The following is a 57671-nucleotide window of genomic DNA, read 5'->3' as shown; positions in this document are numbered from 1 at the left end:
ACCAATCGGTGTTAGCTTTAATACCATACGTGTTAGTTCAAACATCACTTCAGCGCCAGCTTCAATGGTGTTCTTTAATGGAGCTGCTTTTTCGCCAACCGCATTAATGGCGATACCGACTAATGCAGCAAATACGATGATTTGCAGCACTTTTCCTTCTGCTAACGAGGCAAAAGGATTAACAGGTATCATATTTAGCAGCACTTGAGCGAAGCCTGGAATGTCACGGTCACGCACTTCGGTCGTGGCCAGTTCAATACTGCCGCCCATATCAAATGAGCTACCAATCGCTAATCCGATAAATGAGGCCGCTGTACCAGTTAGCATGAACATGCCAAGGGTTTTAAAGCTGAGTCGTTTAAGGTTAGCTTGAGAGCCTAAAGAGGTAATACTGACCACAATGGCACAAAACACCAAAGGTGCGACCAGCATTTTAATGGCGCTAATGAATAAGTCGCCTAATGGTTTTAGCATAACAGCGCTATCGCCCAATGCGACACCTGCTAAAATACCAAATGCAAAACCTGCCAGCACTTTCTGCCAAAAAGGAATACGCTTCAATGTTTGAAAAATCATTTCAATTCCAACTAGTTATTATACTTGCTCTATCAAGTGAGCAAGGGGATTATTATGTCAATAACCTAACACAATCACACATAAAGGCCATTGATAGTCATTGTTGATTTGTTTTGTAAGAAAGTAGGTATACCGCGATAAGCGAGTTGAGGTTCAGCTTATTTTAATATTGCTTAACTACAGTCTTCAGCTGCACAATTTTTCGAATTGTATTGAGTGTTCCAAGATGGAACAAACCGTTTTTGATATAACTTATATCAATTACATACTATGTTAAATGCACTTTAAAATTCAACAACTTGCTAACTTTAGTTTTAGTCTTTTAAAAGTGTTTAAAACTCTATAGATATCATTAGGTAAAGTGAATGACTGCGTTATGGTTAATGTTTAGTGGAGCTTTCTTGGCGGCAACTTTGTTACCAGGAGGCTCAGAAGTTTTACTTGTGGCCTTATTAACAGATGCACCTGAAATGTGGTTGTCTTTGTTAATTGTAGCCAGTGTGGGCAATTCATTAGGCGCAGTCACCAGCTATTATTTAGGCTATTTAGGCCGCTTTGCGAAGACTCCTGACGACTTTGCCTCTAAAAAGTACCAACATGGATTAAAATTAATCGAAAAATATGGCTACTGGGCACTTTTGCTTTCTTGGTTACCGCTAATTGGTGATATTTTGTGTTTAATTGCTGGCTGGTTAAAGCTGCCAATTGTGCCGTCAACGATCATGATTCTAATCGGCAAAACAATTCGATACTCTTTAATTGTGGCGGCATTTATATGGGCATGGTAAAAGTGTTTTAGCGCTTAAATGTTATATAACACTATGTTAAATGAGGAAATGTCCAATGAGGAAATTTTAGGCTATTGAATTAATAGGGAAGTTTAAATTGAAACCCTATGCCTTTCGTGTTGTCAGACATGAATATAGCAAACCTCATTGACCTTTTATTCAAGGAGAATAAAGTGAAAAAATGGATCTTGGCAGCAGCAATATCGATCGCCATTAGTGGTTGCGCCCATGAAGCAACAACGTCTTCAGCATTACCAGAAGGTGTTACCTTACTTGAAACCGTTCAAGTATCAGATGCGATTGGCATCCCGTATAAGAAATACCAACTTGAAAATGGCTTAACAGTCATTTTGCACCAAGACAGCTCAGATCCATTAGTCCATGTCGATGTGACTTATCACGTGGGATCAGCGCGTGAAGTTGCTGGTCGAAGCGGTTTTGCACACTTATTTGAACACATGATGTTCCAAGGCTCACAAAATGTAGGTGACGAGCAGCACTTTAAAGTGATCACCGAAGCGGGTGGCACACTAAACGGTACAACCAATACAGATCGCACTAACTATTTTGAAACTGTGCCAAGTAATCAGTTAGAAAAAATGTTGTGGTTAGAATCAGACCGAATGGGGTTCTTGCTTCCTGCTCTAACGAGTGAAAAATTCGAAGTACAGCGAGAAACCGTTAAAAATGAGCGTGCTCAACGCATTGATAATCAACCATATGGCCGTTTGAATGAACGCTTTAACCAAGCAATGTTTCCTGCTGGTCACCCTTATTCTTGGCCGGTTATCGGTTGGCCTGAAGACTTAGAACGCGCCACAGTTGATGATGTTAGAAACTTCTTTAAACGCTGGTATGGGCCGAATAATGCCACGCTAACGATTGGTGGTGATTTTGATGAAGCCACTACTCTTGCCATGGTGAATAAATACTTTGGCGAATTAGAGCGTGGCCCTGAAGTGAATGCGGATCCTAAAACCCCTGTGAGTTTAGATAAATCTCGCTATATTTCTATGGAAGATAAGGTACATTTGCCGCTCATCTATATGGGGTTCCCAACCGTTTATGCGCGTCACCAAGATGAAGCTGCATTGGATTTACTTGCCAATATTTTAGGTGGCGGTAAAACCTCGTTGCTTTATAAAAATTTAGTAAAAGATGGCTTTGCTGTGCAAGCCTCAGTAGGACATCCATGCCAGGAATTATCTTGTCGATTAACCTTGTATGCATTAGCTAATCCTGCAAGTGGAGCCAACCTTGCTGATCTTGAGCAAAAGATCAATGACTCGATAGCTGAATTTGAACAGCGTGGCGTAACAGATGATGATTTACAGAAAGTAAAAGTACAATTTGAATCTGACACCATTTACGGTATGCAAAGTGTAAAAGGTAAAGTCTCTACATTAGCTTATAACCAGACCTTCTTTGACGACCCGAATATGATTGCCAGCGATCTTGAGCGTTACGCCAGTGTCACTAAAGAAGATGTGATGCGTGTTTTCAACACTTACATCAAAGACAAACCTATGGTGGTCATGAGTGTGGTACCTGAAGGTGCTAAACAGCTAATCGCCAAGCCTGATAACTTCACTCCAACGATGTTACCTATTGCTGACAGTGCTGTGACTGGTACTGAAAACGTTCGTCAAATCACCTCAAGTTTTGATCGCTCAGTTATGCCAAAAGTGGGTGAAGCACCGGTATTAAAAGTGCCTCAACTATGGACTGCTGAATTAAAAAACGATATTGAAATCATGGGCACTGAAAGCCATGAAACCCCAACCGTTGAGTTACTGATTTATCTTGAAGGTGGAAATCGACTGCCTGATATGGACAAAGCTGGCTTAGCATCAATTACGGCTTCAATGTTGAACGAATCAAGTGAAAAACGCACAACTGAGGAATTAGCAGGTGCGCTTGAGATGTTAGGTAGCAGTATTTCATTTGGCGCCTCAGCGACCCAAAGTTATATTCAAGTCTCGAGCTTAACGGAAAACTTAACCCCGACATTAGCGATTTTACAAGAAAAGCTGTTCAGCCCAGGTTTTGTTGAAGCTGATTTTGAGCGTTTGAAGCAACAAGAAATTCAAGGGCTACAGCATCAAGAGTCTGATCCTAATTACTTAGCGAGTCGTAATTTCTCGAGCTTACTGTTTGGTGATGACAGCCATTTAAGCGCTAATGCTGGTGGGACACTTGAATCCGTATCGGCATTGACACTCGATGATGTTAAGCAGTTCTATCAGCTTCAATACAAAGCGGGTAATGCTCAAATGGTTGTGGTTTCTGATTTAAGTCAAAAAGAAATCATGCCGTCATTAGCCGTGTTTGAAAACTGGCAAGGTGAAGCGAATGACGCTATGACGTTACCTTCATTGCCAGATCTCGAAGGTGGTACTATTTATGTTATCGATAAAGCAGATGCTGCTCAATCAGTGATTAAAATTGGTAAACGTGCTTTGCCTTATGATGCCACGGGTGATTATTTCAAATCATTCTTAATGAATTACCCTTTAGGTGGGGCATTTAATAGCCGCATTAATTTAAACCTACGTGAGGACAAAGGTTATACCTATGGCGCACGCACAGGATTTAGCGGTAATGATTTAGTTGGCCGTTTTGAAGCTTCAGCAAGCGTAAGAAGCGATGTTACTGCCGAGTCGGTCACTGAGTTTATCAATGAGATAAACCGGTTCCAAAAAGAGGGTATGACTGAAAAAGAACTCGACTTTATGCGCAGCTCTATTTCTCAGGGTAAAGCGTTAGATTATGAAACGCCTTATCAAAAAGCAGGTTTTATGCGGATAATTCAGCGATATCAACTTGCCGATGATTTTACTGAGCAACAAGCTGAAATTGTTGAGAATATTACTGCTGCTGAGTTGAATAAGTTAGCCGCTGAGCAACTAAAATTATCTGAGATGATCATGGTTATTGTTGGTGATAAGAAAGCTATTTATCCTAAACTTGAAGCATTAGGCTATCCTATTAAAGAGATTAAATAAGCTTAGCCATTGCTTTTGAAGTTATCGACCCTATATAGCCTATATAGGGTCTGATACAATTGAGAAATACTAATAACGGTGACAATAAAAATGTTACCGTTTTTTCTTTATTAGGCGCTAAAATGAGATTAATTCCATTCATTGTATTTATTTATGCAGTGTGGGAAATTATCTCGTCTAATATCGGGTCTAGCAGTTAGAATGCCGTGGATGTGAACGGCTAATACGAGCAACAATAAGAGAACAGCAAATTGAATTCATTCAATGAAATAATCGATCTCCTTTCTAACGGCGAAGGCCGTGAATCTTTACTCGGCATGTTACGCGGTATTGAACGTGAAGCATTACGTATCGATGACTCTGGTCAATTAGCAAAAGATGGCCACCCAGATAAGCTAGGTTCTGCGTTAACCCATTCTCGTATTACCACTGATTATAGTGAATCACTGCTCGAGTTTATTACTCCAGTAAATACCAATATTGATACTTTATTAGAAGGCCTGACTAAAACCCACGCCTATAGTGTTAAGAACATGAATGGTCAGACGTTATGGCCAGTTAGCATGCCTTGTTATGTTGGTGATGAAAAAGATATTCCAATTGCACGTTATGGCAGTTCAAATAACGGCAAAATGAAAACCTTATACCGTAAAGGGTTGACCCACAGGTATGGCCCGTTAATGCAAATTATTGCAGGGGTACATTTCAATTTTTCAGTTTCAGAAAAACTATGGGATAGCTTGTACGAAAACAGCGACAAAAGTTTATCTCGACAAGATTTTATCTCTGAATCTTACTTTGGCATGATCCGAAATTATCGACGTCTTGTGTGGGTACTGCCATATTTCTTTGGTTCATCCCCAGCATTATGCAGCTCGTTCGTTAAAGGTCAGTCTGTTGGCTTCGACTTTAAGAAAACCGGTAAAGGTACCTTGTACCTGCCTTATGCGACTTCACTGCGAATGAGCGACTTGGGTTACACCAATAAAGAGCAAGAGCAGCTTAATATCAGCTATAACTCGCTTCCTGAATACTTAGCGGGTGTTGGCGAGGCCATTAGAATGCCTTCGGCAAGCTTTGCTAAAATCGGTGTCAAAGTGGATGGTGAATACCGTCAACTGAATAGCAATGTGCTGCAAATTGAAAATGAATTTTACTCGCCTATTCGTGCTAAACGTGTAGCAAAATCAGGTGAAAAACCGTCAGAAGCATTGGCAAGAGCTGGGGTTGAATATATCGAAGTGCGTGCACTCGATGTTAATCCATACAGCCCTATCGGAATTGATGCTAGTCAGGTGAAATTCCTCGACTTATTCTTGTTGTATTGTTTACTGTTATCGTCAGAGAAAACAGATGCAACAGCTGAAACAGAAATTGCAGCAAACCTAAAAGCTGTTGTACTTGAAGGGCGTAAGCCTGGACTTGAGTTAAGTCGCAATGGTCAGCAGGTAGCTATGAGCGAATGGTTGAACGATATTTTTGAGCCGATGAGTAGAATTGCAAAATTACTTGATGGTGAAAGCAGCCAATATCAAGATGCATTAACGCAGTGGCATGCTGCGATTAACGACTCAAGTAAGACATTGTCGGGTCGAGTGCTTGAAGATGTGGTTAATCAAGGTATTGATCATGGTGTGTGGGTTAAACAGTTATCGCAGCAATATCATCAATATTTAACTAATTATCCACTGTCTGATGCCGCTATCAAAGAGTATGAAACAGAAGCCGAGCAATCTATACAGCAACAACAAGATGTTGAAGCGCAAGTAACCGTTGGGTTTGATGACTTCTTAGCTGAGTATTTTGCTGATTTAGCAGAACCTGTGGCAGCTGTTAATCAATGAAAAAAGTAGTACTACTCGCGGTATCCGTAGCCTTGTTACAAGGCTGCGCAACTTCAAATGAAGATGAACTTATCTGCGGCTCTGTGGCGAGTTATATCACGCCACCGGCAGCAGAAAGTTTATATCGAGTCGTAGTCACTCACCTTGATGGCAAAGCGGTTATTTCCCGCCCTTATTATAAATTATCCGCTGGTATTCATGAGTTTACTGTCGCTGAGTTAATTGAAGCGCCTGAACTAAAAGTCAAACTGGCTGCGAGGCAAACCAAAACAATATCGGTTGAAGTCGAGCGTGAGCAACGTTATCACTTAGCTGCAGAGTTCAAGCTAGATAAAGTCTATAGTGGTCTTAATACTGATTATTGGCAGCCCATTGTGTGGCAACAAGAGTCATATGAATGTGCTTTTGCAAACCCAATTGAGCCATCAATGCTATAAGCGAATTAGTTTGTGATTTAACTTGCTGTCTCATTTATTACCTCATTTATTGCCTCCTTTATTATCTCATTTCTTGCCGCATTTCTTTCCTAATTATTTATACATCTTTTGTTTCACTTTTATCATGAAACAGTGTCAGTAAAAGTCATTTATCGAGTCGATTATGTCGCCTTATAAACGAATAAGCTCAATGGCTATTTTTCTGTTAATCTCGTTTGCATCTGTACCTTAATGATGTGAAAATCTAGCCAAGTATTGAGTGTGCATTCAGTTGATTTAATTTGTTTATAAGGGTTTTTATGAAGTGGTTTTTCCGTGTATTTAGCGCAGTTATTCTTCTGCAACTGACTGGTTGCGCTACACCACCTCCCAAAGAACCTGATAACCTTTGTTCGATTTTCCAAGAAAACCGTTCTTGGTATAAAGCGGCGGTAAATACTCGTGATAAGTGGGGCGTACCAGTGCATGTACCACTTGCAATGATGTACCAAGAGAGCTCGTTCAAACATAACGCAGCGCCGCCAATGGAGTATTTTTTAGGATTTATCCCAACGGGTCGTGCAAGTGACGCGTATGGCTATGCTCAAGCTAAAACCATGACATGGGATGACTATGTTCGTGAAACGGGTAACTCTTGGTCAAGTCGCAGTAATTTTGATGATGCTATGGACTTTATGGGCTGGTTTATTTACAAAACCCATAAAATTAATGGCGTTTCAAAATGGGATGCCAAGAATCAGTATTTGAATTATCACGAAGGTTGGGGCGGTTATAAACGTGGCACTTACAAGGCCAAAGCTTGGTTAGGGCCGGTAGCTAATCGTGTTGATGCTCGCTCTAAAACATATGCAGCTCAATATCGAACCTGTAAAGAAGATTTAGATTCTTCATGGTTATGGCGCTTATTCTTTGGCTAGAGTGAACTTCACTTAAGACTGTTTAAAATATCTAAAAAATTAAGCTCCATATAAACGGAGCTTTTTTATGCCAAAAATATATTCACCTCACTAGAAAAGGCTAAACTTTCAGGCCGAACTTCCGATAACAAATGTAGCTATTGTGTTAAATGCACCTTTGGGTGAATAATTAACCTGAGGTATATTTGTATACCAAATAATAAGAACGATTAAGTTCATATAATAAATACGTTTTCGGAACCCTATATGCATAACCATAATGATAATAAATTGCGGACAAAGCTGCTTTTACCGTTACTTTCATTAGTGCTGCTGGCGATAGTTGTCACGCTAGCTCTTCCACAACAAGTCTCAAAATTTCAAATCATCACTCTACTCGTGTGTCTTGGTATAGGGCAATTTGTCCTGGGTGTTTATATATATCAGCAGCAAATACAGCAAAGGTTGAGCAAATTAAGTCATTATTTAAGTTTGGTGATCAGTACCGATACTGCGCCAGACAAGCCTCTTAAGGATAAAGGCGATGACCAAATTGCGCTTATCACAAATAATCTGAGTGACTTTATTGAAGACTTAAAATCCGTTATTGATAACATTCGAAAGGATGCAAATGATGTAAGAACAGGTTCATACGAACTGGCTTCCCAAATGGGGGCTGCAGAAGCCTCAGTGAATAAAAGTACTGATGAAAGTGAACAAATAACCGCATCGCTGACCGAAATTGTCCAAACAGCCGACGAGCTGTCAAATAATGCTGATGAACTTAAGTCGACGTCAGTCGATGTTAAAGAGTTACTAGAGCTAGGGACTAGTGACGCGCAAAATAATCAAACTTCGATGACGACGTTCGCAAATGGTATTGAAAGTATGGTGTCTGACTTAGACCTGCTTAATAGCGATAGCCAGAAAATTGGTAATGTACTTGAAGTGATTAAAAGCATCGCTGAGCAAACCAACTTGCTTGCTCTAAATGCCGCGATTGAAGCCGCAAGAGCAGGTGAACAAGGTCGTGGCTTTGCCGTAGTAGCTGATGAAGTGAGAGCACTTGCTCATCGCACTCAAGAGTCAACGATTGAGATCCAATCAATAGTATTAGAGCTTCAAGCTAAAGCGGGCAATGCGGTGAATGCAATTGGAGAAAGCCAGCGCGTGACGCAAGAAAGCTTAATGCAATGCCAGCGCGTCAGTCAGGCATTTTCTGATATTGGCATCGCGTTTCAACAACTTGATAGTGTTGCGGGTAACATGACATACAGTATTCAAGGGCAACAGACTTCAACAGGCAGTATCAATACTCGTGCTATTGAAATTTCTCGTTTAAGTCATGAAGTGCAGTTAAACCTTAAAGCGATTTCTGATAGAGCGCAGCAGCAAAAAGCCAGCTCTGAAAATCTTGAACAAGAACTTACCAGAGTTTGTATTTAACAGGGCTGATCTATAAAAACATTCATTAAGCCCAAGCAGATAAAGTTAAACTTTTATCTGTGTATCGTTAAGTATTTACGGTCAAAGAATAAAAATTGAAGCATAAAAAAGGCGCCAATGGCGCCTTTAAAATTTGAATCAGCTAAAAGTGTTACGCTGTAAATTCTTCTAAAATCCACGCTAATGGTGCTTGGTATTGCTCCGGCATCCATTGTTGTAGTTGACTGATACTGTCATCAACCATTGCTTTACTGTGTGCTGAAAGGTTTAAATGACCAACTTTGCGGCCCACACGAACTTCTTTGTTGTACCAGAATAGCTCAGCGTTAGGCAGACTTAACCAGCGGTCATCTTTATCCACGCCGATTAAATTAACCATGACACATTGAAAGTTAACCTGTGGCTTGTGAATTGGTAATCCACAAAGAGCGCGAAGGTGTAATTCAAACTGGTTAATGTGACAGCCTGATTGAGTCCAATGGCCAGAGTTATGTACTCGCGGTGCAAGTTCATTTACGAGTAATTCATTACCCACTCTGAAGCACTCCATTGCCATCACACCTACATATTCAAGCTCATCCATAATGCTAGTTAGCATCGCTTCAGCTTGAGGCTGGAGATGATCTAAACGGCTTAATGGCGCAATTGAAGCCATTAAAATACCATCTTGATGTAAGTTAAGAGTGAGAGGGTAGAAAACACACTCGCCTGATTGCGTTCTCACACCAACAATTGACACTTCTTCATCAAAGTTGATCGCTTGTTCAGCAATCGCTTCGTTGCGCCAATCAGCAGGAATTTCAGTCCCTTCAGCTTGCTTTAGCCAATGCTGGCCTTTGCCATCATAGCCGCCTGTACGACGCTTTAATAATACTCGATCACCGTACTGTTGGTGTAAAGCATCAGTTTGAGTATTGTCATCAACTAACTCCCAAGGGGATGTTGGAACTGACAGCTCATCTAATAAGCTCTTTTGAGTATAACGATCCGCTAAACGGCCAAATACTGGGCCATTAATAAAATGGGGATGTTCGCTTAATTGTAAGCTTAGGCTTGATTCTGGCCATTGCTCACGCTCTGCAGTAATGACATCGGTGCCTTCAAGCGGTAGGCGCTCATCAGACGGGGTCATAATATCAACTGGGCGAACATTAATGGCTAAGGGTTGGCCTGCATGAGAAAGCATTGCGCCTAACTGGCCATTACCTAATACCCAGACATTATGCTGTTTAGGAGCTTGCTGAGCCATTAAGCTTCCCTCGGATCTGGGTTATCAAGGATAGTATTAGTTTGATCTTCACGAAATGCATCTAAGCGAGCAGCAAGTTCGGCATCAGTTACTGCCAAAATTTGGCTAGCCAATAAGCCTGCGTTGAATGCACCTGCAGTACCGATAGCTAAAGTACCTACAGCAATACCTTTTGGCATTTGTACGATTGAAAGTAGGCTGTCCATTCCAGATAGCGCTTTACTTTGCACTGGGACACCTAGCACTGGTAAACGTGTTTTTGAGGCGATCATTCCCGGTAAATGTGCAGCACCACCAGCACCACCAATAATGACTTTATAGCCTTTATCTGCAGCAGTACTAGCAAAATCCATTAGTTTGTCAGGAGTGCGATGAGCTGAGACAACTTCAACATGATACGGCACCTGAAGCTTATCCATAATTTCTGCGGCGGCTTCCATGGTAGGCCAATCACTCTTAGATCCCATTACTACGGCAACAAGGGCTTGCATGATAACTCCTTAACACACTTATATTATTAGGTTATTTTTACTTTCTCCCTGTGTAGGGCACAGGGTTTATAACTGACTGAAAGCCCGCTATAAAAAAGGGGCTAGATGATATCATGCTGGCTTTATTTTGGCTGCTTTTCAGTGTTTTCTGCGGCTGAAACTTAGTTTCTGATTGCGAATGCTAAGACTCTCCTCTAATGTTAGTCACATAGGCTTTAAACTCGGAGGCAATCTATGTCGTTCCAAAGGTTAAAGACTAAGGGACTAGTTTTTTACGTTTTATCTATTTTTATTTTTATAAATCAGCCTGCTACTGCAAGTGTTCATGGGGTGATGTTGACTGAAGTTGATGAAAGCATTGTGTCTATTTCTGGTACTGAGGAAATGGAGGCGATTTCGTTGCTCACAGAATTTAGCGATAACCAACTGACATTTGAGCAGCAGCAAGTGAGTATGACTCGTGGCTGGCTAGAATTAAGTAAACAGCAAAATAGCTGTATGTTTAATAAAATTAAAACCCCGGAACGACTGAAGGTGGCAAGCTTTTCTCATTATCCCATCAGTATATATCCGCCTCTACGCTTGATAGTACTAGCTAAAAACCAACAGATTTTTGCCAACCAACTCGATTTAGCAAAGTTACCTGAAAATACCCAAGGTCAAATTGGCGTCGTTAAAGACCGCTCTTATGGCGACTTTATTGACCAGAAGATTAATAGAAATCCCCATGAGTTTTATGTTCGCGGTGGTATGAGCTCATCGAATCGATTAGTGGATATGTTGAAAGCAGAAAGAGTGCTAGGAATAATCGAATATAGTGAAGTCATTGATGCTTACTTAAGAGATAACGACAAGACCCTTGATTATGTATCCATTCCCATTCGCCATGTTGATCAAGCTATTTATGGTTATATTGCTTGCTCAAAAGGAGATAAGGGAGATGAAATCATGAGTGAAATAGATAGAGTGATGAGCCAGCAAAGTTTTCAAGAGGCATTTATCAGGATGCATGATGATTTTTTTGGTGAAGCTGAGAAGACCATTTTAATTCCTGAACTGGAAAAATTGTTTAATCTTAGATGAGGTTTAATGATAGATGAGTGTTAATAATAGATGAGGCTTAAACCTATGACATTTAGTTATAGATGTCGTTTAAAATAGATGAAGTAGAAGCTATCTTTTTAATGGTTAGATTTCTGCGCCAAAAATAATTTATAAAAAATAACCCTTTTTGATTTTGATTACGTTATTACTAATGATATCAATCAACGATTTGGTAATGAGGTTGAAAATGAAAAAGCAAAGTCGAAGTGGGTTATATCAATGTCGCTTGTTATTAATCACAAGCCTTATAGCGACTTCTTTGTGTGTAAATGCCACTGAAAGTGTCCAAGCAGTCACTCCTGATCCGATAACATTACCGAAAAAACCTGCTTATCCTCCAGTTAAACCGGGTTATTATCATGGCCAAATTGCCATCAATGGTCATGGCGGCAATATGGTGACGGGGGAAACCCCAATATCACAATTTAATCTGGTAACAAGCTCTGCTGACTATCAGTTATTGCAACAGGCAGTGGCGCAAAATACTTTACCTTCACGAAATAGTATTAGTAGCCATCAGTTATTAAACACCTTTGATTATGAGTTTGAGGGTTTTGAGGAGGTATCGAGTAATTATGCTATTGCGACCGAGATTGCTCCATCTCCTTATAATCAAGGTACTCAGCTGCTATTAGTCAATATCGCCTTGACTAAAGATGCTAGTGATAAGGCGGTACTTGGATTTAATTGGCTACAGGCTACTATGAAATTTAATCCAAGGTTAGTGTCTGAATATCGTTTAGTCGGTTTTGAGAAAGCGTATCAAATTTCAACTCAGAATAGACAACTGACAGTGAGTAACGCCCGTCAGTATATAGTCCTATATGAGCTTAGATTAAATGAAGTGGATGCGAATAGTCAGACAGATAACTCATCAATATCACAACGCTTTAGTGCTACAGAACTTGCTGAGGTATCGATATCCGATGGGAGATCGACTTCTGGTCAGCGCTTTGTTAATCAATTTCCGATTGATATTAATCAGCTGCAAAAGTTTTTTGAGCAAACAACTGATGGATTTAGATTTGCTGCTGCGGTGGCAGGCTTAGGGCAGTTAATTAATCGAAGTAATTATGTACATGATTTTGATTATAATAAATTGATTCAAATTGCCAAAGAGGCAACTAAAGATGAGCTTAATGGCAAACGCAGTCAGTTTATTGAGTTGGCAGAATCTGTTGCCGTTATAGCCTTAAGCTCCGAGTACCAACAGTCTATCAAAAAGCCGCAACCTCCTCATCAACGGGAGCCATATCCAATGCCGCAGCCTATTAAATCTAAGCGTATTGGAGAACTTCCAGAGGCTAAGCAGCAACTCATTTTGCCAGTCGAGCCTATTCCATTGCCTAAACCTCAACCTGTTAGTAAACATATTTAGTAGACAATAACTTCTGCTCTGGGCAAACTGGTTTATGTAATGAAAGTGGTACATGAACGAGTACTTATACCAGTACTTATACCAGTACTTATACCAGTAAGTAACCCAAGGTAGACTGAGTGGCAGACTTAGATCCAATTAATGATGTGACGACTGCGGATAGCGTGTCAGATGAGCAACTAATGTTGAATTATCAGCAAGGTGATACGGCAGCTTTTGAGCAATTATACAGCAAGCATAAAGGCCCGCTGTATCGTTACTTTGTGCGCCAATTGAGTAACCATTCACTGGCTGAAGACTTGTATCAAGATACATGGGGGAAAGTGATAAATGCAGCAGGTAATTATCAAGTGACCGCCAAATTCACTACTTGGTTATATCGAATTGCCCATAACCTTCTAATAGACCATGTTAGGGCGGTTAAGCCCCTCGATAAAGTTGAAGATATGGGGGATGACGGTATGGATAACTTTGATGCCAATACCAATAATGAACAATCTCATAATCGCCCAGATGAGCAACTTGAAGATGTGCAAAAAGCCAAGTTACTGAAATCATGCATAGCCAATTTACCTGCGGTGCAAAAAGAAGCCTTTTTACTTAATATAGAATTAGGCTTAACCGCTGCAGCAATTAGCGATATTGCTGATGTAACACTAGAGGCTACTAAAAGCCGAATTCGTTATGCCTACCAAAGCATTAAACAATGTGTTGCAATAAAATGGCAAGAGGGGAACTCATGAGTAATAAAGATAAACCTCAAGCAGATGCCACCAATAATGCCATTTCAGACGAAGCGTTCGCGGCATTACAAGAAGATATTAGTGCTTTGTATAAGCAACAAGACCTTGAAAGACCCTCAGCTGCAATTGATGCTGCAATATTATTGCAAGCAAAAGCGGTTCAACCTGCAGTTAAGTCAGCCTCAATTCAATCAAACGAAGCTAAAGCAACCTCCATTCAATCAAACGCTGCTAAAGCAACAAGGACTAATGTTGTAAAAGTGAGTTTTTGGAAAAAGCATCGTTTACCTTTATCAAGTGCTGCTTCGGTAATGCTGATTGCCTCAGTCATGCTGCTTAACCCTGAATTTAATCAACATGCAGTGACAGAGCTTGATGACAGCATCCCTGTCGTAACTGATACTCCAGCACCTGCCATGATGCGTAGCGCAGTGCCAGACCCCCAGCAAACGGAGTTAAGTCAGAGCCAAAGCAGTGTAAATAGAGACAGTGTAAATAGTGGCAGTGTAAATAGAGACAGTGCAGAGAGTAGCAGTGTCCTTAATAACACTGCTATTAATGATGCGCAAATCCCACAGCAACAGACAGATAATCAACTTAGCACATCTACTCTTCAAAATAGCACTCTTCAAAATGACACTCGTCACAGCATAGAAATGCAGGTACTAGAAGAGTTTTCAGCAAAAGAATTGCAGTCGATGACAGCGCCGACCATGCAACATGACTCCCTAGAAAAGGCGATGATAAAGTTAACTGAGCTAGTGAATACTCAGGATTACGCACAAGCTGAGCGCTATATGTTAACCATTGAACAGCGATTCCCTGACATTGTGAAACCTGAACATCCACAATTTAAGCAGTTTACTGAATTAAAACAGCAATTAACCTTGCAATGATATAACTTGCGTGCGGAAATTGACAAGGCACTGATACGCCATGATGCTAACGCCTCACTTGAAGAGGCGTTGACTTGGTTACAATTTCTTATAATTTAAATGGGCGATATAGCCCAATTGATGCTGCTAAGTTAGCATTTATTTGCTAGTTTGAGTCCTTGAAAATAATAATATTTACAAGGACTTTTCTGGTTATGAAACTTCGTCACTCCGTTACCGCTTGTCTATTAGCATTAGGCTTATGCAGCACTTCAGCTTTCGCGAACAACATCGAAAACCAAGGTTATTACCGCGCTCCAGCATTGCATGATCAAACTGTGGTGTTTACGGCCGAGGGTGACTTATGGACAAGCCAGTTAAATCAAACAAACGCCAAACGTATCACCACTCAAGCAGCTGAAGAGATGGATGCGGCGATTTCCAAAGACGGCAAATGGGTGGCCTATACTGCGAATTATGACGGTGCGACAGAAGTCTACGTAATGCCTATAGCTGGTGGAGTTGCCAAGCGAGTCAGTTTTGAAAACAGCCGTGTCAGATTGCAAGGCTGGACTGCATCTGGTGAAGTGCTTTACGCCACAGACAATGCTCATGGACCTGCAAATTACTGGGTACTTAAAACGGTTAACCCGACGTCATTAACACTGACTGATTTACCCTTAGCGGATGCAATTGAAGGGACGATTGATGAGCAAGGTAAATATGTATACTTCACTCAATTTGGTCTACAGGCAAGTGGCGATAATGCCAAGGTTTATCGCGGTGGCGCATTAGGTGAAATTTGGCGTTTTGAACTGGGTAGCGACAATGAAGCGCAAAAGCTCACCACAGAACATCAAGGCTCTGTAAGACAACCTATGCTTTGGCAAGACAGAGTTTACTTTGTCAGTGACCAATCGGGTAATGACAATATTTGGTCAATGGCCCTTAATGGCAGTGATATTAAGCAACATACTCAATTTAAAGAGTGGCAAGTTCGCGATGCGACACTGAACCAAGGCCGCGTTATATTCCAACATGGTGCAGACTTAAAAATGTTTGATATTGATGACGCAAACTCATCAATACTGAATATCAGTCTCACCTCTGACTTTCCTCATCGCCGCGACCATTGGATTAACGATCCGATGGAATATGCCACATCAGTTGAGTTCGCAGCATCTGGCGATAAAGCCGTCATAACCGCAAGAAGCCATGTTGCTGTAGCAAGTCATGATGGCAGGCGCTTAGTGCAAATCCAAAGTCCGGCAGAATCTCGTATTAGAGATGGCATTTTAAGTGTGGATGGTAAGTGGGTTTATGGCATTAGTGATGCTTCAGGCCAGCAAGAAATATGGCAATACCCTGCTGATGGCACTGAAGGGGCAAAACAATTAACTAAGAATGGTAGTAGCTTACGCACCAGCTTACATCTGTCACCTGATGGACGATACATCGCACATGATGATTATGACGGTAATGTTTGGTTACTAGATTTAAAAAAAGGCAAAAACAGCAAAATTATTACCAATGGTGAAGGCCTAGGTGAATACCCTAATATTGTTTGGTCCGCTAACAGCCAACTGATTGCGGTAACGAAAGCTGAAATAGGCAAGCAGCGTCCACAAATCGTGTTGTATTCTTTGTCAGAAGAAAAGTCTAAACCTCTGACTAGTGATAAGTACGAGTCTTACTCTCCAAGCTTTAGCCCAGATGGGCAATGGTTATACTTCTTATCAAATCGTCACTTTGATGCCACACCAGGTTCCCCTTGGGGTGATAGAAATATGGGACCGATATTTGATAAGCGTACCCAAGTTTTTGCAATCGCATTAAATGAGAAAGCACTGTTCCCATTTGTAAAACCTACTGAGCTTAATGCTGCAAAATTGGCTGAAGTTGCTGATGATGCGGATATGAGTACTAAAAAGGTCAGAGTCGACTGGCAAGGGATTAATCAGCGATTATGGCAAGTACCAATAGCGCCAGGTAATTATGATCAATTAACCGTGTTAAAAGATAAATTTTACCTGCTGGATACCCACGGGAATAAAACCAGTTTGAAATTGGTAAAGTTCGATCATTTGTCACCTGAATTGAGTGAGTTTGGCGCTGATATTGCCGATTATAAAGTGTCTGCAGATGGTGAAAAACTGTTAGTGATCAAGCAATCAAACCCAAGTGAATTACACATTGTCGCAGCAGGGGATAAAATGCCTGCTGAGCTTAAAAATACCAAAGTTGATACAGCCCAGTGGCTGTTATCGATCTCACCTATGCAAGAGTGGCAGCAGATTTTTGAAGATGCTTGGTTAATGCATAGAGACTCATTTTATGACAAAAACATGCGCGGTAAAGACTGGGCTGAAATTAAGAAAAAGTACCAACCTTTACTTGAAAGATTGACTGATAGAAGTGAGTTAAATGATATTTTCAAGCAAATGATGGGTGAACTAGACTCGTTACACTCTCAGGTTCGAGGCGGTGATATTGATAAGAATGATACCGTTGTGGGAGCAAGCCTAGGAGCCAAGTTAAGCCAAACATCGAAAGGCATTGAGATAAGTCATATCTATCAGAATGATCCTGAACTTCCTAGTCAAGCCTCGCCACTGGCGCGCATTGAAGTCGATGCCAAACAAGGCGATATTATTTTAGCCATTAATGGTAAGCCAGTTAACAATATTGCAGATGTGACTCAAAGCTTAAGAAATCAAGCTAAAAAACAAGTTTTGCTTGAGCTAAAACGAGGTAAGAAAAGCCATAAAACGATTGTTGTTCCCCATGAAAACGGTACAGATGCTAAGTTGCGATATTTAGATTGGGTAAACAATAACGCTAACAAAGTGGCTAAAGCCAGTGATGGTAAAATGGGCTATTTGCATTTGTATGCCATGGGCTCAGGTGATATCGAAAGTTTTGCTCGAGAATTTTATACTAATTACGATAAAGACGGCTTAATCATTGATGTTCGCCGAAATCGAGGTGGCAACATTGATAGTTGGATTATCGAAAAATTACTCCGTCGTGCTTGGGTGTTTTGGCAGCCTACTCATGGCTCAGCCAATACCAACATGCAGCAAACCTTTAGAGGTCATTTGGTGGTATTAGCAGATCAAATGACATACTCAGACGGCGAGACCTTTTCAGCTGGTATCAAAGCGCTCGGTATTGCACCTATTATTGGCAAGCAAACCGCTGGTGCTGGAGTCTGGTTATCTGGTCGTAATCGTCTTACAGATAAAGGAATGGCAAGGGTTGCTGAGTATCCGCAGTATGCAATGGATGGCCGCTGGATAGTTGAAGGTTTTGGGGTAACACCTGACATTGAAGTGGATAATTTACCTCATGCTACGTTTAACGGTATTGATGCTCAGCTAAATGAAGCAATCAGTTACCTTAAGAATGAAATGGTTCAGACTCCCATTTTACCTCTGAAGGCTAAACCTATCCCTGCAAGTGGTGCAGCTGCAGATATATTACCTGAATAACACATAGTAAAACCTCAAATTTGATTTTGAGTTCAGCAACAAGCGACTGTCGAAAAAGTATTCGACAGTTGCTTGTTTATTATGTAGTTTAAACTCTACTTTTGGCAGGTAAGCCAAATGACTGATGCTTATGCTCATATAGAGTGATGTTAAGTCAATAACTAAGTCAACTCCTAAGGATGGGTATGAGCGAGTTTAGCTATTCAAAGCAAGTAAAGTTAGAGAGATTAATTGCTGGTGGTAAGTGGCGATTTATCCTACTTCATGGGGTATTAGGCTGGGGTATTTCCACTGCATTTATTATCTATCTCATCGATCATTTTCTAATGAATACTCAACTAATCAATTCATTCAGCCAAGCACTATTGATTTACCCTGCAGCAGGTCTTCTTTTCGGTCTGATTATGTGGACTATGATCAAAAATGAATATAGTAAAATGTTCGCAGATTTAAGCGAGCAAAATTCCCCATCTTGAGCTTTCTCACACAGGTCGATATCAACAGTATTAAAATGATTGATAAGTCATACGAGCAGTAAAAAGGCCACTCAGAAGAGTGGCCTTTTTACTTTAAATCAATATGTTAATTCGCTATAGATTGATTTCTACTTCAGAATTAATACTATTGGCAATAAAGCAATTTGCATGGGCTTTATCATGAATTTTTTGCAGTACTTCTGGGCTAACTTCAACACCATCTGCGAACGTCACTTGTGGGTGTAAACTCATTTTAGTGACAGAAATTTTACCTGAATCATTTTTACCTAACTCCGCTTTTGCGTTATCGGTATACGTATCCACTTTGAGACGCTTTAAATGAGCAATGGCTAGAAAAGTTAACATATGACAAGACGATAAAGCAGCCAGCAAACTTTCTTCAGGATTAACTTTAGCTTCGTTACCTTTGTACTCAGGAGCAGAAGATGCATTAATCACTTGGCCAGTACCAAACTCAATTTGGTGATCTCGATTAAACTCTGGCGCTGCATGCTCAAAGTGATCGGCTTGCCACTTCACCGTTAAATTAAAACCCATCTAAAAATCCTTTATTAACAATTTCAAATGTTTAGGTAAGCTTTATTTGAGTTTTGCTCAATGATTTTAAAGACTGTTATCTAGACATTTTTAGCTGAACAAGCATTTTACCTAAGTGACTGATGAAATCTACTAAAGCTTAGATATTTAACGACTAGTCTAGACGTAAAAAAACCTTTGCATTTTCACTTGTCCGTTTTTTATACACCAATTCATTCACTTAGCATCATTTGATAATAGCGGGTTGTTAATCAAATGTTATGAATACGTATGCATTAAATTGAGGCTAATACTTATCCATGACTAGTATAGAAAAATAATAATGCCTGATATTCCATTAGTCTGAGTCGTATAACTGAATGTTGGGTGACTATAAAGTCAGTAAGGTGAGGGGAAACTCAATGTTCAATTGTAAACCTAGTGTTTTATCGCTAGCGCTAGCGGCAGCTGGAGTCAGTTTTATACTAACTCCGAGTCAGGCATTTGCGGCTGAAGAGGTAAAAGCGGAAACCGTTCAATCATCAACTGCTGAAGTGGAAGTTAACGCAACTGAAACGACAGCGCCTACTAATGTGTTAGCTGAAAACAATAATCAAGAAGTGGAAGCCGACACTGGAATTGAACGGATTAATGTGACCGGTTATAGCCGTAGTTTGATTGATTCGCTTAATTCGAAACGTTATGGGGATACCGTTTCTGAACAACTTTCAGCAGATGACTTAGGGGCTCTGCCTGATGTTTCAATGGCTGATGCATTAACACGTCTGCCAGGTATTTCAGCTGTGCGAACAGGTGGTCAGGCAGCTGAGATTAATATTCGTGGTATGTCAGGCGGCTTTGTTTTCTCAACTTTGAATGGTCGTGAGCAAGTATCCACCAGTGGCTCTCGTAGCATTGAGTTTGACCAATACCCTTCAGAGCTAATTAGTTCAGCTGCAGTTTATAAATCGCCAAAAGCTTCACTGATTGAAGGTGGTGTAGCAGGTACTGTTGAGCTCACGACGGTCAGCCCATTAAGTAAAGAAAAACAACATAACTTTACTGCCAACGTGCGCGGTATGTATAACGATCGCGCTGATGAGGTTTATGGTGCTGAAGAGTTCGGCCACCGCTTAAGTTTCTCATACCAAGGCAAGTTCCTAGAAGATACTTTAGGTGTGGCAGTGGGCTATGCCCGTCTTGAACAGCCAAGTGTGGCAACACAGTTCATTGGTCTTGCATACAATGACTCTAAAGATGTTGATGGCATTGAAGGCGATACCAATGGACCTGAAGATAACCCTGCAAATGAGTACATAAGTGAAGGTTTTGAAGTTCAACATTTAGGCGGTGTTGAAATTCGTAACGGTTATATGGCCGCCATTGAATGGGCACCGGTTGATAACTTTGTTTTAAAGGCTGACGCCTTTATGTCGCGCTTTGATAGTGAATCATTTGCCCGTGGGTTTAGAACAAAATTTGGTGGCTCAAGTGCTAGCGTATCAAACCCAACTTATGACGGTAACTCTGTCATCGGTGGCACATTTAACCGAACCTCGAAAAGCTATACCCGCGTAGAAATTGTCAACGATGATAACCAAGATTTTGATGAAGTTGATAGTTTTGGTATTAACGGTGATTGGCAAGTTACCGATCGCTTAAATGTTAATGTTGATGTGTCGTTATCCGCAGCTAAGAGTGATTTCCGTAACGGTCTACTTTGGTCAAACGTGGCAGTTGATGCCAATGCGGATGCACCTATTTTTGATGAAAACGTATCAGTGAGTTACTTACTCAATGGTCTAGATTTACCTGATGTTGGCTTTAATCAAGCTGATGCTTTTTCAGATATTGACCGAGTAATGGTCAGTAAGTACGGTATCTACCCGTTTGAAAATGAAGATGAAGTCAAAGCATATCGAGTCGATTTTACCTACGAGCTAGATAATGACTTTATCTCGAGTGTTGAATTTGGCGCACGTTATTCTGACCGAACTTATTCTAATGACCGCTCGGTATTTGAATACGGTAATGATGGTGCATTCTCTAACTCTGAGCCGCCTTTAAAACTCACAGACGACATGACGACAGTGGTTGATTGGGAAGGTGACTTCTCTTACTTCCCATCTTACTTGGCGATTGATTTAGACAAAGCGCTTAATGCCTGGTTCCCTGACGGTACACCTGATCCCGTACAAACTTGGGGTAATGCTGGTGGTGTGATTGATCCGCAAGGCTATACCACCAACTACTCATGGTCAGTACTGCAAAGTGGTGATGTTTACGAAGAAGTCTTATCTGGCTACGTAATGGCAAATATTGATACTGAAATCGGTGGACTACCGATCACAGGTAACTTTGGTGTTCGTGTGGTGAATACCGACCAATCTGCCACTATGCTTCAAAACGTTGAAGGCGACCCAACTTTAGGTGCGCAAAATATTACCGATGAAATTGGTATTATTAACCAAAACTATGCACCTACAGTACAAGGTGTGGATTACACCGATTACCTGCCATCAATTAACTTAAACTTCAAAGTAACAGACGATTCGCAAGTGCGTTTTGCTGCGGCAAAAGTGATGTCGCGCCCACCAATTAACCGTCTTGCTGGTGATATTAGTGCATCAGTTTCCGATGATGGTGAAATTAATGGCTCGAGTACCAATAACCCTTTCTTAATGCCGTTTTATGCTAATCAATACGATTTATCTTATGAGTACTACTTTGATGAGGGCGCTATAGTCGCTGCCGTTTTCTATAAAGATATTGATTCGTTCATCGACACTATCGCCATTGAAAATTTTGACTTTAAAGGCAATGGCTTCAACGTCCCTGATTACATTATCGATGAAGACAGTGGTGAGCAAATTGAAACCACAAACGGTACCTATACCACAGCAGTTAATAACGCTGAAGGTGGTTATATTCGAGGTCTTGAGCTTGCCTATACCCAAGTATTTGCCTCATTGCCTGCAGGCTGGTCTGGACTTGGTTTTAATGCAAGTTACTCCTACACAGAGTCAGAAGTGCAATCAATTACCAACTTAGGTGGTGATACAGCGACTCAAGATTTGCCAGGCCTTTCAAACAATGTGGTGAGCGCAACCTTGTTTTATTCATACGAAGGTTTTGAAACCCGTATCAGTGGTCGCTTCCGTGATGACTTTGTTTCTGAACAAGTCGCGATTAACGAACAAGTGGTGAACTTTGACGGTGAAACAGTACTTGATTACCAAGCGTCATACCAAGTGACTGATGGTTTAGGGGTGTTGTTCCAAGTGAATAATTTAACCGATGAGCCCACAAAGAGTTATTTCGGAACCGAAAACAAAACCGGCACCATTCAATACTTTGGCCGTGAATATTACTTGGGGTTCACTTATGCCATGTAACCAAAACAATAAAAACAACCTAACGTTAATTCGAGTGATGGGTCATCAAATTAAAAACAACAAACTGATGGCGCAAATTAATCAAAATTCTATGGGGAGAAGTCACTCATGAAGAGTATTTCTAAAGTCATAAAGTTATCAGCAGCGGCAGCCAGTTTAGCTGCGCTTGCTGGTTGTGGTGGTGGGGATTCATCTGAGCCAGGTGAAGTACTGCTAACGTGTAATGTGCCAAATATACCTAATGCTGCAGGCACAGAATGTGTTCCACCGCCGCCATTAAGTTGCCCTGCACCTAAGTTTCCAGATGCTAAAAATGAAAGCTGTATTGTCGGTTATAACCCAGAGCTGCCAGAACCGGTCGCTTATGCAGGCGAAAACCAAGCGGTGCTTTATTACAACCGCATTAAAGATAACGATAATAGTGATAGCAACCCTAACTACCCCGGTTATAAGTTACACACTTGGAATAACGACACTTGTGATAGCTATGCCGCGCCTTTTGACTCAACAGATTGGGCAAACGGCCATTCGTTTGATGGAATTGACCCTAATTACGGTGCTTACTGGATCATTAATCTAAAAGAAGGCTATAGCGAATGTGCCAACTTTATTGTCCATATTGGTACAGAAGGTTCAGGTAAAGCTTTAGGTGACGGCGACTTAGTCATGAACCTTAAAGTACTGGCTGAAGAGGGTGAGCCAGAGGCAAACTTTAACCGCACAAACTTTACCATCCATGGTGAAAGCGATGTCTATGACTATCCTATTTTAGATGTTGGCTTTTCAATTGCAGGAGCAAGTGCACACTGGTTAGATCAAAATACCTTTGTGTGGAATGAAGATCCTGACGGCATTGCAAAGTTTGTTATTCATCATTCTGATAGTGCAGGAATTGCAGCTGACAATGATGGCAATATCAGTGGTACACAAGTTGAAGTGGTCACTAGTGAACTCACTGATGCCCAAAAAGCCCTAGTACCACATTTAGCTGACTGGCCAGCCTATGAAGCAAACTTCAGCGCAGATGAAGCAAAAGTTATCGCTAAAAATCAGTTAGTGATGGCGGCATATGATGGTGACAACAAACCTGTTGCTGCAACCCATGTGCAAGTGGCTAAAGTATTAGATGCTTTATACACCACAGGTGAAAATGATGCAGACGAAGCTGATTTAGGCATCATATACGATGGTAGCAATATTATGGCTAAAGTGTGGGCACCTACGGCTCACTCAGTTAACTTAAATATCTATGATGCAGCCAAGAATATGACCAACAGTGAAGCTATGAGCTTAGATACTGAAACAGGTATTTGGTCATTCAGTGGTGATATGAGCTTAGACAGAATGTATTACCGTTACGAGTTGACAGTATTTCATCCTGTGACCAAAGCAATTGAAACGTTAGAGTCAACCGACCCGTACTCACTTAATGTCTCTACCAATGGCCGCTATAGTCAATTTATTAATTTAAGTGACGATGACTTAAAGCCAGAAGGTTGGGATGACCACGAAGTCATGACGGTAGCAAACCCTGAAGATATTGTGATTTATGAAGGGCATGTACGTGACTTTAGTGCACGTGATGAAAGTACTTCAGAAGCGAACCGTGGCAAATACTTAGCCTTTACTGAAGAGGGCAGTGTTCCAGTAGAGCATCTACGTAAGCTCGCTGAGAGCGGCGTGACTCATTTCCATTTATTACCTGTTAATGATATCGCTACTGTTAATGAAGATCCTGCTGAGCGCGTAGATATCACCGATACCTTAGGCACCTTGTGTGACAAGATTGAAGATAACGCTGATGCCTGTGTTACCCAAGATAAGTCAGCCACAATTGAGTCAATCTTAGCAGGAGCCTTACCTGGTTCAAAAGATGCTCAAGCGTTAGTTAATGCGATGCGCGGCTATGACAGCTTTAACTGGGGTTACGATCCGCAGCACTTTATTGCACCTGAAGGCAGCTATGCAAGCGATGCTGATGGGATTGCCCGTGTAAAAGAATTACGCGAAATGAACCAAGCGTTGCATGGCTTAGGTCTACGCGTTGTTTTGGATGTAGTGTACAACCATACCAGTTCATCTGGGCTTTGGGATAACTCAGTACTTGATAAAGTCGTGCCAGGTTATTACCACCGTTATAACGAAATTACTGGCAACATTGAGTCTTCAACCTGTTGTGATAATACGGCAACAGAACATCGAATGATGGATAAGTTTGTCTCAGATTCGATGGTGATTCTAGCTGAGCAATATGGCTTTGACGGTTTCCGATTTGATGTCATGGGTCATATGCCTAAAAGCAGTATTTTAGCCGCACGTGATGCTGTACAAGCAGTTGATGCTGATAACTACTTCTACGGCGAAGGCTGGAACTTTGGTGAAGTGGCCGATAATCGTTTATTTGAACAAGCGGTTCAGGCCAATATGGCTGGCAGCGAAGTGGGTACCTTTAATGACCGTATTCGTGAAGCGGTTCGCGGCGGCGCATTATTTGCGCTAGAGCAAAAAGATGACTACCTGCGCGATCAAGACACCTTACGTTTATCAATGGCGGGTAATTTACAAAACTACGTTCTTAAAGACTTTAATGGTAATACTGCAACGGGTAGTAGCTTTAGCTGGAACTCTCAGCCAACAGCCTACACATTAGATCCGGCTGATAGTATTAACTATGTGTCAAAGCATGATAATGAGTCGCTGTGGGATATATTGCAGTACTCAAATGATATTGGTATGTCGCTTGATACACGAGTTCGTGTGCAAAATATTGCTGCAACCATTCCATTGATGAGCCAAGGCATTCCATTTTTACAAATGGGTGGTGACATGCTGCGGTCAAAATCTTTAGACCGAAACACTTATGATTCAGGCGACTGGTTTAACTGGGTCGACTTTACAAAAGAAAGTAATAACTGGAATGTTGGTCTCCCATTAGAGCAAGATAACGCTGAGAAAATGGAGCAAATTATTGCCTTAGCAGGTAACCCAAATTCAGCGCCTTCAATGTCTGAAATTGAGTTTGCTTCTAATGTATTTAACGAGTTCCTATCCATTCGTAAAGACAGTTCATTACTGCGTTTAACCACAGAGCAAGACATAATTGACCGTGTGGGTTTCCATAATATTGGTAAAAACCAAACCCAAGGTGTGATTGTCATGAGTGTGGATGATGGCGCAGGGTTAGTGGATATCGATCCAACTGTTGATGCCATGGTGGTGATGATTAACGGCAGTGAAAATGAGCAGTCTCATACTGTGTCTACAGCTGCTGGATTCAGCTTACATCCAACACTGGCAATGTCAGTTGATTCAACAGTACAGAGCGCTAACTTTAGTGAAGGCGAGGGTGAAGGTACCTTCACAGTACCTGCATACACCACAGCGGTATTTGTGAAAAACCAAGGTGATGCACAGGGTGCTGGTTTAAGTGCAGATGCTACGGCGGGTGCCCCTGATGTTGTTCCTTACGGTAGCGCAGAGGTCTTTGTGCGTGGCAGCATGAACGGCTGGGGCGAGGTCGATAGCTTTACTTATATCGGAAGCGGTGAGTATCGCGTCGCCATCACTCTAGCTGCAGGTGGTTATGACTTTAAGGTAGCTTCAGCGGATTGGAGCACAGTTGACTTTGGTGGCGTATCTGATGCAGAAGCGGGTGTGGATGAAGATGTTGCAGAGCCATTGGCAGCGGGTGGAGCAAACCTGAGCTTTACTGCAGCTATTGATGCGACATACGTGTTCTCACTTAATGCATCAGATAAAGATAACCCAGTGCTCACTGTCTATAACGAAGAGCCATTTGTTGGCACCACCGTTTACGTTCGTGGTGGTATGAATGGATGGGGTGAAGTTGATGAACTTATGTATATGGGCGGCAGTATTTATCAAGCTGAAATACTAGTCTCAGCTGCAAACCACGAGTTTAAAGTCGCTTCTGCTGATTGGTCTACGGTCGACTACGGTAGCCTAGATACAGACGGCACGGTGACTCTGGGCACTGATAAAGCATTAGCTGTTTCAGGTAGTAATATGAGCCTGAATTTTGAGACAGAAGAAATGTACACCTTTACTTTAGATATGAGTAATCGTGATGAGCCTATTCTGACTGTGAATAAAACAGACATGTTTGCTGGTAACACTGTGTATATTCGTGGTGGCATGAATGGCTGGGGCGAAGTCGATGCCCTAAGTTATCAAGGTTCGTCTGTGTACACTGTTGATATCGCATTAGACGCTGGCACAGCCGAGTTTAAAATCGCAACAGGTGACTGGTCTACAGTAGACTTTGGTGCTATTGCTGGTGAAGAAGCGGTAATTGAAGGTGATATTAAAACCTTAGCGTCGAAAGGAGCTAATATGCTGTTTGATGTGGCAACAGCTGGTACTTATCGCTTTACCGTTACAGGACCTAGCTCTAGTTCTCCGACATTGACCGTTGATGCGGTAAACTAGCAAGTCATTATATGAGACAAGTAAGGTTAATCATTTTTAATCACTAATTACTCATTATAACGCTGAAAAAGCCTAGCTAATGCTAGGCTTTTTTATGGACTCATTTTATGGGCTCATTTTATGGTTTTTTCACCTTTGAATGAGCAGTTTGCATTAAAGGTTATTCAAAAAAGAGTATCGAGTTCAACAGAATTTTCGAACTTAACAGGCAATGTTGAATCGAAGTGATACGTCAACAGAATGAAATTTAAACAAATATAATGGTTAATTGTTTGAAAAATGACAATAAATACAATTTTGGTGTAAAGACGACAAAAGTTGCAGATTTTGTTGTGGTTTTGTGTCTATACTAAAGCTGTAAACTAAATAAATGACAATAGTATTAAAAAGCAGACAGCTTGTTTATTAAGTTAACAATAATTTATGCAACCACCCTTGTGATCTAGGACACATGCCCCAAAATCTACTTGTGTAAGAATAAATATCTGCTAGAAAGTGAAGTATATAGCAAGGCTATATTATTAAAGGATAAGTTATCTATGAAAATAAATCTTTCAGGTCACCATGTTGATGTTACAGATACTGTAAAAGAAGACGTTAGCGCAAAATTCACTAAAATTGCCAGCCATTTCCCTACGCTAATATCGCTCGATATTATCATCTCAAAAGAACACGGCGAATTTGAAGTTGAAATCACGACAAACTATGAAGGAAGTCGTATAGCTGCCAAAGCCTCAGACCCTGTTATGTATCCAGCACTGTCTAGTGCGGGCAAAAAACTCGATGCAGCACTAAAGCATCGTAAAGGGCAGCTTAAAGCTGATTTACACAATAAGCCAAAAGTAACCACTCCAGAAATCGCTCATGAAAAAGTTCAAGAAATGGATTTAAAATAAACGATTAACGTTAGTTAAAGCATAAAAAACGCAGTCATTTGACTGCGTTTTTTATTGGAAGAAATGAATAACTAATTAGTCATTAATCTCAGCATTGTGATAAACGTTTTGTACATCATCACAATCTTCTAGTGCATTAATGAACTTGTCGAATGTCTCTACATCTTCACCAGTGACTTCAGTCATTGTTTGTGGAACAAAGGTGATGTGCTCAACTTCAAAGTTGATGTCTGCATTATCGTCAGTTAATGCAACTCGTACCTTGTTGAACTCAGTAATAGGGGCAAACACACTGATCATGCCGTCTTCTAATTCAACATCAGTTACGTCGACATCGGCCATCATCAGTAATTCTAGAATTGCTTCATCGTCGTCACCGGCAAAAACGAATACCGCTTGATGATCAAAACTATGAGCAACAGTACCTGGTCCACCTAATTTGGCATCGTTTTTAACGAATGCTTGGCGCACTTCAGTAAAGGTACGTTTAACGTTATCAGTTAAACAATCAACGATGACTGAACAGCCACCAGGACCGAAACCTTCATAGCGTGCTGTGTCGTAATCTTCGCCACCACCGCCTTTAGCTTTATCAATGGCGCGTTCGATAACATGAGCAGGAACTTGGTCTTTCTTAGCACGTGTGATTAAGCTACGTAGCGCTAAGTTACCATCAGGGTCAACACCACCATTTTTGGCACAAACATAAATTTCTTTACCATAGCGCGAGTATAAACGCGTTTTTTGGCCGGCAGTCTTTGCCATAGATTCTTTGCGGTTTTGGTATGCTCTTCCCATCTTGATCTCGTTTTATATTTCGAAAATTGCCGCTGATTCTAACAAAAATAATCGCAGCTGTTTAGTCTATATGGGCGTCTCAGTTGATGCAGATCAGCCGATATAGGATTATTAGGATTAATTTACCATAGATGCTGTTAAATTTGTGTAAGATATTGATTACTTGAATGAGGTATTAGTAACAATATTCGTCTAGACTGAAATAAGTGATATAAAAAGCATATCGTAAGCATGTAGTTAGCATCGGTAAGAGAGTAAAAATATGACAAAAGTGATTCAAGAACCGGCCACCACAGATAACGAAAATAAAGCGACGGTGACAGTATTATTTTATGAGGCTCCAGTGGGGTTACTAATGAAAAATACCGTGTTGACAGGATTAGATGTGAGCGAAACCGGCAGGGTAATGCTGCCTAATGATTTTAGGGCTGGCAAGTCGATAATTGCGGTATTAGACGGCGAATGTAAGATCCTCAACTCTTTAGGTGAACGTGTTTACGCACAGAAGAATTTAGTCTAATTCAGAACTAAATTTCTATTTACAACGTACCCTTAAAGCGTATTTTTAAGCGGCCACTTTTGAGTCGCTTTTTTAGTTGCAATTAAAAATGTTGTTATTTTTTTCAAGGAAGTCCTTTATGACTGCTTCGCTATTCACGCCTTACAAACTCAATGATACCTTAACCCTTAAAAACAAAATCATGATGGCACCACTCACTCGGTGTATGGCTGATGATGATTTAGTGCCGACTCAAACTATGGCTGAGTACTATGCTCGCCGCGCTGATGCAGGATTGATTATCAGTGAAGCCACAATTATCAGACCTGATGGCCAAGGATATGTGAATACCCCAGGTTTATATACTCAAGCACAAATCGAAGGCTGGAAAGTCGTCACTCAAGCTGTGCATGATAGAGGTGGAAAAATATTTGCTCAGCTTTGGCATACTGGGCGAGTAGCGCATCCTTTCTTTTTTGGTGAAGACAATGGCGAAGTAATATCTGCATCAAATGTTGGTATTGAGGGCACTATCCCACGTAATCGTGAGTTAACTTATCAGCAGCCTAAAGCGGCGACTCAAGCCGATATTAATCAACTGGTTGTTGACTATGCGAACGCTGCAGAAAACGCAATTGAAGCTGGTTTTGATGGTGTCGAAATCCACGGGGCCAATGGCTACCTAATCGATCAGTTTTTACATTACTCATGCAACAATCGTACTGATGAATACGGTGAAACGCCTGAAAATATGGCGCGCTTCGCTATTGAAGTTGTCGATGCTATTAGCGCTAAAATCGGTAGTGACAGAACCGCTATTCGGTTATCACCAGGGGCATATTTTAATATGGAACCTGATAGCCGTGACCGTGATGTGTTCGATTATCTATTGGCGCAATTTGAGTTACGAAAATTAGCTTTCATCCATTTAGGCATTTTTGATGACTCAATGGAGTTTGATTATCTTGATGGCAAGGCGTCGAGCTATTTAAGAAAGCATTACAATCAAACTCTGGTTGGAGTGGGCAGCTATACCGCTGAAACAGGCAGTAAAGCCATTGACGATAACCAGTTTGACTTACTTGCCATCGGCCGTGCTTTTATCGCTAATCCTGATTATGTAAGCAAGGTGCGTGATGGTAAGGCTCTGACCCCTTATGAAGACTCCATGCTCGCTGAGCTGGTTTAGCCTGTAATAAGTATTCTTTTATAGATTGAGTGCAGATTTAAGACAATACTTTTTCAGAAAGCACCGTTCTGAAAGCACAGTGCAGAAAGCACAGTATAGAAAGGCAGCTTAGTTAGGCTGCCTTTTTGTTAGTTGATGTAGAGTTACACATCACGAGAGCTAATCTGTATCTTCCTGAGTTAATGCAAGCGCTGCTTCAATGGTAGCAGCGGGTTTACCCAGTAAGTAGCCTTGAGCATAGTCAATTTTGTAATGCTTAACTTGCTTTAGCACTTCCTCTGAGTCGACAAATTCGGCCACAGTCTCTATCGACATTTTTTGAGCAAAGCTAGTGACGGTGGACACTAAATGCTGCGCCTTCGTATCTTTATCTAAATGGCGGATAAGTGAACCATCGATTTTAATAATATCGATATCTAAACGCATTAAGTGAACAAAGTTTGAATATCCCGCGCCGAAATCATCAATAGCAATTTTACAGCCGTAAGGCTTCACTTTAACGATGAAATCATGGACTAAATCATAGTTAGTAATTTCTTCACTTTCTAGTAGCTCAAAGGTAAGCCGAGTTGCGGTTTCTGGGTAGGATTTTAATAGCGAAATTAATGTATCTACGCGTTCTGAATCAGCAATATCTTCAAGAGAGATATTGACTGAAAATTCATAAGGTAGTGACTCAAACATTAAAAATGACTTTTCTAACATCACTTTCATCATTTTGGGATAAAGGCGAGAACGCACAGCTGTTTGCATGAATTGCCCTGGCACCAATACATTGCCGTCCGGCAGGCAAATTCGCATAAGGCACTCGAACTTAGGTTTGGAACTGACTGAAATACTGGTTTCTGACCCAGTTTGTGCAGATAATGGCTTTATCAGCTGAACGTATGGAGTCACTAAGTTGTTTTGCACCGCTGAAACTAATAAGCGGCTTTGATGCATGTTTGCCTCAAAAGCTTCAGGATTAGACATATCAGAGGTAAATAAGCGATACCTTTGGAACTGACGTCTGGCAATACGCCTAGCTAGGTCTGCTTGTTGGTGAAGCTGAGAATACTGGTCATTAACACGATGAGCGCCGCCAGCACTCAATGTGACATATAATTCGTTATCATCAATGACAATAGCTTGATGGCTTACATGATCAATTAGTTGTTCAGCTAATAGCTGCAGCTGCTGGTCATTAAATGCTATGGCTACCAGTACCACAAATTCATCTGCGCCAGTTTTATACAGGCTATGGGACGATGCGTTCATCTCAAAACTATTTGCTACCTTTTGGATAATGACATCACCTGTTTTTACGCCATAGAAGTCATTAATCTCAGAGAAGTCAGTAATATTAAAAACCAATAACGAACTTACAGTGTGTTGTTGTAAATCAGCGTACAGCTTTTTACGGTTAGGTAATCCGGTTAAATTATTAAAATAAGCTTCTTGATACAGTTTACTATTTTGCTGCTCGATTTGATGAAAACTGTTAGCTAAAGACTCACGCATTAACTCGAAATTATCGCCTAGTTGTTGGATTTCATCTTGGCTATTAAGTTTTAGTTTTTGAGTAAGGTCGCCTTTAACTATCCTTTGAGTCCAATTTGTCAATGTAAGAATATCTGCTGTCACTATTTTACCGACACTCACCAATAGCCAACTGGCTAAACTCAGTACCCCTGATAATAGTAATAACTGAAACAATAAAGTGTTTAGTAGTTCTGCACCATAGAGTTTGACTTGTATTGAGCCGCCGTAAAAACCTTGCAGTTGCCCGCGGGATATAATGGGCTGCATGACTTGGCTAAAACCTAATACCCATTCACTTTGACGGGTTTTATTGGTTTCAACATGCCTAATACTGCGGGGGCGTTTTGCTGTCATTAATTGACCATTTAATGCATTTTCTTTTGCTTCAGGGATTAATGCCGCCCACATCCCTTTAATAAAATAATCATCAGTACTATTGAATCCGAGTTTTTGTGCTCGATTAAGTTGTAGCGATTGATTTTGCTGACGATGGTGCAAAGATATTAACTCGCCATTTTTATCTAACACAGCAAAGTCAGACAAAGTAATTTGAAAAAGGCTGGTTTGTTTTTTATCTATTCGCGTTGTCGCGGGGGAGAAAAACTGGTTAATGGCTGTATCGATATTAACTTTTTGGCTTTTTAAGTCATCAAAATCAATGTGATTACTGGCTAAGACTAAATGCATGTTATGCAAAGTGTCACTGATGCTGAGCTTAATCAATTGCCGATTTTGATGTAGTTGATAACTAAAAAATATGACTTGAACACATATTAAAATCAGCACATTTGACAGTACTAGCTTGCGATATAACGGCATTTTTAAATGCAGCAGCCAATACAATAGTGGTTCTAACAGGCAATATAATAAAAATGCACCAATTACCGCTAAGGTTAGTAATTGGCTGATTACCGCAATTTTAGGCCAGTCAGCAACTTCAATTAAAGAGTTCTTATCTCCCCATGGATTAACCGCAGTATTTGGATTGTTAGGATCCAATATCCATATGACTTGTTCTTGCCCTTCAACGTCTAAAACAAGTTTGTACTCAATATCGCCAGGGTGAATGGGTAAAAGGTATTGCCATTGATTATCACCAGAACTGCGCATCTGATAGAAGGGATCATCACTATGCCAATCAGAAAAACTACCACTGACAAATACGTTTAATATTTTACTCTTTGCAGATAAGCCATAATGCTGATTAAGTTCGTCAGATAACGGCAAGGAGAGGTTGATTTCGTAAGGTGTTAGCGCATCATCAGCAAGATAGGATATAAGCCAAGTTTGTAACGGCCACAGGCAAAGTAAAGCTAGCAATACTCCCAGCCTTATCTTCCATTTATGTAAATAGTGAGCAACTAAACTCAATTAATGGCCTTATATTTAACTGTATTTACTTTAATGTTGAATCAATATTTTTAGAATTAATTACAATGAAGTGAATGTAATTATTCACAATTATGTATCAATATGGGCTGAATTTTAGGCAAGGTCAACAGTCTTATTAAGAAATATTTCAAACACTTAAATATTATTTTTAACTTGTCTAATTTCCCTGAAGTGAGCTTTAACTGAGGCTACAATGCCATTGTCTGTCAAATTTAATCCCTGAACTGTGATATGTGCAATATTCAGTTGCTAGCTGATATTTTACTTATTAAGTATAATGTTAATTATCTATTTCTGTTAATTCGTCAACGCTACTCATGCTTGTGGCAGAAACGCTTGTTGCAGAAACCTTTTAAATTAAAGAGAAAATATCATGAGCACTATCCCACCATGTCCTAAATGTGAATCTGTCTATGTATATGAAGATGGCTCGCAACTTATTTGTCCTGAATGTGCTCATGAATGGAACCCGAACGAAGAAATCGTAGATCCAGATGCCATCATCTTAAAAGATGCTGTTGGTAACTTACTTGCTGAAGAAGACAAGGTGACTTTGATTAAAGACCTTAAAGTGAAAGGTTCTTCATTAGTGCTTAAAGTGGGTACGAAAGCTGTGGTCAAACGTTTTGTTGATGCTGACCACGATATCGATTGTAAAGTTGATGGTCATGGTCAAATGATGCTTAAATCAAAGTTTGTTAGAAAGCAAAACTAATCAAGCTTAACGACGATATAAAATTCTAAAACACCTGCTTTTATGCAGGTGTTTTTTTATCTCTAGATGGACTTGAACTAACATTCAGTAATTGAAAGTTAAGTCTTTTTTAGAGCTTTGTGTCATTTTCACACGTTACATTTGAAACAAGTATATTCATTTTGTACTATTTCCAGAATGCCTTGGAGGGCCAAATGAAAAAACGAATTCTTTTTGTGTGCACGGGTAACTCATCTCGTTCGCAAATGGCCGAGGCAATTATCAATCGTGATTATAGCGATAAATATGAAGCGTTCAGCGTGGGTAGCAAACCTAAAGATATTAATATTAGAACGCTTAATACATTGAAGTTAGCTGGTTACTCAACAAGTGAATTAACTTCAAAGCCATTAAACTATTTTGATGCTGAAAAGTTTGATTATTTGATCTCGCTTTGTAGCTCCGCAAGAGGGGAGTGCAGCAACATATCTGGCGTTTCAGAAACGATCTCTTGGGATATTATTCCGCCTAAAAAAGTGGCATCAGATGAGCGGTTTGATAAGACACTAGAAGAGCTGCAAGAACGCATCCGACTTTTTACACTTATCCACTCAGACTCAGATGAAGAACAATTCAATGTAGAAACGTTCTTAAAGTGTATATCAGATAGAACCCGCTTAATAATAACCTTACTATTGCATGTTGAAAGGGAATTAAGTGTTAGCGAAATATCTGCAGCCTTACAAACACATCAAACTAAAGCTTCTCGCTGTTTAGCGCATTTAAAAAGCCACGGCGTGTTAAAAGACAGAAGACAAGGGTTGCGTATATTTTATTCTGTATCGCCAACATTGCCTCAATGGGCAAAGGTAATGCTAGAGCAAGCCGTTATCGCCAAGCACACCCAATTACAAGCCACGTTAAAGGTGTTGAACTCGACCGAAAGGCCTGTGATAGAGCACTAAAATAAAAACAAAGAGTTGAATGCTAAAACTAAGCTCTAGCAGCTAACCCTAGAATGATATATCTGAACTAATATATCTGAAATAATATATCTGAACTAAATAGCGATACGGGAACTAGCAATCATTCGCGGTAAACAAAAAGGGCTTAGCATTGCTGCTAAGCCCTTTTAAGTATTTGGTGGAGGCGGCGGGATTTGAACCCGCGTCCAGAAAGCCTACATCCAAGGCGCTACATGTTTAGTCTCTCTTTTGGTTAACCAAGTACACTCCGAAAGACAGGATTGCAATTGGCGAGTCCGATACTATTTCGCGGTTCACCCTCGGACGGAGTTCCCTCGCTATCAAATGTAATATGACCATCTTGAATCCCTGCCCATTTGAGAGACGTGGGTAAGATGGCTAGCTAGCCTAAGCTGCTAGAGAGTAGTTAGAGTCGTTAGCAACTATAACAGTGCGGCTTTTTACGAGGCCAACCGCCCCTCGACATGCTCCCAGGGTTTCGTGAATCCTGTCGAATCCAGAATCGCCCCCAAAGTTTGTTGATTGTATCGGGTAAACGCTAAAATACCTAGCGTATTCCACTAAAATACAATCGTTTGTATATTATCCGTCCAGTCTACTCTTTTTCATGACACGTGACTGTTCTACTTTCCATTCACGTTCTTTAGTATCTTGGCGCTTGTCGTGATCTTTTTTACCTTTACCTAAACCAATCTCAACTTTAACCCAAGCGCTTTTGCGCCAGTATAGAGATAGCGGTACTAAGGTATAACCTTGACGCTCAATTAAGCCTTCAAGTTTATCAATTTCGCTGCGCTTCATTAGTAGCTTTTTAGTACGAATCGGATCGCACACTACATGAGTCGTTGCTGTGTTGAGGGGTTGAACAGTACAACCATGCATGAATGCTTCACCGTTTTTGATGAAAACATAGCAATCGGCTAGGGTCACTTTACCCATGCGCAGGGATTTAACTTCCCAGCCTTGTAGCTCAAGTCCTGCTTCTATTTTTTCTTCAATTTTAAATTCAAAGGTCGCGCGCTTATTACGTGTAATCGTAGCGGGTGGATTCTTTGATTTTTTCGAATTCTTTTTTACCATAATCGCGTGTACTGCCCGCTGTTATCCCATTTAAAAGATCTGCTCACTTTTCAAATATTGCAGATATGGGGGAGAGAATAAACTAATCAAGGGATTATACCCAAACCACTTAAAGATGCGAGTTTATTCCTTAATCGTAATGGATGCGTTTTAGCTCAGGCGTGTTAAAATTGGCAGATTGTTATCGATAGTGTTGTTATTCATGCCAAAAATTTCAAAAAATGTGCTGGTTCGTTTTAGTGCGATGCAAATGTATGATCTGGTTAATGATGTTGAATCTTACCATGAGTTTCTACCTGGTTGTGTCGGTGGTAAAGTCATTGAGTTTGATGGTAAGACTATGGTTGCATCGGTCGATGTTTCTAAAGCAGGTATTCGTAAAACCTTCACCACAAGAAATCAGGTTGTATCTGGCAAAAGCGTCTCATTAACATTGGAAAATGGGCCGTTTAAAAACCTTGATGGTATGTGGCGCTTTACTGAGCTTACTGAAGATGCGTGCAAAGTAGAGTTTGACTTAACTTTTGAGTTTTCTAATCCACTTGCAGATATGGCATTTGGTCGAGTGTTTAAAGAATTAATGAACTCAATGGTGACTGCATTCACTGATAGAGCTAAGGTGATTTACAATGACAAATGATGTTGAAACATTTGCGGTCGATGTGATTTATGCGCTACCGACTCAGCAAAAAATTATTACAGTCAATGTGACACCTGGTACTAGTTTTATCGAGGCGGTAAAGCAAAGTAATATTGTGAGTTTTTTCCCTGAGATTGATATTGAAACCGTGAAGTTAGGGGTATTTAGTCGTCAAGCGAAACACGATGAAGTATTACAGCAAGGTCAACGAGTTGAAATTTACCGACCACTCATCGCCGATCCCAAAGATGTACGCCGTAAGCGTGCTGAAAAAGCAAAAGAAGAAGGCCGCAGCAATAAAATCACCGGTGCTAAACTGAATTAGCTGGGCTTGGTGATATGAGGCTTATTTGTAGTCGCTTAGTTGTAGTCGCTTAGTTGTAGCCGCTAAGTTTAAGCAACTTAGTCACTTTTTGTGGTTACCAAAAAACAGACATTAAAAAAGCGGAAAGAATTATCTTTCCGCTTTTTGTTTCTGCAGGTTAAGTCTTGTTAAACTTAAGCTGATTATTCGCCTTTATCATTACCTTGAGAGCCGCCTTTTGGCACATCGTTCTCATTTTCAATACGTTCTTCTTTAACCAGAGGTTTTGCATCACCTCGAATAGTATTAGGGTCTTGCTCTGGCAACAAAGGAGCGACAACGGGGGCAGAAACTGTTGGCAACGCGCCTTCATTAAGTGGTGTATCAAAATCATCACTTAACTTGTAGTCACCTTCAACTCGCTCAAGTAAGTCACCGTCAAAGTATAAGATAAGTTCTTTATGAGTCACGCTGGCATCACGGCCACTTTTAAAGTGATAAACGTAGTACCAAATATTATCAGCGAAACTATCACGAAGTACTGGGCGGCCTAAAATATATTCAGCCTGCTCTTTAGTCATTTCAACACGTAGCTTTTCTACCTGCTGTAACTCCATGTAGTTACCTTGCGGTACATCAGGCTTATAGATTAACCAATCAAAAACACTACACGCACTTAAAGATACTGAAAGCGCAACTGCGCCTAAAAGGGTAAGACTTTGTTTTTTGTTTATCATTGTCTGCGCTATTTCCTAAAAATCTGACGCCATCATACCCAAGGCTTCCCTATGCTGACAAGTGGCTTTATCTGTTGAATGCTATAACTGTGTGAATAATAGAGTGGTTAGTGCTGAGTTAGTTCCTTATTAGAGTAGGAAACTTGACTATTTACTCAATTAAACCACTTTGAATGTTGCAAAAATGTAGAAAAATATGGTAAATCCAAGAGTAATTATATAAGTTTGAATAATGGGGCTTAGCTGAGACAGATAAATTGATTAATTAAGTTAATTCATAAACCTGCATAGCCCGATACGTGCTTAATATTCGTTCTAATTTGACAAAAAGAATAATGATTAACGATGTCATCAAAAGAAACTAAAAGAAATCAACAATCACTGGCACCTCAAAAATCTGCAGGTAAGGTGACATTTGTGGGGACGGGTCTGCAACTTGCGGGGCAGATCAGTGTATTAAGTAAAAGCTACATTGAAAATGCTGATTTAATTTTTTCACTGGTTCCTGATGGGTTTACTGAACGTTGGCTAGTTAGTTTAAATGCTAATCATCACTCACTTCAGCCTTATTATGCCCAGAAAGGTGAAGTCAAAAATCGTCGTGACACTTATTCACAAATGGTCGACGCCATACTCGAACAAGTACGTCTTGGCTTAAACGTAGTTGTTGCTTTGTATGGGCATCCTGGCGTTTTTGCTTGTGTGTCGCATTTATCGATTAAGCAGGCGAGATTAGAAGGTTATCAAGCCGAAATGCTGCCAGGAATTTCTGCAGAATCGTGCCTGTGGGCTGATTTAGGTATCGATCCTGGCACTTCTGGACATCAAAGCTACGAAGCCACTCAGTTTATGCTGTATCAGCATATTCCTAACCCTAAAACCCATCTACTCCTGTGGCAAATATCGTTAGCTGGCGAACATACTTTAACTGAATTTTCGACAACATCAGAACGGTTAGAGATCTTAGTGGATCATCTATCACAGTGGTATCCCCGTGAGCATGAGGTCGTCATTTACGAAGCTGCTACCTTACCTCATTTAAAACCTAGAATTGAACGTTTCAACCTTGAGCAGTTGCCCCATGTTGAACTCAGCACTATTAGTACATTATTAATACCCCCCTCAGAGCAATTAGCTTTAAATTTCGACATATTAAAGCGCCTTGGGATTGAAGCTTGCGATATTGGATAAATCTTTTAACACTAAAATGGAAATTACTATGTCAAAACTTAGCTCTTTTTTAACGGATTTAAGCTCGGATGCAAAATTAAAACAAGCCTATGAAAGCTCGCCTGAAAAAGTCATGCAGGATTACGGCTTGAGTAAAGAGGAACAAGAAGCTGTAATGTCATGCGATGAAGGTAAAGTCTGTGCGTTAATTGGGGATGTTGATAAATCTAAAATATTGTTTGTTCATCATTCCTAGGTTAATGGCTTGAAATTTATATTATTGTTTTTGTTTTTTCTAAGTCCCTTTGTTTTTGCCAATATTGACCAGCAAATTGACGTAGAGTTATTGGAATTAGAAAAAACAATGAAAACTTCCCCTGATGAAGGGGAAGTGCTTTTTAGTGCCTTACAAGATAAAAGCTCGATTTTAAATAATGACCAGCTTGCTAGGTTATGGATGATCGATGCCCAAAGACAAATAATGATAGGCGATTTTGAGACAGCACTAATTCGCCTAGATGATGTACAAAAAGTGGCAAAAGATAGAATAATATTAACCCAATCTTATATGTATAAGGTCACTTCTTATATTGGGTTAAAAAATTACACTTCTGCATTTATTGAATTAAGAAAGAACCTTGAACGAGTAGAAACCTACCAAGATTTAGAATTAAAACTAGAGTCATATTTACGTATTTTAAATGTATACCTAGACATGGATGCATATAAAGAAAGTAAACGAATTTCTGAAAAACTATTGGCCTTGAATAAACAGCAGTCACCTAAAAGCCACTGCTATGGGCTTGTAGGACTAGGCTACAGCAATTTAAATTTGAGACTTTACCAAGAAGCTTCCTCCAGTTTTGATGAAGCATACGCTTATTGTCAAACTCACGAGTTTTCTCTTGTTGCGGCTATGGCCATTAAAGGGTTAGCTGAAATTAACCTGGAAAAGAGTGAATACAGTAAGGCTAAAGAGCAATTGGAAACGGCTTTAAAGGTTTATCAAAGGTTCAATTTCAGCTACGAACTATCAAGGACAAACGCACTATTAGCGATAGTCCATTATCATATTAAGGAATTCGAAACTGCTAACCAGTATGCTGAATTGGTCAATGCGCTACCCAATGATTCTATTTATATGTTACCTAAGAGAAAAGTAAGTGAAATATTATCAATGCTTGCTAATCGACAAGGTAGATACAAAGAAGCTTATCAATATCAGGTTCAAGCCCATGCTTTAGATATGCAATTAATCAATGAGAAAAAAGTAAAAGAAAATGCCTACCAAATGGTTAAGTTCGATTCCGCAGAGAAAACTCGTGAACTCAACCAACTCGTACAAGATCATGAAATGATTGCCAAGCAGCGAAGCATATTGAATAACGAAAAGAGTGCTTCCTTTATGTTTTCTACAGTCCTTGTTGGCACAGTAGTATTTCTGAGTTTACTGCTATCTGCAGCGTGGATGCAGCGAAATCAATTTCGTAAACAGGCTCAGATAGATGCATTAACAGGTTTATATAATCGTGGCGCAGGACTTGAAAAAGCCGAGAACGAGTTCGTGCAAGTTCAAGCTCGCGAAGAGACCATTAGTATTATCGTAATCGACTTGGATTGGTTTAAAAAAATCAATGATAGCTTTGGTCATGCAACCGGTGATTGGGCACTGAAAAAGATCTCTGAGACTATTCAGGAACATGTCAAATCCAATGATATTATTTGCCGTTTAGGTGGCGAGGAATTTGCGATTTTTATGCCGTTAACCAATATGGAAACTGCCTATCAACTCGCTCAAACACTGTGCGCCGCCTTTGCAAATATCAATACCCGATATTCAGGGCATCAATTTACCATCACTGGAAGCTTTGGTGTCAGCGAATTAACCAAAGATGACTTGAGCTTAGATCCCATTTTAAATCGTGCTGACAATGCGCTATATCAAGCCAAGTCTGCAGGCAGAAATCGAGTTGTTAAGTCCTAGGCAGTTGCTTAATTTGACCTGACCCCTTTGTTAGACAGCATTGTTATACAGCCCATCAAAACTAGTTTTTCTCATTTATAGCATTATATTTTACCTATCCTAAAGCGATCTTATATCAGGCTATCAATCTAGCTAACTTAGCCATATTGAGCCAGACTAATCCAGTCGTACATTCAATCGAAATAAGCACCAAAATTAAAGGATTAGTTCGCTTTCAGGGCTATTCGAGTCAGGGTCAATGCTATCTGTATGAATGAAACTTACATATAAAAACGATTATTATGCTTGAAAGTGGCTGCAGTGTTTCAAGTTATCTCAGTTTTCAACCTGGGTAGTTTTTTACTTTAAGTAACTATTAAGGCCTCAATGTAAGATTTACTTCTCATTCTTAAACGCTACTTTCTGCTGTTTACCCAATCAAAAAAGTGAAAAATGACACTTTTCTTACTTTTTTATAAAAATATTTAACTTTTTTTGCTGTAAACCAATAAAAAGAATGATGTTGATCGGGTAACATCTCCCGAGTGCTAGAGTAAATATTCTAAATTGGTGCTTACGTTTTCGTAAGCGTCAATTTAAAACGGTTGTTTGAAATCGGTTGTTGCCTTATGTATGTTAAGTTATTGTTTTTATTTAACTCCTCTCCTTTACCCCTTGGTTAGTTCAAAACGGAAGCCTAATTCTACTTTGGTATAAATGTCAAAAAATGATGTATTTAATAGTTTACGGTCGGTAAATAAATTACATGTTAATTTTCCATTTGTGGTTATTGGATAAGTTGTAAGACAATTTACCAATAATTTTTCCATTATAATTCAATATATGTTTTATCTATTGTTTTTCAGTGGCTTAGGTTTACCGCTTCTTTGGTAATACCAATTTAAAATTGAGTTTATCCCTGATTTCTATCCATTTGGGGTTGTTGCAAATGCAAAGGTTTCTCGTTAGGTTTTAGTTCGAAACAAACATTTGATGGTTAAATATTGGCAGGTTTGTTGAGAGATAGAGAAAAGCATAGACCGTATAGCTAAACGTTAAAGCTGAAATGAACTGGCTTCTCTCTTTTTAAAACCGACTCATGCTCAAGGGGCTTAATATGACAGCAGAACAATTAGTGGCTAGATATGCGAATTCACAGCCAAGTGCTGATATCGATTTACCGACAAGTGTCGATCTTGCGTTAATCGGTCCAAAGGTCCCAGGCCAAGAAACTATCTTTAATGACGGTGCGCTTTCTTTATTAGCAACACTGTGTGCTGAGTTTAATCAAGAAGTACCAGAACTTCTGAACAAGCGTAAGCAAAAGCAACAACGAATAGACAATGGTGAGTTACCTGACTTTTTACCTGAGACTCGCGCTATTCGAGATGGTGAGTGGGCTATTCGTGACATGCCAGAAGATTTAACAGATCGCCGAGTTGAAATTACCGGCCCTGTAGATCGCAAAATGATTATTAATGCACTGAATGCCAATGTAAAAGTGTTTATGGCAGATTTTGAAGACTCTTTAGCACCGAGTTGGGAAAAAGTCGTTCAAGGTCAAATTAACCTCCGTGATGCAGTAAGAGGTGACATTAGCTTTACTGCAGAAAACACAGGTAAACATTACGAATTAGATGAAGACCCAGCGGTTTTAATTTGTCGTGTACGTGGATTGCACTTAAAAGAAAAGCATATTGAATTCAAAGGCGAACCAATTCCAGCTGGGTTGTTCGACTTTGCGATGTATTTTTATCATAACTATCACCAGTTATTGGCGAAAGGCAGCGGCCCTTACTTTTACATACCAAAACTTGAAAGCCATATTGAAGCGCGTTGGTGGGCAAAGGTATTTGCTTTTGTAGAAGACCGCTTTTGTCTAAAGCCTGGCACCATAAAATGTACTTGCTTGATTGAGACACTACCTGCGGTTTTTGAAATGGATGAGATCCTTTATGAACTGCGCTCAAACATCGTTGCATTGAACTGTGGCCGTTGGGATTATATTTTCAGTTATATCAAAACACTGAATAAACACGCTGACCGTGTATTACCTGACAGACAAGCTGTAACAATGGATACACCATTTTTAAGTGCATATTCACGCTTACTGGTTAAAACCTGTCATAAGCGTGGTGCACTAGCAATGGGAGGCATGGCAGCCTTTATCCCAGCTAAAACCCCTGAAGCAAATGAACAAGTATTGCAGAAGGTAAAAGGCGACAAAGAACTTGAAGCTCGTAATGGGCACGACGGCACATGGGTGGCGCACCCTGGGTTAGCTGATACAGCAATGACCATTTTTAATGATTACATCGGTAATGGAACTAACCAGCTGCATATCACCCGCGATGTTGACGCGCCAATTTTAGCTGATGAGTTACTGACACCATGTGAAGGTGAACGAACTGAAGAAGGCATGCGTTTAAATATACGTATTGCACTGCAATATATTGAAGCGTGGATCCAAGGCAACGGTTGTGTACCAATCTATGGTTTGATGGAAGATGCTGCTACTGCTGAAATCTCACGTACTTCAATTTGGCAATGGATCCAGCACGAAAAGTCATTATCAAATGGAAAGTTAGTCACTAAGGCTTTGTTCAAAAGTATGTTAAGTGAAGAGCTTGGCACGGTAGAGCATGAGTTAGGTAGTGAACGGTTTAACCAAGGTAAGTTTAATCAAGCGGCGACCTTATTTGATGAGATCACCACATCAGATGAACTCGTCGACTTTTTAACCTTACCAGGATACGAGCTTTTAACTGCTTAATTTTAAAAGATTGAAAAGGGTTAATTACTACTTCGTGGGAAGAGTCACTTAAATGAGTGACTCATTCCTGAAACAGTTTAGCTGCTTTGCAGCTGATTTGCCCCGGTGTTACTCACCTACAGGTTTCATCGGGTTTTTATCCAGTATTTGGAATATTAGCGTCAGCTAGTTGTGGTTCTTAATGCGAGGATTTTTAACTTCCTACCCAGTAAGTTTTCAACCATTCGCTTGTGTTGCGGCTCTTCGGAGCCGTTTTTTTTGTCCAAAAAATGTTGATAAAAGGTTATAGTAAAAATACTGTCATACTTGATGAGTAAGTATTTGAAAACTTCACAACCAATAACAAAAGGTGTCGATTACTGGACTAAGCGTATTAGTGATCAAGAAATGCCTGCTTTATGTTCCACAATTAGAGACTTAGAGAAACTGGCTAAGGATGACGTGTCTTCTTTGGCATCTCTTGGCCGCAGTGTGATGCATGATAATGCTCTAACGACACGTATTTTACGGGTTGCTAATAGTGCGATTTACAATAAAGGCACGAGTCATGTGACAACGGTTAGTCGCGCTGCTGTCGTGTTGGGGTTTGATACTATTCGAAATATTTGCATTACTGCAAAACTGCTCACTAGTTTACTAGAAAACCATAACCTTTCAGAGTCAGTATATCGGCGCTTAATCAAGTTAATGGCGCATTCATTTCAAGCTGCGATGATCTCTCGTGTGATGCTAAAAGACTATGATGAAGCACTACGTGAAGAGGTCTTCATTGCATCTTTATTATATCGAATAGGCGAAAGTGCTTTTTGGAGCATTGGCGGCCAATTTGTTGATCATCTTGACCAAGCGCTGCTGGTTTGTGACTCAACAAAACAACAAAAAGTGGTGGTGAGAGAAAAACTAGGTACTTCGTTTTCCCAGCTCACCCAAAGCATTGCTAGGGCCTGGGGCTTAGGCGATGTATTAACGACTTCGCTATCTCATCCTGATGAAAGAATGCCTGAAATCCGCAGTATTTTTCTGGCTAACGAAATAACCGATGCGTTAAACCAGCCTCATATTAATGCTGAAAAGCTCAATGAATTATTAACTGCTGCAGCAGAGATTCAAAACATCAGTTTAGCGCAATGTAAAGCCCGTATAAGTCGCTGTGCGGAAGCAACCATTCGTTTAGCTGAAGATTATGGCGCGATTGAATTAGTGCAGCATTTACCCGATACGGCAGAGATAATTTCAACGCTTGATAAACCTGAACAAACCATAGAATCTAGAGAAATAAACTTGGTTTTACAGCTTAAAAAGCTACGTGAATTAACTGAATTAGCCATTCAAAAAGCAGACTTTAATCAAGTGGTACAAACCACCCTCGAAGGTATTTTAGATGGGGTAGGCGTCGACCGCTGTTCGGTTATGTTGCTTTCTCCGAATCGAAAGCAACTATCACCCCGTATTGCATTTGGAGAGGGGGCCGATAAGTTTAAACTTGAGTTACTGATTGAAATGCAAGGTGAGACTAACCCATTTCTGTACAGTATTAATCATAAACAAGCGGATTGGATACATGAGTTTGATGAAAGAGAACCAGACTCGCTAACCTCCTATGTGAGTGCTAATTTTGACGCTAACCAATTCAAATATGGCTACATGATTGCCCCAATTGTGGTTAACGACAAAGCAATAGGTTTGTTTTATGCGGATAAACACCACTCTTCAAGACAAATCACTCAGCAAGACTTTGATAGTTTTTGTCATTTAACTCAGTTAGCGAACCTTTGTTTTGGGCTAGCAGTGCATTAGTTTAATCAGAATACTTAACCTGTCTGAGGTCATCATTGTTTAAAAACCTTATAAATATGAACTTAAATCTTTCGCAAGCCTTCAAAGCGTTAGCATTTAGTGTGTTATTAGTCAGTGTGCTTGTGACAAAAGTGACAGCAGCTGATGAATCTAGCTATTCATCTATTACAAGCTCGCCTGATACCAGCCTAACGACTACCGACTCAACTACTACCGGCTCAACGGCTACCAGTTCAATTAGTGTCAGCAAATTTAATTCTGATAGCCTCATCGTTGAAGATAAATCGAGAAAGCGTTCTATCCCTGTTGAGCTCTATTACCCTTTAGCTGAATTCAATTGTAGGGAAGCTAGCCTGTGCCCAGTAATGATTTTAAGTTCTGGATACGGCTTGCTCCATACTGAATATCAATTCATAAGCCAGCATTTCCAACAGCGAGGTTATTTAGTGATAGCAGTGCGTCATGAATTACCTTCAGACCCACCTTTATCAAGAATTCAACCCTTCGCTGAAACTCGCCATGAAAATTGGCAGCGCGGAGCTGATACACTGAACTTTATTCAGCATTACTTTAGTGAGCAGTACGTTACTTCACAGTACCTTAATCAAAAGCTATCATTAGCTGATTCGTCCTCTTATATAGCTGAACATTTTGATTTTAAACATATCACCTTAGTAGGTCATTCAAATGGTGGTGACATCTCGGCTTTGCTAGCAAACACAGGTGCAAGCAATATTGATAATAAGGTCGATTACATTAGTCGTATCATTACCTTAGACCACCGTAGGGTGCCTCTACCAAGAGATCCAGCAATTAAAGTGCTATCAATAAGAGCAAGTGACTATCCTGCAGATACAGGGGTTCTGCCTTCTGAGGGGGAGGATGCGAGTAATATTTCTGTGATAATGATTGATGGTTCAAGGCACAATGACATGAACGATTATGGTCCTAAGTGGTTAAAGGATAAGATCCTTAGCCTCATTGATGACCATATGCAGATTTAACTATTTTCTATGGCCAAATAACTAAAATCAAAGCCAGTGGATTGAAATAATCCCTGGCTTTTATTATTAATTACCTCTTTGAGCTTTTATCCACTTAAGTATTATTTAGCTCCAATCAGCTTTGCGACCGCTTTAGCATCTTCATTTGGTACTGCAATGCTTAAATGGTACTGCACAATCTTCCAACCGTTTTCTGTTAATTGCAGCGCGCCTGTACCTCGGCATAGCCCATAACTGGCACTTTCAAGTAACTCATCAAATACGATGGTATTGTCGAATTGTAACAACTGACGAGATTTGACTTTGTAATGCCAGCCATCAGTGGGTCTTGCATAACCAGAAAATTGCTCCATATCCCAACGCTCACTTGCATCAGTCCCTAGAAACACAGCTTTAGGGTCGTATAAAGAAAAATAGCTATCCCAGTTGGCATCCGTAGCATCTTGATGAAGTTGATCTAAAAGGTTATCGGCCAGTTGTTTAGACTCAATTGAAATCGTGTCATTGGCTTCAACAGGAAGTGATGACATTACCCACAAACTACTGGTTAGTAAAAGGGCAAGCAGGGCGTTTTGCATGGGAATTCCTTGTTCTTTTTTAATGATAAATCAACTAACAATCAAATTACTGCCAGTTGATAGGGTCAAGCTGATAAAAGTGGCTTAACTCTTTATAAAGTAAATTGTGTTGCTGGTAAAACTCATGGGGCCTTTCAAAAAATGTTTCGCTTATAACAGCGAAAAATTCAGCAGGATTAGTGGCGCCATAATAATTGAATAAAGAAGGTATTTGCTGTCTGGCACAATGCTGTAGAGTTTCAAACTCTTGGCCTAAGATTTTTGACCAAGCAGAATAATGAGTAATGTCGCGAAGTGGCGGTGCACCATTCGCTTGACCATTCTCTTGATCTAGTTGATGGGCGAACTCATGAATTACAACATTTTGACCATCGAATGGATCAGCTGCGCCATCAAGTGTACTTTTCCAAGATAATACTATTTTGCCATTGCCCCATGACTCACCCAACAACACATTACGCTGGTTTGATTCTACGCCAGCGAAATCAGTCCCTCTTTTTTCCACAATAAAAGCGTAAGGGTAAACCAAAATCTGTTTAAGCTTGGGGTAAAAGTTTGTTTTACGGTTGAGTAATAACAAGCATGCTTGTGCCGCGATGGTAACTTTTACTTCATCAGTGATATTGAAACCATCACAGCCGACAAACTCTTTTTCTTCAATGAAGACTTGAATGTGTTTCTTTAACTGCAATTGCAGGTCTGTAGGCATAGCTTTGAAATAGGGGAATCGACGTTTAAGGATTTGTCTCCATGCTTTAGGGAAAGGTTGTTGTGCAATGCTTTCTCGGCGTTGTTGGGTACGCTTAGGCTTAGTGACAATAAGGCCAATGGCAATAATTGAAATTATAATCAGAACCAACAATGCAGTCATATGCCTTCCTTGAAGAGTAATAAGCTTAAATAAGTTATTGGGTGACAACAGGCAAAATTCAAGGGGGTAATTTAGTGACTACTAATTAAAATGTTTTAAAGCCATAAAAAAACTGGCAATCAACTTACGTTGATGCCAGCAAAGAGGGGAGGGATTCTTATAGTTCTTGTATATTGTTTTATGCGTTAGTTAATCACTAGTGTTTGAGTTTTTACTGTCCTTCGTTATGGGGTTATTTAATGTCTATCTCACTTTCTATGGCTCTTTGCTCTTGTTCAGAAAGTGAATAGTGCTGTTGGATTAATTGCCTAATTAACCTCGACTTAGCGGTATGGCTGCTTTGACTAAGCAATGTTAATTGCTCTATCGCAGCTTCGCTTAATGTAAACGTTGACCTTCTAAAAGGCTGTGGTTTACTTGTTAAGTGCAGCTTTTCATTTATTGGCTCATTAGCCTGTGTTAAAGCAAATAATTGCTCCATCGCCTGTTTATTTGAATCATGCTGGCTTTTAGCATTTGTATGAGACTTACCCATTGCATAAGAATTTGCTGCTTCAATAAAATCATCAACCGACATTTGCGGCGAAAATTGGCTATTACATGGCGTAACGTTTTTCTTGAGATCTGCTAGCCCCATAAGTCCCCCTCAGCTGCGTAACATTACCTGCGTCATTACGTTGTTGGATAATCTGCTGTGCATTTTTCACTTCGAGTAATTCGCAAGCAATGTTGCGGATCTCATTTGCAGCTTTTCCGCTAGGGTCAATTTCAATGACAGATAAACCTGACTCTTCACTGTCATCATAAATATTTCGGCTATATGTGATTGATTCAAGTACATTGATATCAAAGGTATTACAGACTTCTTTGGCTTCAAAAATTCTGCCTGCTTGATTAGGTAAACTTGGGCATTGGGTAATGACAAAAGAAGCTTTCATTTTAGGGTTAATCATCTTACAGGTCGCAATGATGTCATCCATATGTTCAACAGTTTTTAAATCGCGACGTTTAGGGCGCAATGGCATCAATGCATGAGATGCGACAGAAAGTGTAGCACGCAGTGCAAGGTTATCTTGTCCGCCACAATCTACAATTACATAGTCATAATGTTGTTCTAGGCTAAGTAAATCGTTACGGATTTTTCCGTATAACTGCACACAATTAATTGGAGGAAGTTCAGGATTATTATTTCTAGCTTGGATCCAGTCTGAGGTGGTTCTTTGAGGGTCACAATCGACCATTATGATGCTTGATTTAGCATCTTTTGCGAGAAAAACCGCGACATTTTGAGCGAGGCAGCTTTTGCCACTACCGCCTTTTTCTCCACCGACTAATATGATCATCTTTACTTCTCCTGATGGGACAACGAGAACGACTTAGTAAAATCTCGTTGTTGTAATACTCGGGCAAATCATGATGCAACTGAACTTTCAGTCAATGAACACGTCATTTAAAAGCAACATTTAACTTTAATGTTATTAACTTTATGTGCTGAGTTGTAACAGGTCAATTGGCGGTAAATTGACGATAAAGTCATTTTGACCTGTTGATGTAATTTTGACTAAAGTGTGTTTTTGGCAGCTTTTTGACTTGCTAGAGTGTAGTGATTTTTGGAGGGTTAAATCTGTTGGTTTTTGGTAGCTTAGAGCGTTAAAACATTGACACTGCACTATTGTCGACCAGTTATTTTCGCCTATTGGTCTTGAGATTGATATGAGTTAATAGCTAAATAGTATTAGAAACTATTCTTATATTTCTAATTGATATATTTAAATTGATTTTTAAATACTCGAAGCAAGTCGTTAAGTGCATAACTCAATCCGCTTGCTAGCTATCGTAATAATTTCATGGTTACGCCTTGCATTGTTATCCGAGCCTGTGCCTGACAAAGCATCTTGAGGTAACATGGGGTTAGATAATAAGTCGTACTGAACAAAGTCGGAAATAAGATTGATGAATGAAGCATTATTATTAGAAGCGATTAACCAAAAGATGCCATTTGGTAAATACGCAGGTAGAAAACTATTGGAGTTACCAGAACCTTATTTAGTTTGGTTTCATGGTAAAGGTTTTCCTGAGGGAAAATTAGGTGAGCAGTTAGCCTTAATGTATGAAGTTAAATTAAATGGCTTGGAAGATATGTTAAGACCTCTACTGAAAAAATAGCTTCATTGAAAGGTTCGTTTTGAGCTTCGCCTGTTAGCATTAAAACTTGAGCAAGAACTGTTTATTAGGGGTAATTGGTGTGGGGATCTACAGTCTTAGACCAAGCCTAACCACCTCTATCTTAATCAGCTAATTCCTTTTTCATGTAAAAACCATTTATCACTTGGTTTTTAGTCATTTGGTAACTAGGTTGAATTTGCTTAAAACCCTGTTTAATAAAAAAGCCTTTAGATAGGTAAGATGCATCTACACTCAGTGATGTATAGTTTTGAGCCTGTGCCCAGCTTTCAAGAGTATGAAAAAGCTTCGCTGCTAACCCTTGACGCTGCAGGGACGGCAGTACATACAAACTATCTATATAGCCTCTGCTGTGAAAATGGGTTTCAACATTTATTATCCCCACTACTTTTTGCGCTTCAGTCGCTGGACTATCTGCCACTAATAGCCAGCTTTGGCTTCGCTGAAGTCTTTGTTGCCAATGCTTTTTAGATCGAGGCGCACTAGACCATGCATTTAGCTGTTCAGTGTTATAACGAGGGTGCTCTATGCTTTGAACGCAATCATGAACTAACTGGCTCACCGACTCTGCGAACTCGGAGGAAAAGGCAATGATAGAGAGGTTGGTATTATTCATGACTGTTTAACTGCATACTTAAAGGGATAAACCTTGATTTAAAACCAAAAAAAATCGACTAATAATTATTAGTCGATTATGCGTTTATCTGAGACTAAAGCGAGTTATTTCTTCTCGATTTTGCCTACAAATAATAATTCGTCGAAGGTTTTATTAAGCGTGCTGCTTGTGAAGTCATTCATCCACATTTGCTCATTCATGCTAACAGTATCGCCTTTAGTGATGTCAACTTGAGGACCTGCTGCCCAAAAAGTTTTATCTTCAGCTTTAACTTGTACGTACGTGTAGCCACCGCTATTCATTGTGTCTAGTACTTCGCCTTGGTGCATGATACCAGCAGCCCAAGCTGAAGATACGCCTAACGCTAATGTTGCTGCAGCTGCTAATTTGATTAATTTTGCTTTCATGAAATCGTTTCCTATTTGATTAGGCTAATATTTGCAATGATTCAAGTCATGAACCTACATAAAGATACATCATTAAATCATGAAGCTAATACAGGGTCTGTGATCAGCTGCAGATTTGTGAAGTCTACATTATCATAAATTATATTAACGGCGACTAATGTAGCTTTTTCGAGTCGATAAAAAACCATTTTCTCATTCACTCAAGGGAAGTTACGGCCATTCGAGTTAAATTGTCATACTCTTAAGTTAAATAATCTTAATGTAAGTTGCTTAAACGAATGTCCTTAAACTCATTCCTTTGAAACGTCATGCCTTAAAAGTGTCCTTCAACTAAGAGAACATTGGTTAAAGTGTTTTAAATTAAGTCATCGATTATCTGTGACTGATGTAATACACATTTGGTTGCAACGGGTTTTCGATTAAATTGCCATGTTGGGATACAAAGTCTACAAATGCTTCTGGTAAAGTCATAGAATTTAAATCTTGCTGCCAGTGCGCTTTTAATAGGGCGTCATAACCTTCTTTGCCTGCTGCGGTATAAGCACTTGAAACACCGATATAAAGCTTTTCTTTATCAATTTCCCGCCATTCACCTTGCTGATACTCTTCAATCAAAGTAATGCGTTGGTTCATTTCAAGCTTGCCATCATAGAAATAGCGAATGCCGTATGTGTATGGGAAGCTGCCAGCTCCTGTACCTGTTACGCCATTATTTGTGGCTGAGTTAATGGCAGATTCTAATACTTGGTAGAGGAATTTACCCTGAATTTGATATTTAACTAAAGGCAGTTCGAAAGGCAAAATTCGACCAAGCACGTCGGCAACAGATAGGTTCCCTTTATTGAGTGATTGTCTTACGCCGCCCGCGTTATGCAGAGCAAAGTCTAACTCTGGCTCTGATAATTTAGTCGCTTTATACATACTGCGACAAACCCAAGGGGCAATTTCGCTGCCATGGGGAAAGTGTTTACTGGGCAGGCGAGTGTGAATTAAGTCCCTTGGAATATGGGCCAAAACTTGCTCTTCGAGGGCGTTTAATGCAGGGCGGTAATCTCGCATAATAGTCTCATGCACTTCATTGCTAGCTTCACTTCCTAGTATTCCAGGGTGTGATTTTAGTAATGAGGTTACTTGGGATATTTGCTTTGAGCTTGCTTGGAGGGCTGTAGCATCAGTGCCTTCGCTATTCTCTTGAGTGTTTTCATTACTAGCAACAAGTGAAACATCGATTTGCTCATCGAGCATAAAGTAGTTATTGCCCTTAATTGAAATACATAGTCCTTGCTCATCAAACTCAATATCGGCAAGACCTAACACTTCAGCATACTTACTGGCATGAATAATAGGCGTGTTATTGATTGTTTCGGCGTATTCAGTGTGGCTTAAACCTAAGTCACTAAAGTCGCCCTGCAGAGTATGGGAGTGTCCACCAACAATAATACTTAAACCGTCGACTTTCTCTGCAAGTTCACGGTCTTGATCAAGCCCAAGGTGGCTAAGTACAACAATATGGTCGATGCCTTGTTTTTTGAGCATCTTGACCGTGTTGATTGTGGTATCGATAGCATTAATAAAGTGAGTGTCGGGATCGGGTCTAGCAATAAGTGGCATTTGATCAAGGGTGATGCCGACAATAGCAATTTTTTTATCGTAAAAAGGTTTGATTAATACTTTCGCGCATTGCTGTTGCTTGTCGTAATCTAACAGCATTGAGTGACCTTTTAATCGCCCCTCTTTATCGGTGAGTTCTTCACTCAGGTCCATATTGCCCGCTAAAAGCGGAAATTCGATGCGGTTTAGGAATGCTAAAACAGGACTGTTACCTGCATCAATCTCATGGTTGCCTAAAACCATAGCATCAGGTTTTAGCATGTTTAGCAGGTGTGCATTAGCTGCACCTTGGAATTCGCGGAAATATAATGTGCCTTGGAAGCTGTCACCACCGTGAAGAAACATGAATGCTTGGTCGCTGCTTTTGGCTTTTTGTCTTGCGGTTTCGATTTGATAACTTAGGCGAGCATAACCACCCGTTTTGGTGTCTGCCTGAAATTTTTGACCATCTAGGCTAAGGGTAAATTGTACTTTGCTCGGCTCAAAATTTGAATGAGTGTCGTTAATATGAGCGAGAGACAGCGTGTAATTATTAGGCATCATTTCCTCTATATTTACAAGGGAGAAAGATTGTAGGAGTCCCTTGCTAGGTTACAAACTCGACTCTGTTCGTTTTCACCTGTGATGTACGCAGTAAAGATATTTTTTGGTCAAAAAAGGGAGCTAGGCTCCCTTTACTTGTTGATTACCTGATATTTGTCGATTAGCTGATATTTGCCGAACAACAAACAATACGGCTTAGTTTTCAATTAATCGTTTACAGGTTTTGGCTCTGATATTGCATTTTTACTGGATTCAGCCTTAATCGCTTGCTCTCCATTAACCGAACTTTCTTGTTTTGAAAATTCACCGTCATCAGATAAAACGATACCTTTATGCTTCATGCGTGTGCTCCATAACTTACGAGCTAATTGCTGCATATCGGTGACAGGATCGTTTGAATCAACAATTTCTAAGCCTAATAGCGATTCAACAATATCTTCAAGAGTGACGATGCCTTCACCAGAACCATATTCATCAACAATCATCGCAATTTTAGTATTACGCTTAATCATTAATTCGAAAATAGGCAAAATTTTGGCCGTTTCAGGAATAACCAGCAGGTTTTTCTTTAATACTCCAATAGACTCTTTTGGAGTATAGCGTTCTGCTTGGATAATGTTGTTACGGTTTACGTAGCCAATAATATTATCTGGGTCGTCTTCGTAAACAGGAATACGGGTAAAAGGTTTGGCTAAATATTGCTGCACAAACTCGCCTTGTGATAAATGCAGTGGCAGCTTAAACATCACTGTTCTTGGCGTCATGATGGCTGATACAGGCATTTCTTTAACTGACAACATTTGAGTTAAAATTGCAGACTCTTGTTTGTCTAGTTCACCTGAACGCAAACCAATTTCAGCCATTGCACTCATTTCTTGACGAATATATTGTCCTTCATCACCTTTGCCCATTAATTTGGTCACTTGTGATGACATCCAAATTAGCGGCTTAGTGAGCCTTTCCATCCATACCAGAATCAAAGATACCGGTGCCGCAAGCGAGCGCCAGTAATTAGCTCCTAATGTTTTAGGAATGATTTCTGAAAAGAATAGAATTAAGAAGGTAAGCACACCAGAGAATAAACCGAGCATTTCGTCACCAAATACTTTGGCTGCTTGGGCACCTGCAACGGCTGCACCAACAGTATGAGCAATGGTATTTAATGTCAGAATAGAAACTAGTGGTGATTCCACATTTTGTTTCTGTTTATCAAGCCGCTCAGCAGCTTTCGGGTTAGTTTTTGCCAAATTGGCAATATAACTGGGAGTAACAGAAAGTAATACCGCTTCAAATACACTGCAAAGAAACGAGATTGCAATGGCGATAAATACTATAATGATAAGAGTTATCATAAAGGTGGAATTACACCTCCATATGGCAGACCAATATTAGTCCGAGGAAATTTTAGCATAGTCACGAAAGTATCAAAGCTTTAATACACGTGCACTGGCGAAATTTTGTAAGGATCTGTATAATTCGCCGCCCGCCAGCAGGTTTTAGGTTTTTTTGAGGTTACACAAGATGAGTGAGAAAAAGATCAATTTATTGGATCTTGATCGTAAGGCAATGAGAGCGTTATTCACCGAAATGGGCGAAAAACCGTTCCGTGCTGATCAATTGATGAAATGGCTTTATCACTTTGGTGTTAGCGACTTCGAAGAAATGAATAACATAAACAAAGCACTACGAGCTAAGTTAGCGCGTAAGTGTGAAGTGGTTGCACCTGAAATTTCTAACTTCCAGAAGTCGGAAGATGGCACCATTAAGTTTGCAATTAATGTCGGCCAAGGCCAAGAAGTTGAAACGGTTTATATCCCAGAAGAAGACAGAGCAACTTTGTGTGTATCGTCTCAAGTGGGCTGTGCACTGGAGTGTACTTTCTGCTCAACCGCGCAGCAGGGCTTTAACCGTAATTTGACTGTTGCAGAAATCGTTGGCCAAATTTGGCGAGTGTCGCAGTTTTTAGGTTTCCAGAAAGAAACCGGTGACCGTCCAATCACTAACGTTGTGATGATGGGCATGGGTGAGCCGTTACTTAACTTGGCTAACGTTATCCCAGCCATGGACATTATGCTCGATGACTTCGGTTTTAGTTTATCAAAACGCCGCGTGACTTTATCAACTTCAGGTGTGGTACCTGCGTTAGATAAATTAGGTGATGCATTGGATGTGGCTTTAGCAGTCAGTATTCATGCACCAAATGATGAATTACGTGATGTGCTAGTGCCGGTAAATAAAAAATATCCACTGCAAGAATTTTTAGCTGGTATTCGCCGCTACCTGGAAAAGTCTAATGCCAACCGCGGCCGTGTAACTGTTGAATATGTGATGCTTGATCATATTAACGACAGCACTGACCAAGCTCATGAATTAGCTAAGTTAATGAAAGATACTCCATGTAAAATTAACTTAATTCCATTTAACCCTTACCCTGGTTCTCCATACGGTCGCTCTTCTAATTCGAGAATTGACCGTTTCTCAAAAGTATTAATGGAATATGGGTTAACAGTGATTGTGCGCAAAACTCGTGGAGACGACATTGATGCTGCTTGTGGTCAATTAGCGGGTGACATTCGTGACAGAACTAAACGATTAGCGAAAAAACGCATGCAAGAAAACGCTATTTCGGTCACAATGGATTAACTCTTTGTTTGTATAGATTAATAGGCGTAAGAAGTATGCACGGATTGCCGAAGCTTTTAATAATTGTTGCCATATCATTTCCTTTGGTAGGTTGTGTTACGGAAAGAACGTATACTGGTACAGATATCCCTGTTTCTGAAAGAACATTGGATAAAACTTCAGCGGCAAAAGAAAGAATGCAGTTGGGGTTAACTTACTTACAACGTGGCAACATGGAGCAGGCAAAGTTTAATTTGAATCGTGCAGTTGAGTATGCGCCGCAGTTAAGTGCTGTGCATACTGCTATGGCTTATTACTATCAAACGGTTGATGATGTAGTGCGTACTGAAGAGTCTTATCGCAAAGCTATTAACACCAGTGACGCTACTGGTGATGCGATGAATAACTTTGGTGTGTTTCTATGCCAACAAGAAAAGTTTAGTCAAGCCGAAGCAATGTTTAAAAATGCCATTGATTCAAAAGAATATACCCGCACCGCGTCAAGCTACGAAAATTTAGGTGTGTGTAGTCTTTCTGCTGGTGATCCTGAAAAGGCCAAACAGTACTTTGAAAGTGCATTACGTTACGATCCAAGAAGACAGTCCACCTTGATGGAGCTGATTGATTTAGCTATCGCAGAAAATGATTATGATGCAGCAAAATCAAGTTTGCAGCGATTCCATCGAGTGGCACAGCAAACGCCTGAAAGTTTAGCTTTAGGAATTAAAATATCGCGAGAATTGGCGGATGATGAAGCGGTTAAACGCTATGGCATTACTTTAATTGCCAAATATCCCACCTCTGAACAAGCGAAAGAATACAGGGCTACTTTGCATTAATGACGAATAATAACAATGAAAACTCCCAGCTTGACGACAATCAAGTTGATGGGAATGACACTGACCAAACTGAGTTACTAGAAGAAGTATCGACTGCAGGTATGCTGTTAAGAACAGCGCGAGAGGCAAAAGGTTTATCGGTTGACGCCGTCGCAACCCAGTTACATTTGCGTCCTAGTGTCATTGAAGATATTGAAAACGATATATTTGATAATATAGCGTCGGCAACATACGCCCGCGGTTATGCAAAAAACTATGCAAAGTATGTTGAGGCAGATGCAGAAGCCATACAGCAATGTTTAGCGCAACAATTACCTGACGAAACAGCAGCAATGCAAAGTTTCTCTCGTAAAACGACTCGTGAAGCTCGTGATAGTCGTTTAACGATAGTGACTTACTTGATTATATTAGCTTTACTAGCCTTGCTTGTTGTGTGGTGGGTACAAAAAGATTCACTGCTCAGTGGTATTGATTTATCAAAACCAACAGCAGAAGAAGTGGCTGCAGCAAATGTTCCTGTTGCGAGCCAAACTGAAGATTTATTAGAGCCTGAAATTGATCCTAGTTTGGCATATATTGAACCTTCAGATATGCCTACTGAGTCATTAATGCCTGAGAGTCGTGAAATTCAAACTACTGATGATTTGGCCAATGTTACTAGTGCTAATAGTGACAATAGTGATAATAGTGACAATGACGTTGAAACATTGCAGTCGGCAAGTGCATTAGTTGTTGCAGCGGGCACTGCGCAAAATAATCCTGAGTCATTGGCAGCAR

The 57671-nt window shown here is 40.2% G+C and carries 47 protein-coding genes and 1 other RNA gene (1 of these 48 running past the window's edge); 31 read left to right on the top strand and 17 right to left on the bottom strand.

Annotated elements, in window-relative coordinates; all coding sequences use genetic code 11:
- Positions 1–576, bottom strand: the start of a protein-coding gene (locus FNZ24_RS04950; RefSeq protein ID WP_153913362.1) for a dicarboxylate/amino acid:cation symporter. 672 nt of this gene lie to the left of the window's left edge; 576 of the gene's 1248 nt are visible here — the first part of the coding sequence; the start codon lies at positions 574–576; its stop codon lies beyond the left edge, outside the window.
- Positions 577–941: 365 nt separating this feature from the next.
- Here FNZ24_RS04950 and FNZ24_RS04945 point away from each other — a divergent pair, with 365 nt between their 5' ends.
- From FNZ24_RS04945 to FNZ24_RS04920, 6 genes are all read left to right on the top strand, one after another.
- Entirely contained in the window at positions 942–1364 is a 423-nt protein-coding gene (locus tag FNZ24_RS04945) for a YqaA family protein (protein WP_153913361.1), read from the top strand.
- Positions 1365–1537: 173 nt separating this feature from the next.
- Complete coding sequence (locus FNZ24_RS04940) at positions 1538–4369, top strand: M16 family metallopeptidase (RefSeq protein ID WP_194944999.1); 2832 nt, start codon at positions 1538–1540, stop codon at positions 4367–4369.
- A gap of 251 nt (positions 4370–4620) precedes the next feature.
- On the top strand, positions 4621–6213 hold the full coding sequence (gene gshA, locus FNZ24_RS04935; RefSeq protein WP_153913359.1) for a glutamate--cysteine ligase: 1593 nt from the start codon (positions 4621–4623) through the stop codon (positions 6211–6213).
- Positions 6210–6650 (top strand): hypothetical protein, encoded by a 441-nt coding sequence (locus tag FNZ24_RS04930; protein WP_153913358.1) that lies wholly within the window; start codon positions 6210–6212, stop codon positions 6648–6650. Before gshA ends, FNZ24_RS04930 begins: the two co-directional genes overlap by 4 nt.
- 299 nt (positions 6651–6949) lie before the next feature.
- Positions 6950–7567: a hypothetical protein gene (locus FNZ24_RS04925; RefSeq protein WP_153913357.1), complete on the top strand. Its 618-nt coding sequence runs from the start codon at positions 6950–6952 to the stop codon at positions 7565–7567.
- A gap of 246 nt (positions 7568–7813) precedes the next feature.
- On the top strand, positions 7814–8992 hold the full coding sequence (locus FNZ24_RS04920) for a methyl-accepting chemotaxis protein (RefSeq protein ID WP_153913356.1): 1179 nt from the start codon (positions 7814–7816) through the stop codon (positions 8990–8992).
- Between the two features lie 151 nt (positions 8993–9143).
- On the opposite strand, the gene purK is transcribed toward FNZ24_RS04920, so the two are convergent.
- Together purK and purE are read right to left on the bottom strand one after the other, a co-directional pair.
- The gene (gene purK / locus FNZ24_RS04915) at positions 9144–10241 is read right to left on the bottom strand and encodes a 5-(carboxyamino)imidazole ribonucleotide synthase (protein WP_153913355.1); all 1098 of its coding nucleotides are present in this window, start codon (positions 10239–10241) and stop codon (positions 9144–9146) included.
- Positions 10241–10732 (bottom strand): 5-(carboxyamino)imidazole ribonucleotide mutase, encoded by a 492-nt coding sequence (purE, locus tag FNZ24_RS04910; RefSeq protein ID WP_102526501.1) that lies wholly within the window; start codon positions 10730–10732, stop codon positions 10241–10243. The genes purK and purE overlap by 1 nt, the downstream gene beginning before the upstream one ends.
- Positions 10733–10966: 234 nt before the next feature.
- On the opposite strand from purE, the gene FNZ24_RS04905 reads away from it, so the two are divergent.
- The 6 genes from FNZ24_RS04905 (at position 10967) to FNZ24_RS04880 (ending at position 18799) form a co-directional block, all read left to right on the top strand.
- Positions 10967–11815 carry a transporter substrate-binding domain-containing protein gene (locus FNZ24_RS04905; RefSeq protein WP_153913354.1) on the top strand — a complete coding sequence of 283 codons (849 nt, stop codon included), beginning with the start codon at positions 10967–10969 and terminating at the stop codon, positions 11813–11815.
- Between the two features lie 208 nt (positions 11816–12023).
- Positions 12024–13214 (top strand): YfbK domain-containing protein, encoded by a 1191-nt coding sequence (locus tag FNZ24_RS04900; protein ID WP_194944998.1) that lies wholly within the window; start codon positions 12024–12026, stop codon positions 13212–13214.
- A gap of 182 nt (positions 13215–13396) precedes the next feature.
- Positions 13397–13957: a sigma-70 family RNA polymerase sigma factor gene (locus FNZ24_RS04895; protein ID WP_153913397.1), complete on the top strand. Its 561-nt coding sequence runs from the start codon at positions 13397–13399 to the stop codon at positions 13955–13957.
- Entirely contained in the window at positions 13954–14853 is a 900-nt protein-coding gene (locus FNZ24_RS04890) for a hypothetical protein (RefSeq protein ID WP_153913352.1), read from the top strand. Before FNZ24_RS04895 ends, FNZ24_RS04890 begins: the two co-directional genes overlap by 4 nt.
- Before the next feature lie 194 nt (positions 14854–15047).
- A complete protein-coding gene (locus FNZ24_RS04885; protein WP_153913351.1) occupies positions 15048–18323 on the top strand; it encodes a S41 family peptidase in 3276 nt (1091 codons plus the stop codon).
- 185 nt (positions 18324–18508) lie between these two features.
- On the top strand, positions 18509–18799 hold the full coding sequence (locus FNZ24_RS04880; protein ID WP_153913350.1) for a hypothetical protein: 291 nt from the start codon (positions 18509–18511) through the stop codon (positions 18797–18799).
- Between the two features lie 114 nt (positions 18800–18913).
- Here the strand turns inward: FNZ24_RS04880 and FNZ24_RS04875 are convergent, their stop codons facing one another.
- The gene (locus tag FNZ24_RS04875) at positions 18914–19357 is read right to left on the bottom strand and encodes an OsmC family protein (protein WP_153913349.1); all 444 of its coding nucleotides are present in this window, start codon (positions 19355–19357) and stop codon (positions 18914–18916) included.
- Positions 19358–19758: 401 nt separating this feature from the next.
- On the opposite strand from FNZ24_RS04875, the gene FNZ24_RS04870 reads away from it, so the two are divergent.
- The 3 genes from FNZ24_RS04870 (at position 19759) to hpf (ending at position 28076) form a co-directional block, all read left to right on the top strand.
- Complete coding sequence (locus FNZ24_RS04870; protein WP_153913348.1) at positions 19759–22731, top strand: TonB-dependent receptor; 2973 nt, start codon at positions 19759–19761, stop codon at positions 22729–22731.
- Positions 22732–22839: 108 nt separating this feature from the next.
- A complete protein-coding gene (locus FNZ24_RS04865; protein ID WP_153913347.1) occupies positions 22840–27180 on the top strand; it encodes an alpha-1,6-glucosidase domain-containing protein in 4341 nt (1446 codons plus the stop codon).
- A gap of 539 nt (positions 27181–27719) precedes the next feature.
- A complete protein-coding gene (gene hpf, locus FNZ24_RS04860) occupies positions 27720–28076 on the top strand; it encodes a ribosome hibernation-promoting factor, HPF/YfiA family (RefSeq protein ID WP_153913346.1) in 357 nt (118 codons plus the stop codon).
- Positions 28077–28151: 75 nt separating this feature from the next.
- On the opposite strand, the gene FNZ24_RS04855 is transcribed toward hpf, so the two are convergent.
- Positions 28152–28874: a YebC/PmpR family DNA-binding transcriptional regulator gene (locus FNZ24_RS04855; RefSeq protein ID WP_153913345.1), complete on the bottom strand. Its 723-nt coding sequence runs from the start codon at positions 28872–28874 to the stop codon at positions 28152–28154.
- A 262-nt stretch (positions 28875–29136) separates the two neighbouring features.
- Here FNZ24_RS04855 and FNZ24_RS04850 point away from each other — a divergent pair, with 262 nt between their 5' ends.
- Positions 29137–29394, top strand: coding sequence for a TIGR02922 family protein (locus FNZ24_RS04850; protein ID WP_102526490.1), 258 nt, complete (start codon positions 29137–29139; stop codon positions 29392–29394).
- 118 nt (positions 29395–29512) lie between these two features.
- Complete coding sequence (locus tag FNZ24_RS04845; RefSeq protein WP_153913344.1) at positions 29513–30562, top strand: alkene reductase; 1050 nt, start codon at positions 29513–29515, stop codon at positions 30560–30562.
- A 159-nt stretch (positions 30563–30721) separates the two neighbouring features.
- Here the strand turns inward: FNZ24_RS04845 and FNZ24_RS04840 are convergent, their stop codons facing one another.
- Positions 30722–33454 (bottom strand): EAL domain-containing protein, encoded by a 2733-nt coding sequence (locus FNZ24_RS04840; protein WP_153913343.1) that lies wholly within the window; start codon positions 33452–33454, stop codon positions 30722–30724.
- A gap of 394 nt (positions 33455–33848) precedes the next feature.
- On the opposite strand from FNZ24_RS04840, the gene FNZ24_RS04835 reads away from it, so the two are divergent.
- Together FNZ24_RS04835 and FNZ24_RS04830 are read left to right on the top strand one after the other, a co-directional pair.
- Positions 33849–34190, top strand: coding sequence for a zinc ribbon domain-containing protein YjdM (locus FNZ24_RS04835; RefSeq protein WP_194944997.1), 342 nt, complete (start codon positions 33849–33851; stop codon positions 34188–34190).
- Between the two features lie 194 nt (positions 34191–34384).
- Positions 34385–35134: a metalloregulator ArsR/SmtB family transcription factor gene (locus FNZ24_RS04830; protein ID WP_153913341.1), complete on the top strand. Its 750-nt coding sequence runs from the start codon at positions 34385–34387 to the stop codon at positions 35132–35134.
- Between the two features lie 176 nt (positions 35135–35310).
- Here FNZ24_RS04830 and ssrA read toward each other — a convergent pair.
- Positions 35311–35665: a transfer-messenger RNA gene (ssrA, locus tag FNZ24_RS04825) on the bottom strand.
- Positions 35666–35737: 72 nt separating this feature from the next.
- Positions 35738–36235: an SsrA-binding protein SmpB gene (gene smpB / locus FNZ24_RS04820; RefSeq protein ID WP_153913340.1), complete on the bottom strand. Its 498-nt coding sequence runs from the start codon at positions 36233–36235 to the stop codon at positions 35738–35740.
- A 202-nt stretch (positions 36236–36437) separates the two neighbouring features.
- Here smpB and FNZ24_RS04815 point away from each other — a divergent pair, with 202 nt between their 5' ends.
- Both FNZ24_RS04815 and FNZ24_RS04810 read left to right on the top strand, forming a co-directional pair.
- Entirely contained in the window at positions 36438–36875 is a 438-nt protein-coding gene (locus tag FNZ24_RS04815; RefSeq protein ID WP_153913339.1) for an SRPBCC family protein, read from the top strand.
- Complete coding sequence (locus tag FNZ24_RS04810; RefSeq protein WP_153913338.1) at positions 36865–37200, top strand: RnfH family protein; 336 nt, start codon at positions 36865–36867, stop codon at positions 37198–37200. Before FNZ24_RS04815 ends, FNZ24_RS04810 begins: the two co-directional genes overlap by 11 nt.
- A gap of 182 nt (positions 37201–37382) precedes the next feature.
- Here FNZ24_RS04810 and FNZ24_RS04805 read toward each other — a convergent pair whose 3' ends face one another.
- A complete protein-coding gene (locus tag FNZ24_RS04805) occupies positions 37383–37916 on the bottom strand; it encodes an outer membrane protein assembly factor BamE (RefSeq protein ID WP_153913337.1) in 534 nt (177 codons plus the stop codon).
- 345 nt (positions 37917–38261) lie between these two features.
- On the opposite strand from FNZ24_RS04805, the gene FNZ24_RS04800 reads away from it, so the two are divergent.
- The 6 genes from FNZ24_RS04800 (at position 38262) to FNZ24_RS04775 (ending at position 46623) form a co-directional block, all read left to right on the top strand.
- Positions 38262–39107 (top strand): SAM-dependent methyltransferase, encoded by an 846-nt coding sequence (locus FNZ24_RS04800; protein ID WP_153913336.1) that lies wholly within the window; start codon positions 38262–38264, stop codon positions 39105–39107.
- Between the two features lie 28 nt (positions 39108–39135).
- Entirely contained in the window at positions 39136–39342 is a 207-nt protein-coding gene (locus FNZ24_RS04795) for a hypothetical protein (protein ID WP_153913335.1), read from the top strand.
- A 108-nt stretch (positions 39343–39450) separates the two neighbouring features.
- A complete protein-coding gene (locus tag FNZ24_RS04790; RefSeq protein ID WP_153913334.1) occupies positions 39451–41070 on the top strand; it encodes a GGDEF domain-containing protein in 1620 nt (539 codons plus the stop codon).
- Positions 41071–42166: 1096 nt separating this feature from the next.
- Positions 42167–43822, top strand: coding sequence for a malate synthase A (gene aceB, locus FNZ24_RS04785; protein WP_153913333.1), 1656 nt, complete (start codon positions 42167–42169; stop codon positions 43820–43822).
- A 321-nt stretch (positions 43823–44143) separates the two neighbouring features.
- Positions 44144–45619, top strand: a complete 1476-nt coding sequence (locus tag FNZ24_RS04780) for an HDOD domain-containing protein (RefSeq protein ID WP_416384814.1) — start codon at positions 44144–44146, stop codon at positions 45617–45619.
- 56 nt (positions 45620–45675) lie between these two features.
- Positions 45676–46623: an alpha/beta hydrolase gene (locus FNZ24_RS04775; protein ID WP_228768379.1), complete on the top strand. Its 948-nt coding sequence runs from the start codon at positions 45676–45678 to the stop codon at positions 46621–46623.
- Positions 46624–46724: 101 nt separating this feature from the next.
- Here FNZ24_RS04775 and FNZ24_RS04770 read toward each other — a convergent pair whose 3' ends face one another.
- From FNZ24_RS04770 to FNZ24_RS04755, 4 genes are all read right to left on the bottom strand, one after another.
- Complete coding sequence (locus tag FNZ24_RS04770) at positions 46725–47201, bottom strand: nuclear transport factor 2 family protein (protein ID WP_153913331.1); 477 nt, start codon at positions 47199–47201, stop codon at positions 46725–46727.
- Between the two features lie 46 nt (positions 47202–47247).
- Positions 47248–48072 (bottom strand): M90 family metallopeptidase, encoded by an 825-nt coding sequence (locus FNZ24_RS04765; RefSeq protein ID WP_153913330.1) that lies wholly within the window; start codon positions 48070–48072, stop codon positions 47248–47250.
- 232 nt (positions 48073–48304) lie between these two features.
- The gene (locus FNZ24_RS04760) at positions 48305–48709 is read right to left on the bottom strand and encodes a CopG family transcriptional regulator (RefSeq protein ID WP_153913329.1); all 405 of its coding nucleotides are present in this window, start codon (positions 48707–48709) and stop codon (positions 48305–48307) included.
- On the bottom strand, positions 48669–49415 hold the full coding sequence (locus FNZ24_RS04755; protein ID WP_153913328.1) for an AAA family ATPase: 747 nt from the start codon (positions 49413–49415) through the stop codon (positions 48669–48671). The genes FNZ24_RS04760 and FNZ24_RS04755 overlap by 41 nt, the downstream gene beginning before the upstream one ends.
- A 610-nt stretch (positions 49416–50025) precedes the next feature.
- Here FNZ24_RS04755 and FNZ24_RS04750 point away from each other — a divergent pair.
- Positions 50026–50238, top strand: coding sequence for a DUF3820 family protein (locus tag FNZ24_RS04750; protein WP_153913327.1), 213 nt, complete (start codon positions 50026–50028; stop codon positions 50236–50238).
- A gap of 121 nt (positions 50239–50359) precedes the next feature.
- Here the strand turns inward: FNZ24_RS04750 and FNZ24_RS04745 are convergent, their stop codons facing one another.
- The 4 genes from FNZ24_RS04745 to FNZ24_RS04730 form a co-directional block, all read right to left on the bottom strand.
- Positions 50360–50872, bottom strand: a complete 513-nt coding sequence (locus FNZ24_RS04745; RefSeq protein WP_153913326.1) for a GNAT family N-acetyltransferase — start codon at positions 50870–50872, stop codon at positions 50360–50362.
- Positions 50873–50976: 104 nt separating this feature from the next.
- Positions 50977–51279: an NrfJ gene (locus FNZ24_RS04740; RefSeq protein WP_153913325.1), complete on the bottom strand. Its 303-nt coding sequence runs from the start codon at positions 51277–51279 to the stop codon at positions 50977–50979.
- A gap of 372 nt (positions 51280–51651) precedes the next feature.
- Positions 51652–53430: a bifunctional metallophosphatase/5'-nucleotidase gene (locus FNZ24_RS04735; RefSeq protein WP_153913324.1), complete on the bottom strand. Its 1779-nt coding sequence runs from the start codon at positions 53428–53430 to the stop codon at positions 51652–51654.
- A gap of 209 nt (positions 53431–53639) precedes the next feature.
- On the bottom strand, positions 53640–54785 hold the full coding sequence (locus tag FNZ24_RS04730) for a CNNM domain-containing protein (protein ID WP_153913323.1): 1146 nt from the start codon (positions 54783–54785) through the stop codon (positions 53640–53642).
- Positions 54786–54954: 169 nt separating this feature from the next.
- Between FNZ24_RS04730 and FNZ24_RS04725 the strand changes: the two genes are divergently transcribed.
- The 3 genes from FNZ24_RS04725 to FNZ24_RS04715 all read left to right on the top strand — a co-directional run.
- Positions 54955–56076, top strand: a complete 1122-nt coding sequence (locus FNZ24_RS04725; protein ID WP_153913321.1) for a bifunctional tRNA (adenosine(37)-C2)-methyltransferase TrmG/ribosomal RNA large subunit methyltransferase RlmN — start codon at positions 54955–54957, stop codon at positions 56074–56076.
- Positions 56077–56111: 35 nt separating this feature from the next.
- On the top strand, positions 56112–56894 hold the full coding sequence (pilW, locus tag FNZ24_RS04720) for a type IV pilus biogenesis/stability protein PilW (RefSeq protein WP_153913319.1): 783 nt from the start codon (positions 56112–56114) through the stop codon (positions 56892–56894).
- The coding region (locus FNZ24_RS04715; protein WP_153913317.1) for a helix-turn-helix domain-containing protein at positions 56894–57671 on the top strand (778 nt) is incomplete at its 3' end. The genes pilW and FNZ24_RS04715, both read left to right, overlap by 1 nt.

The organism is Shewanella sp. TC10 (assembly GCF_009663145.1).
In the GTDB taxonomy this organism is placed as follows: domain Bacteria; phylum Pseudomonadota; class Gammaproteobacteria; order Enterobacterales; family Shewanellaceae; genus Shewanella.
The sequence above is the reverse complement of the archived record's forward strand: the minus strand, read 5'-3'. Positions and strand labels throughout refer to the sequence as shown.

Bases quoted from the DNA above. Each gene is read 5' to 3' on its own strand.
- FNZ24_RS04945 (WP_153913361.1), top strand. From the start codon at position 942: ATGACTGCGTTATGGTTAATGTTTAGTGGAGCTTTCTTGGCGGCAACT.
- FNZ24_RS04930 (WP_153913358.1), top strand. From the start codon at position 6,210: ATGAAAAAAGTAGTACTACTCGCGGTATCCGTAGCCTTGTTACAAGGC.
- FNZ24_RS04925 (WP_153913357.1), top strand. From the start codon at position 6,950: ATGAAGTGGTTTTTCCGTGTATTTAGCGCAGTTATTCTTCTGCAACTG.
- FNZ24_RS04920 (WP_153913356.1), top strand. From the start codon at position 7,814: ATGCATAACCATAATGATAATAAATTGCGGACAAAGCTGCTTTTACCG.
- purK (WP_153913355.1), bottom strand. From the start codon at position 10,241: ATGGCTCAGCAAGCTCCTAAACAGCATAATGTCTGGGTATTAGGTAAT.
- purE (WP_102526501.1), bottom strand. From the start codon at position 10,732: ATGCAAGCCCTTGTTGCCGTAGTAATGGGATCTAAGAGTGATTGGCCT.
- FNZ24_RS04905 (WP_153913354.1), top strand. From the start codon at position 10,967: ATGTCGTTCCAAAGGTTAAAGACTAAGGGACTAGTTTTTTACGTTTTA.
- FNZ24_RS04900 (WP_194944998.1), top strand. From the start codon at position 12,024: ATGAAAAAGCAAAGTCGAAGTGGGTTATATCAATGTCGCTTGTTATTA.
- FNZ24_RS04895 (WP_153913397.1), top strand. From the start codon at position 13,397: ATGTTGAATTATCAGCAAGGTGATACGGCAGCTTTTGAGCAATTATAC.
- FNZ24_RS04890 (WP_153913352.1), top strand. From the start codon at position 13,954: ATGAGTAATAAAGATAAACCTCAAGCAGATGCCACCAATAATGCCATT.
- FNZ24_RS04885 (WP_153913351.1), top strand. From the start codon at position 15,048: ATGAAACTTCGTCACTCCGTTACCGCTTGTCTATTAGCATTAGGCTTA.
- FNZ24_RS04880 (WP_153913350.1), top strand. From the start codon at position 18,509: ATGAGCGAGTTTAGCTATTCAAAGCAAGTAAAGTTAGAGAGATTAATT.
- FNZ24_RS04875 (WP_153913349.1), bottom strand. From the start codon at position 19,357: ATGGGTTTTAATTTAACGGTGAAGTGGCAAGCCGATCACTTTGAGCAT.
- FNZ24_RS04870 (WP_153913348.1), top strand. From the start codon at position 19,759: ATGTTCAATTGTAAACCTAGTGTTTTATCGCTAGCGCTAGCGGCAGCT.
- FNZ24_RS04865 (WP_153913347.1), top strand. From the start codon at position 22,840: ATGAAGAGTATTTCTAAAGTCATAAAGTTATCAGCAGCGGCAGCCAGT.
- hpf (WP_153913346.1), top strand. From the start codon at position 27,720: ATGAAAATAAATCTTTCAGGTCACCATGTTGATGTTACAGATACTGTA.
- FNZ24_RS04855 (WP_153913345.1), bottom strand. From the start codon at position 28,874: ATGGGAAGAGCATACCAAAACCGCAAAGAATCTATGGCAAAGACTGCC.
- FNZ24_RS04850 (WP_102526490.1), top strand. From the start codon at position 29,137: ATGACAAAAGTGATTCAAGAACCGGCCACCACAGATAACGAAAATAAA.
- FNZ24_RS04845 (WP_153913344.1), top strand. From the start codon at position 29,513: ATGACTGCTTCGCTATTCACGCCTTACAAACTCAATGATACCTTAACC.
- FNZ24_RS04835 (WP_194944997.1), top strand. From the start codon at position 33,849: ATGAGCACTATCCCACCATGTCCTAAATGTGAATCTGTCTATGTATAT.
- FNZ24_RS04830 (WP_153913341.1), top strand. From the start codon at position 34,385: ATGAAAAAACGAATTCTTTTTGTGTGCACGGGTAACTCATCTCGTTCG.
- smpB (WP_153913340.1), bottom strand. From the start codon at position 36,235: ATGGTAAAAAAGAATTCGAAAAAATCAAAGAATCCACCCGCTACGATT.
- FNZ24_RS04815 (WP_153913339.1), top strand. From the start codon at position 36,438: ATGCCAAAAATTTCAAAAAATGTGCTGGTTCGTTTTAGTGCGATGCAA.
- FNZ24_RS04810 (WP_153913338.1), top strand. From the start codon at position 36,865: ATGACAAATGATGTTGAAACATTTGCGGTCGATGTGATTTATGCGCTA.
- FNZ24_RS04805 (WP_153913337.1), bottom strand. From the start codon at position 37,916: ATGATAAACAAAAAACAAAGTCTTACCCTTTTAGGCGCAGTTGCGCTT.
- FNZ24_RS04800 (WP_153913336.1), top strand. From the start codon at position 38,262: ATGTCATCAAAAGAAACTAAAAGAAATCAACAATCACTGGCACCTCAA.
- FNZ24_RS04795 (WP_153913335.1), top strand. From the start codon at position 39,136: ATGTCAAAACTTAGCTCTTTTTTAACGGATTTAAGCTCGGATGCAAAA.
- FNZ24_RS04790 (WP_153913334.1), top strand. From the start codon at position 39,451: ATGAAAACTTCCCCTGATGAAGGGGAAGTGCTTTTTAGTGCCTTACAA.
- aceB (WP_153913333.1), top strand. From the start codon at position 42,167: ATGACAGCAGAACAATTAGTGGCTAGATATGCGAATTCACAGCCAAGT.
- FNZ24_RS04775 (WP_228768379.1), top strand. From the start codon at position 45,676: ATGAACTTAAATCTTTCGCAAGCCTTCAAAGCGTTAGCATTTAGTGTG.
- FNZ24_RS04770 (WP_153913331.1), bottom strand. From the start codon at position 47,201: ATGCAAAACGCCCTGCTTGCCCTTTTACTAACCAGTAGTTTGTGGGTA.
- FNZ24_RS04765 (WP_153913330.1), bottom strand. From the start codon at position 48,072: ATGACTGCATTGTTGGTTCTGATTATAATTTCAATTATTGCCATTGGC.
- FNZ24_RS04760 (WP_153913329.1), bottom strand. From the start codon at position 48,709: ATGGGGCTAGCAGATCTCAAGAAAAACGTTACGCCATGTAATAGCCAA.
- FNZ24_RS04755 (WP_153913328.1), bottom strand. From the start codon at position 49,415: ATGATCATATTAGTCGGTGGAGAAAAAGGCGGTAGTGGCAAAAGCTGC.
- FNZ24_RS04750 (WP_153913327.1), top strand. From the start codon at position 50,026: ATGAATGAAGCATTATTATTAGAAGCGATTAACCAAAAGATGCCATTT.
- FNZ24_RS04745 (WP_153913326.1), bottom strand. From the start codon at position 50,872: ATGAATAATACCAACCTCTCTATCATTGCCTTTTCCTCCGAGTTCGCA.
- FNZ24_RS04740 (WP_153913325.1), bottom strand. From the start codon at position 51,279: ATGAAAGCAAAATTAATCAAATTAGCAGCTGCAGCAACATTAGCGTTA.
- FNZ24_RS04735 (WP_153913324.1), bottom strand. From the start codon at position 53,430: ATGCCTAATAATTACACGCTGTCTCTCGCTCATATTAACGACACTCAT.
- FNZ24_RS04730 (WP_153913323.1), bottom strand. From the start codon at position 54,785: ATGATAACTCTTATCATTATAGTATTTATCGCCATTGCAATCTCGTTT.
- FNZ24_RS04725 (WP_153913321.1), top strand. From the start codon at position 54,955: ATGAGTGAGAAAAAGATCAATTTATTGGATCTTGATCGTAAGGCAATG.
- pilW (WP_153913319.1), top strand. From the start codon at position 56,112: ATGCACGGATTGCCGAAGCTTTTAATAATTGTTGCCATATCATTTCCT.